This is a genomic window from Arthrobacter sp. JUb115, assembly GCF_004365035.1.
Taxonomy (GTDB): domain Bacteria; phylum Actinomycetota; class Actinomycetes; order Actinomycetales; family Micrococcaceae; genus Glutamicibacter.
Window position 1 is genome coordinate 56,795 of record NZ_SOBS01000011.1, and the last position, 55,241, is coordinate 112,035.

Annotated in this window: 57 protein-coding genes and 1 pseudogene (2 of these 58 running past the window's edge); 27 read left to right on the forward strand and 31 right to left on the reverse strand. The window is 62.1% G+C overall.

The features are described 5' to 3' along the window. From EDF61_RS16125 to EDF61_RS16145, 5 genes are all read left to right on the forward strand, one after another. Positions 1-314, forward strand: the final stretch of a protein-coding gene (locus EDF61_RS16125) for a 2-keto-4-pentenoate hydratase (RefSeq protein WP_133834780.1). Its footprint begins 493 nt before the window's first position; only the last 314 of its 807 coding nucleotides appear in the window; the start codon falls outside the window, past its left edge; it ends in the stop codon at positions 312-314. A gap of 31 nt (positions 315-345) precedes the next feature. Continuing rightward, positions 346-1,824, forward strand: coding sequence for an aldehyde dehydrogenase (NADP(+)) (locus EDF61_RS16130; protein WP_133834781.1), 1,479 nt, complete (start codon positions 346-348; stop codon positions 1,822-1,824). 36 nt (positions 1,825-1,860) lie between these two features. Next, complete coding sequence (locus tag EDF61_RS16135) at positions 1,861-2,250, forward strand: riboflavin kinase (RefSeq protein WP_133834782.1); 390 nt, start codon at positions 1,861-1,863, stop codon at positions 2,248-2,250. Beyond that, complete coding sequence (locus EDF61_RS16140) at positions 2,247-2,432, forward strand: hypothetical protein (protein ID WP_133834783.1); 186 nt, start codon at positions 2,247-2,249, stop codon at positions 2,430-2,432. The genes EDF61_RS16135 and EDF61_RS16140 overlap by 4 nt, the downstream gene beginning before the upstream one ends. Positions 2,433-2,961: 529 nt before the next feature. Further along, positions 2,962-4,473: an MFS transporter gene (locus EDF61_RS16145; RefSeq protein ID WP_286172302.1), complete on the forward strand. Its 1,512-nt coding sequence runs from the start codon at positions 2,962-2,964 to the stop codon at positions 4,471-4,473. Between the two features lie 107 nt (positions 4,474-4,580). On the opposite strand, the gene EDF61_RS16150 is transcribed toward EDF61_RS16145, so the two are convergent. Continuing rightward, positions 4,581-5,957: a PucR family transcriptional regulator gene (locus EDF61_RS16150; RefSeq protein WP_133834784.1), complete on the reverse strand. Its 1,377-nt coding sequence runs from the start codon at positions 5,955-5,957 to the stop codon at positions 4,581-4,583. 133 nt (positions 5,958-6,090) lie between these two features. On the opposite strand from EDF61_RS16150, the gene EDF61_RS16155 reads away from it, so the two are divergent. The 4 genes from EDF61_RS16155 (at position 6,091) to EDF61_RS16170 (ending at position 10,500) form a co-directional block, all read left to right on the forward strand. After that, entirely contained in the window at positions 6,091-7,392 is a 1,302-nt protein-coding gene (locus EDF61_RS16155; protein ID WP_133834785.1) for a flavin monoamine oxidase family protein, read from the forward strand. Positions 7,393-7,485: 93 nt separating this feature from the next. Beyond that, the gene (locus EDF61_RS16160; RefSeq protein WP_105659173.1) at positions 7,486-8,283 is read left to right on the forward strand and encodes an IclR family transcriptional regulator; all 798 of its coding nucleotides are present in this window, start codon (positions 7,486-7,488) and stop codon (positions 8,281-8,283) included. Positions 8,284-8,462: 179 nt separating this feature from the next. Further along, a complete protein-coding gene (locus EDF61_RS16165; protein WP_105659174.1) occupies positions 8,463-9,215 on the forward strand; it encodes an SDR family NAD(P)-dependent oxidoreductase in 753 nt (250 codons plus the stop codon). A gap of 211 nt (positions 9,216-9,426) precedes the next feature. Beyond that, entirely contained in the window at positions 9,427-10,500 is a 1,074-nt protein-coding gene (locus EDF61_RS16170; RefSeq protein WP_105659175.1) for an alkene reductase, read from the forward strand. An 83-nt stretch (positions 10,501-10,583) separates the two neighbouring features. Here EDF61_RS16170 and EDF61_RS16175 read toward each other — a convergent pair whose 3' ends face one another. From EDF61_RS16175 to EDF61_RS16200, 6 genes are all read right to left on the reverse strand, one after another. Then, complete coding sequence (locus tag EDF61_RS16175; protein ID WP_133834786.1) at positions 10,584-11,870, reverse strand: type II toxin-antitoxin system HipA family toxin; 1,287 nt, start codon at positions 11,868-11,870, stop codon at positions 10,584-10,586. Further along, complete coding sequence (locus tag EDF61_RS16180) at positions 11,867-12,520, reverse strand: helix-turn-helix domain-containing protein (RefSeq protein WP_105656052.1); 654 nt, start codon at positions 12,518-12,520, stop codon at positions 11,867-11,869. Before EDF61_RS16180 ends, EDF61_RS16175 begins: the two co-directional genes overlap by 4 nt. 673 nt (positions 12,521-13,193) lie before the next feature. Further along, on the reverse strand, positions 13,194-13,856 hold the full coding sequence (locus tag EDF61_RS16185; protein WP_105656053.1) for a GntR family transcriptional regulator: 663 nt from the start codon (positions 13,854-13,856) through the stop codon (positions 13,194-13,196). A 124-nt stretch (positions 13,857-13,980) separates the two neighbouring features. Next, positions 13,981-14,973: a transketolase family protein gene (locus EDF61_RS16190; RefSeq protein ID WP_105656054.1), complete on the reverse strand. Its 993-nt coding sequence runs from the start codon at positions 14,971-14,973 to the stop codon at positions 13,981-13,983. Then, entirely contained in the window at positions 14,974-15,858 is an 885-nt protein-coding gene (locus EDF61_RS16195; protein WP_133834787.1) for a transketolase, read from the reverse strand. It abuts the gene before it with no gap. 52 nt (positions 15,859-15,910) lie between these two features. After that, complete coding sequence (locus EDF61_RS16200; RefSeq protein WP_133834788.1) at positions 15,911-17,248, reverse strand: MFS transporter; 1,338 nt, start codon at positions 17,246-17,248, stop codon at positions 15,911-15,913. A 245-nt stretch (positions 17,249-17,493) separates the two neighbouring features. On the opposite strand from EDF61_RS16200, the gene EDF61_RS16205 reads away from it, so the two are divergent. Continuing rightward, positions 17,494-18,267 carry an SDR family NAD(P)-dependent oxidoreductase gene (locus tag EDF61_RS16205; RefSeq protein WP_133834789.1) on the forward strand — a complete coding sequence of 258 codons (774 nt, stop codon included), beginning with the start codon at positions 17,494-17,496 and terminating at the stop codon, positions 18,265-18,267. A 103-nt stretch (positions 18,268-18,370) separates the two neighbouring features. Here the strand turns inward: EDF61_RS16205 and EDF61_RS16210 are convergent, their stop codons facing one another. The 8 genes from EDF61_RS16210 to EDF61_RS16245 form a co-directional block, all read right to left on the reverse strand. After that, positions 18,371-19,210 carry a transporter substrate-binding domain-containing protein gene (locus tag EDF61_RS16210; protein WP_133834790.1) on the reverse strand — a complete coding sequence of 280 codons (840 nt, stop codon included), beginning with the start codon at positions 19,208-19,210 and terminating at the stop codon, positions 18,371-18,373. Between the two features lie 271 nt (positions 19,211-19,481). Further along, positions 19,482-20,003, reverse strand: coding sequence for a hypothetical protein (locus tag EDF61_RS16215; protein WP_133834791.1), 522 nt, complete (start codon positions 20,001-20,003; stop codon positions 19,482-19,484). 464 nt (positions 20,004-20,467) lie between these two features. Next, positions 20,468-22,024, reverse strand: a complete 1,557-nt coding sequence (locus tag EDF61_RS16220) for an ABC transporter ATP-binding protein (RefSeq protein WP_133834792.1) — start codon at positions 22,022-22,024, stop codon at positions 20,468-20,470. Beyond that, positions 22,017-22,868 carry an ABC transporter permease gene (locus EDF61_RS16225; protein WP_286172304.1) on the reverse strand — a complete coding sequence of 284 codons (852 nt, stop codon included), beginning with the start codon at positions 22,866-22,868 and terminating at the stop codon, positions 22,017-22,019. Before EDF61_RS16225 ends, EDF61_RS16220 begins: the two co-directional genes overlap by 8 nt. Continuing rightward, positions 22,861-23,814, reverse strand: coding sequence for an ABC transporter permease (locus EDF61_RS16230; protein ID WP_286172305.1), 954 nt, complete (start codon positions 23,812-23,814; stop codon positions 22,861-22,863). The genes EDF61_RS16225 and EDF61_RS16230 overlap by 8 nt, the downstream gene beginning before the upstream one ends. 1 nt (position 23,815) lies before the next feature. Then, on the reverse strand, positions 23,816-25,360 hold the full coding sequence (locus EDF61_RS16235; protein ID WP_133834794.1) for an ABC transporter substrate-binding protein: 1,545 nt from the start codon (positions 25,358-25,360) through the stop codon (positions 23,816-23,818). Positions 25,361-25,576: 216 nt separating this feature from the next. Then, the gene (locus EDF61_RS16240; protein ID WP_133834795.1) at positions 25,577-26,860 is read right to left on the reverse strand and encodes an MFS transporter; all 1,284 of its coding nucleotides are present in this window, start codon (positions 26,858-26,860) and stop codon (positions 25,577-25,579) included. Positions 26,861-26,914: 54 nt separating this feature from the next. Then, entirely contained in the window at positions 26,915-27,445 is a 531-nt protein-coding gene (locus EDF61_RS16245) for a very short patch repair endonuclease (RefSeq protein ID WP_208294293.1), read from the reverse strand. Positions 27,446-27,631: 186 nt separating this feature from the next. On the opposite strand from EDF61_RS16245, the gene EDF61_RS16250 reads away from it, so the two are divergent. Further along, complete coding sequence (locus EDF61_RS16250; protein WP_133834796.1) at positions 27,632-28,693, forward strand: 2,3-butanediol dehydrogenase; 1,062 nt, start codon at positions 27,632-27,634, stop codon at positions 28,691-28,693. Between the two features lie 52 nt (positions 28,694-28,745). Here the strand turns inward: EDF61_RS16250 and EDF61_RS16255 are convergent, their stop codons facing one another. From EDF61_RS16255 to EDF61_RS16280, 6 genes are all read right to left on the reverse strand, one after another. Next, positions 28,746-29,420, reverse strand: a complete 675-nt coding sequence (locus EDF61_RS16255) for a hypothetical protein (RefSeq protein WP_133834797.1) — start codon at positions 29,418-29,420, stop codon at positions 28,746-28,748. Next, the gene (locus EDF61_RS16260) at positions 29,417-29,827 is read right to left on the reverse strand and encodes a DUF4383 domain-containing protein (RefSeq protein ID WP_041650329.1); all 411 of its coding nucleotides are present in this window, start codon (positions 29,825-29,827) and stop codon (positions 29,417-29,419) included. The genes EDF61_RS16255 and EDF61_RS16260 overlap by 4 nt, the downstream gene beginning before the upstream one ends. A gap of 316 nt (positions 29,828-30,143) precedes the next feature. Beyond that, on the reverse strand, positions 30,144-31,526 hold the full coding sequence (locus EDF61_RS16265) for a cryptochrome/photolyase family protein (protein ID WP_208294294.1): 1,383 nt from the start codon (positions 31,524-31,526) through the stop codon (positions 30,144-30,146). Positions 31,527-31,681: 155 nt separating this feature from the next. Then, on the reverse strand, positions 31,682-32,260 hold the full coding sequence (locus EDF61_RS16270) for a DUF3618 domain-containing protein (RefSeq protein WP_133834798.1): 579 nt from the start codon (positions 32,258-32,260) through the stop codon (positions 31,682-31,684). Next, positions 32,257-32,676, reverse strand: a complete 420-nt coding sequence (locus EDF61_RS16275) for a phage holin family protein (RefSeq protein WP_133834799.1) — start codon at positions 32,674-32,676, stop codon at positions 32,257-32,259. The genes EDF61_RS16270 and EDF61_RS16275 overlap by 4 nt, the downstream gene beginning before the upstream one ends. Positions 32,677-32,685: 9 nt before the next feature. Beyond that, a complete protein-coding gene (locus EDF61_RS16280; RefSeq protein WP_133834800.1) occupies positions 32,686-33,558 on the reverse strand; it encodes a hypothetical protein in 873 nt (290 codons plus the stop codon). 430 nt (positions 33,559-33,988) lie between these two features. Between EDF61_RS16280 and EDF61_RS16285 the strand changes: the two genes are divergently transcribed. After that, entirely contained in the window at positions 33,989-35,365 is a 1,377-nt protein-coding gene (locus EDF61_RS16285; protein ID WP_133834801.1) for an NAD-dependent succinate-semialdehyde dehydrogenase, read from the forward strand. 143 nt (positions 35,366-35,508) lie between these two features. Here EDF61_RS16285 and EDF61_RS16290 read toward each other — a convergent pair whose 3' ends face one another. Continuing rightward, positions 35,509-35,937: a hypothetical protein gene (locus tag EDF61_RS16290; protein ID WP_133834802.1), complete on the reverse strand. Its 429-nt coding sequence runs from the start codon at positions 35,935-35,937 to the stop codon at positions 35,509-35,511. Positions 35,938-36,504: 567 nt separating this feature from the next. Here EDF61_RS16290 and EDF61_RS19235 point away from each other — a divergent pair. The 4 genes and pseudogenes from EDF61_RS19235 to EDF61_RS16310 all read left to right on the forward strand — a co-directional run bounded on the left by EDF61_RS19235 (position 36,505) and on the right by EDF61_RS16310 (position 40,154). Next, a complete protein-coding gene (locus EDF61_RS19235) occupies positions 36,505-36,558 on the forward strand; it encodes a chloramphenicol resistance leader peptide (RefSeq protein WP_124770126.1) in 54 nt (17 codons plus the stop codon). Between the two features lie 21 nt (positions 36,559-36,579). Beyond that, positions 36,580-37,758: a Cmx/CmrA family chloramphenicol efflux MFS transporter gene (locus EDF61_RS16300; protein ID WP_105656069.1), complete on the forward strand. Its 1,179-nt coding sequence runs from the start codon at positions 36,580-36,582 to the stop codon at positions 37,756-37,758. Further along, a pseudogene (locus tag EDF61_RS16305) lies at positions 37,755-38,746 on the forward strand (IS481 family transposase). Before EDF61_RS16300 ends, EDF61_RS16305 begins: the two are co-directional and overlap by 4 nt. Before the next feature lie 328 nt (positions 38,747-39,074). Continuing rightward, positions 39,075-40,154, forward strand: coding sequence for a carboxylate-amine ligase (locus EDF61_RS16310; protein ID WP_105656070.1), 1,080 nt, complete (start codon positions 39,075-39,077; stop codon positions 40,152-40,154). A 142-nt stretch (positions 40,155-40,296) separates the two neighbouring features. On the opposite strand, the gene bcp is transcribed toward EDF61_RS16310, so the two are convergent. The 3 genes from bcp to EDF61_RS16325 all read right to left on the reverse strand — a co-directional run bounded on the left by bcp (position 40,297) and on the right by EDF61_RS16325 (position 44,058). Then, entirely contained in the window at positions 40,297-40,773 is a 477-nt protein-coding gene (bcp, locus tag EDF61_RS16315; RefSeq protein WP_105656374.1) for a thioredoxin-dependent thiol peroxidase, read from the reverse strand. Positions 40,774-41,269: 496 nt separating this feature from the next. Further along, positions 41,270-41,527 carry a DUF4235 domain-containing protein gene (locus tag EDF61_RS16320; protein WP_105656071.1) on the reverse strand — a complete coding sequence of 86 codons (258 nt, stop codon included), beginning with the start codon at positions 41,525-41,527 and terminating at the stop codon, positions 41,270-41,272. A gap of 14 nt (positions 41,528-41,541) precedes the next feature. Then, on the reverse strand, positions 41,542-44,058 hold the full coding sequence (locus EDF61_RS16325) for an ATP-dependent DNA ligase (protein ID WP_133834804.1): 2,517 nt from the start codon (positions 44,056-44,058) through the stop codon (positions 41,542-41,544). A gap of 165 nt (positions 44,059-44,223) precedes the next feature. Between EDF61_RS16325 and ku the strand changes: the two genes are divergently transcribed. Continuing rightward, positions 44,224-45,204, forward strand: coding sequence for a non-homologous end joining protein Ku (ku, locus tag EDF61_RS16330; RefSeq protein WP_133834805.1), 981 nt, complete (start codon positions 44,224-44,226; stop codon positions 45,202-45,204). A gap of 3 nt (positions 45,205-45,207) precedes the next feature. Here ku and EDF61_RS16335 read toward each other — a convergent pair whose 3' ends face one another. Together EDF61_RS16335 and EDF61_RS18860 are read right to left on the reverse strand one after the other, a co-directional pair. After that, on the reverse strand, positions 45,208-46,380 hold the full coding sequence (locus tag EDF61_RS16335; RefSeq protein WP_133834806.1) for an alcohol dehydrogenase catalytic domain-containing protein: 1,173 nt from the start codon (positions 46,378-46,380) through the stop codon (positions 45,208-45,210). A gap of 47 nt (positions 46,381-46,427) precedes the next feature. Continuing rightward, entirely contained in the window at positions 46,428-46,598 is a 171-nt protein-coding gene (locus tag EDF61_RS18860; protein ID WP_166650856.1) for a hypothetical protein, read from the reverse strand. A gap of 245 nt (positions 46,599-46,843) precedes the next feature. Between EDF61_RS18860 and EDF61_RS16340 the strand changes: the two genes are divergently transcribed. Continuing rightward, positions 46,844-47,938, forward strand: coding sequence for a hypothetical protein (locus EDF61_RS16340; RefSeq protein ID WP_133834807.1), 1,095 nt, complete (start codon positions 46,844-46,846; stop codon positions 47,936-47,938). A gap of 37 nt (positions 47,939-47,975) precedes the next feature. Here the strand turns inward: EDF61_RS16340 and EDF61_RS16345 are convergent, their stop codons facing one another. After that, positions 47,976-48,896, reverse strand: coding sequence for an SDR family oxidoreductase (locus EDF61_RS16345; RefSeq protein WP_286172309.1), 921 nt, complete (start codon positions 48,894-48,896; stop codon positions 47,976-47,978). A 312-nt stretch (positions 48,897-49,208) separates the two neighbouring features. Between EDF61_RS16345 and EDF61_RS16350 the strand changes: the two genes are divergently transcribed. The 3 genes from EDF61_RS16350 to EDF61_RS16355 are packed head-to-tail and all read left to right on the forward strand — an operon-like array spanning position 49,209 to position 49,925. Further along, on the forward strand, positions 49,209-49,469 hold the full coding sequence (locus EDF61_RS16350) for a DUF7218 family protein (protein ID WP_105656077.1): 261 nt from the start codon (positions 49,209-49,211) through the stop codon (positions 49,467-49,469). A gap of 24 nt (positions 49,470-49,493) precedes the next feature. After that, positions 49,494-49,649, forward strand: coding sequence for a hypothetical protein (locus EDF61_RS18865; protein ID WP_166650857.1), 156 nt, complete (start codon positions 49,494-49,496; stop codon positions 49,647-49,649). Positions 49,650-49,676: 27 nt separating this feature from the next. Continuing rightward, a complete protein-coding gene (locus tag EDF61_RS16355; RefSeq protein WP_105656078.1) occupies positions 49,677-49,925 on the forward strand; it encodes a hypothetical protein in 249 nt (82 codons plus the stop codon). 105 nt (positions 49,926-50,030) lie between these two features. Here EDF61_RS16355 and EDF61_RS16360 read toward each other — a convergent pair whose 3' ends face one another. Further along, positions 50,031-50,447: a CBS domain-containing protein gene (locus EDF61_RS16360; protein ID WP_133834808.1), complete on the reverse strand. Its 417-nt coding sequence runs from the start codon at positions 50,445-50,447 to the stop codon at positions 50,031-50,033. 193 nt (positions 50,448-50,640) lie between these two features. Here EDF61_RS16360 and EDF61_RS16365 point away from each other — a divergent pair, with 193 nt between their 5' ends. Genes EDF61_RS16365 through EDF61_RS16380 form a run of 4 tightly spaced genes read left to right on the forward strand, consistent with a single transcriptional unit; the run spans position 50,641 to position 52,066 of the window. Next, positions 50,641-50,895 (forward strand): hypothetical protein, encoded by a 255-nt coding sequence (locus EDF61_RS16365; protein WP_133834809.1) that lies wholly within the window; start codon positions 50,641-50,643, stop codon positions 50,893-50,895. A gap of 36 nt (positions 50,896-50,931) precedes the next feature. Next, positions 50,932-51,144: a metallothionein gene (locus tag EDF61_RS19295; protein ID WP_133834810.1), complete on the forward strand. Its 213-nt coding sequence runs from the start codon at positions 50,932-50,934 to the stop codon at positions 51,142-51,144. Continuing rightward, entirely contained in the window at positions 51,141-51,737 is a 597-nt protein-coding gene (locus EDF61_RS16375; protein WP_133834811.1) for a cysteine hydrolase family protein, read from the forward strand. The genes EDF61_RS19295 and EDF61_RS16375 overlap by 4 nt, the downstream gene beginning before the upstream one ends. After that, a complete protein-coding gene (locus EDF61_RS16380; RefSeq protein WP_105656083.1) occupies positions 51,728-52,066 on the forward strand; it encodes a hypothetical protein in 339 nt (112 codons plus the stop codon). The genes EDF61_RS16375 and EDF61_RS16380 overlap by 10 nt, the downstream gene beginning before the upstream one ends. A 74-nt stretch (positions 52,067-52,140) precedes the next feature. Here the strand turns inward: EDF61_RS16380 and EDF61_RS16385 are convergent, their stop codons facing one another. Together EDF61_RS16385 and EDF61_RS16390 are read right to left on the reverse strand one after the other, a co-directional pair. After that, positions 52,141-52,596, reverse strand: a complete 456-nt coding sequence (locus EDF61_RS16385) for a DUF421 domain-containing protein (RefSeq protein ID WP_133834812.1) — start codon at positions 52,594-52,596, stop codon at positions 52,141-52,143. A 25-nt stretch (positions 52,597-52,621) separates the two neighbouring features. Further along, entirely contained in the window at positions 52,622-53,137 is a 516-nt protein-coding gene (locus EDF61_RS16390; RefSeq protein ID WP_133834813.1) for a hypothetical protein, read from the reverse strand. Between the two features lie 191 nt (positions 53,138-53,328). On the opposite strand from EDF61_RS16390, the gene EDF61_RS16395 reads away from it, so the two are divergent. Continuing rightward, complete coding sequence (locus EDF61_RS16395; protein ID WP_133834814.1) at positions 53,329-53,979, forward strand: 4a-hydroxytetrahydrobiopterin dehydratase; 651 nt, start codon at positions 53,329-53,331, stop codon at positions 53,977-53,979. Between the two features lie 142 nt (positions 53,980-54,121). Next, positions 54,122-55,241, forward strand: the 5' portion of a protein-coding gene (locus EDF61_RS16400) for a M20 family metallopeptidase (RefSeq protein WP_133834815.1). 131 nt of this gene lie beyond the right edge of the window; 1,120 of the gene's 1,251 nt are visible here — the first part of the coding sequence; its start codon is at positions 54,122-54,124; its stop codon lies beyond the right edge, outside the window.

Here is a 55,241-nt window from a genome sequence, read left to right on the forward strand (position 1 = left end):
TCGGCGGGCAGCCGCGCAAGCTCTCCGAGGTCAATCTCGCGAACCAGCCCGGTTGCATTGAATTCGACGGCCAAGAAGTGGCCCGCGGGAACACCAACGCCATCCACGGCAATCCGGTATCGGCCATCGCCTGGCTCTGCCGGCGCATCGCCGAATACGGCATCACCCTGAAGGCCGGACAATTCATCCTGCCCGGCAGCTGCCTGGCTGCCGAGAAGATGGTCCCCGGCACGGCGATTACCGGCCGCTTCGAGGGATGGGGAGAAATCTCCTTCGACTACACGCCCGCACCTAGTGCCGCCACGCATTCCTGAACCGATACACAGAGCAGAAAAGAGCTTGAAAATGGCCCTGAGCATTGCGCCAACCATCGAAAACACCACCAGCGGGCAGCTGGAAGCCTATTTGGCCGCCGCGCAAGACAGCTTCGGCGCCTGGGCCGCAACCAGCCCGGCCCAGCGAGCCGGCATCCTGGACGCCGTGGCCAGCGCGCTGGATGCCGCCGCGGACCAGCTGGTTCCGATAGCCATGGCCGAGACCAACCTGCCCGAGCTGCGCCTTCGCGGGGAACTGAAGCGCACCACCTTCCAGCTGCGCTTCTTCGGGGAACTGCTGCGCGATGGCGGATACCTCGACGCGCGCATCGACCATCCCGATGCGCAGTGGCCCATGGGAGCCGCCCGCCCGGATCTGCGGCGCACCCGCATTCCGCTCGGACCTGTCGTGGTCTTCGCGGCCAGCAACTTCCCCTTCGCCTTCTCGGTGGCCGGCGGCGACAGCGCCTCGGCGCTGGCAGCTGGCAACCCGGTCATCGTCAAGGCGCACCATGGGCATCTTCAACTCTCGCGGCTCACCGCCCAGGTGGTCAACGAGGCCTTGGCCGGGGCTGGCGCGCCGGACGGGCTATTCCAGGTCGTCTTCGGAACCGAAGCCGGGCGCGCCGTCCTGCTGGATCCGCGGATCAAGGCCGCAGGATTCACCGGTTCCATCCCCGGGGGCCGGGCCCTGATGGACCTGGCTGTTTCCCGCGATGAACCTATTCCCTTCTACGGGGAGCTGGGCAGCAACAACCCGGTGTTCGTCACCGAGCAGGCCGCCAAGGTGCGCGGCGAACAGGTCATCACCGAGTTCATCGGCTCCTTCACCACCAGCGCCGGCCAGCTGTGCACCAAGCCCGGAACACTGTTCATCCCGCGCGGCTCGGGCTTGCGCCCGCTGCTGTCCGAGGCCGCGCTCCCGGCCGGGACCGGTCTGCTGAACCAGCGCATCCGCGAAGGCTACGGGCAGGTGCTGGACCAGCTGTCCGCGCATCCCGCTGTCGAGGTGCTCGCGCAGGGCAGCGAACCGCTGGGCGAGCAGCCTTCGCCCACCTTGCTGGTCACCGGCATCGACGAGCTGCTGGCAGATCCGCAGGCCTTGCAGGCCGAGTGCTTCGGGCCCAGTGCACTGGTCGTGGAATACGACTCCGAGCAGCAGCTGGTGGCTGCGGCGCAGACCTTCGAGGGCCAGCTGACCGCAACCATCCACGGCGAAGAAGGCGACCGCGTCAAAGAGCTGGTCGCGGTGCTGGCGAACAAGGCCGGACGCGTGCTGTGGAACCAGTGGCCCACCGGGGTTTCGGTGACCTACGCCCAGCAGCATGGCGGCCCCTACCCGGCCACCACCGCGGTGGGGACCACCTCGGTCGGTGCCGCCGCCATCGAGCGGTTCGTGCGCCCGGTGGCCTACCAGAACTTCCCGCAGCATCTGCTCCCGGCACAGCTGCAGGATGCCAACCCGGACAGCGTTCCGCAGCTGGTCAACGGCCAGCCGCGCGGCCGCTGAGCGGAACCGCGAAGTACCACCAGGAGGGAATAGCCCATGCATGCCATTGAAGGAATCGTCGAGCACGGAGACGCCCGCGGGCGAGAACTCGGCTTCCGCACCGCGAATATCCCCATGCTGCAAGATGACCAGCTCGATGGCGTGTGGGGTGCCGAAGTGCTGCTGCCCGATGGGCGCCAGGTGCCTGCCTGCGTGTCCATCGGCCGGCGCGCCACCTTCTACCGCACCGGCGGGCAGGTGCTGCTCGAAGCGCATCTGCTCGACTTCTCCGGGGACCTCTACGGCCAGCACCTGGTGGTGCGCCTGCTGGAATTCCAGCGCCCGCAAATTGAATATGCGGATGCTGGAACCCTGGTGGAGCAGCTGCATCGGGATGTGGCCGAGACGCGACGCGCTGCGCAGCTGCGGGAAAGCGTCCTTGCATGAGCGGGATCGCAATGGAGCCCCCGGCTGCGCCGCCGTCCTGGGCGGTGCAGCGGGTGGCGACCGTCATTGAACGCCAGGGCATCCCGGTGCCGATCCGCGATGCCAAGCGCATCGCGCAAAAAGCCGGGGTGAGCAAGAGCCTGGCCCGCCGCTGCATCCACTACATGGACAGCGGAAAATAGCCTCCCGCAGGGACCAGGCCTGCTGGACAAGGCCCCTGGCTCCCGGGCGCTGGACGCCGCGGGCCTGAGGCGCCACCGGTAAAATTCCTGGTGCCTTCTCCACCCAAGCCGCGCGAATTCCCGCGGGATCATCCCGCTGCCTCGCGCGGCTTTCTGGCGCTGCCTTGGTGCCCTGTGCCGCTATGGGCCCGGTCATATGGGCAATGCTCCTGCGCCGTCGCGGGTTTAATCCGGGACATTTCTGCGCAACGCCCAGGGCGGCAAAAATCATCTCAGTCGCCATGTCAGCTCCGTTCGTGCAGCTGCAGTCCTTGAATTTCCGGGCCCCGGAGCTGGGTCCGACGATGAAATGTTTTGCTGAATGTGTTGTGCATCACCGGAGTGTCGTGTTCACTAGATAACTAGCATGATCATCTGGTGAACGTTATGAAGTTCTTGTTTCGCTATTGCAAGTGAAAATTCCACAGCAGTTCATGCGCAGCGAGAGCATCAGATCTCGAAACCAATTCCCGGCAGGAAAGAGAATACGATGAGCGAATCATCGAGAATGCAGCGTCCCGCGTTGCCCAAGGTATCGCGCAGGCTCCGCGCCGATGACTGCATTGTCGTCGACAAGAAGGAATTGCGCCGCGCACAGATCGGCGCGGGCATTGGCAATTTCATCGAATGGTATGACATCGGGGTCTACGGCTATCTGGCAGTGACCATGACCGCGGTCTTCACCGAAGGCATGGACCAGAGCATGGGCCTGCTGGTGACGCTGTTCGGTTTCGCCGTGTCCTTCATCGTCCGCCCGCTGGGCGGAATGATCCTGGGCCCGCTCGGGGACAAGATCGGCCGGCGCAAGGTCATGTTCTTCACCATCGCCCTGATGGCCGGAGCCACCACGCTGATTGGCTTGCTTCCCACCGCTGGGCAGGTCGGCCTGTGGGTGATCGTCCCGCTGTACCTGCTCAAGATGCTGCAGGGCTTCTCCACCGGCGGCGAATACTCCGGCGCCGCAACCTACGTGGCCGAGTTCTCCCCGGATGACCGCCGCGGATTCATGACCTCCCTGCTGAACTCGGGATCGATGCTCGGCTTCGCTGCCGGTGCGGCAGTTGTCGCTGCCACCTCCGTGATCACCACCTCGGCGTGGGGCGAGAATGCGATGCTCGCCGGCGGCTGGCGCATTCCGTTCCTGGTGGCACTGCCGCTGGGCATCGTGGCGATTTCGCTGCGCAGCAAGATCCCGGAATCCCCGACCTTCGAAGCGGCCCGCGAGGCTGCCGAGGTCGGCGAGGTCCATCCAATGTTCGTCCGCCACAATCTGCCGAACATCTTCCGCCACTACTGGCCGCAGATCCTCATCGGCTGCGCCTTGATCGCCGCGGACGGCACCTCCGGATATATGCTCACCAGCTACATGCCCACCTATCTCGAAGCGGAAATCGGCTCGCCAGCGGTGCATACCGCGGTGGCAGCTGTGGTGGTGCTGGTCCTCCAGGCAGTGCTGATCCCCGTGATAGCCAACTGGTCGGACAAGATCGGTCGGCGGCCGATCTACATGATCGCGACCATCGGCAACCTGGTCCTGCTGGTGCCGGCCTTCGCGCTGATGCATGTTGGCACGATGTGGTCGCTGTACCTCTCGCTGTTCATGGTGGCCCTGCCCAGCGCGTTCTTCCTGGCCATGACCGGAGCTGTCATGTCCGAGCTGTTCCCCACCGCTTCGCGCTACGGCGGAATGGGCGTCACCCACAACCTGTCGATTTCCATTTTCGGCGGAACCACGCCGCTGGTCAGCCAGATCCTGGTGAATACCACGGGCAACCACTTCGCGCCGGCCTACTACATCATGTTCTTCTCGGTTATTGCGCTCTGTGCCACCTTCAAGCTGCGCGAGACGGCATCTCGTCCGCTGCTAGGTTCGGTGCCCGTGGTGCGCACGCGCGAAGAAGCGCTGGCCCTGGCCAAGGGACAGGATGAAAATGAGCTGCTGGATACCTCCACCATGCTTCTCGCCCCAGTGCCAGCGCGTGCTCCGGAAACAAGTAGCTAGCTTCGATATGCCTCGCAGCAACCGCCCGGTGGGCGTTCCCGATGGAGGGAACGCGCACCGGGCGGTTTGCATTGCGGGAATTATCCGCTGGAGCCGGTGCGTACTGGCTAGGCCTGCACCACGGGCCAGGCCTTGCGCGCGAGGTAGAAGTCCGAGATATCCACTACTTTGCGTACGCTGCGCCCGGTCAGCAATTCGGCCTGCTTGATCCGGTAGGCCAAGGTCTGCCGGTGAATGCCCAAGAAATTTGCGGTGTGCTGCCATTGCAGGTCGCGGTCCAGCAAGGCGAAAAGGGAATCCCGGTACACGGCTACCTGGTTGCTGGAGCCTGCCAGCGGGCCGAGCACCATGCTGACGATTCGCTCGGCTTCCGAGGCGGATCGGGCCAGCAGTGACACCTGCAGTCCGGAGAATTCAACGAGTTCTCCGGGCCGGGGTTCAGAAGGAATCGCCCCCTGCGCTTCTTGCGCCGCGCCTTCGAGGTCTGCGAAGCGCTGCTGCGGTGAGCTTAGTCCGAAAGTGGCCTGCAATTCGCTGGCGATCGTCCGTAGCACCGGAAGATCCTTCTCGCGCACTACGGCGATGGAGTTGTTCTTCCACGACGTGGCTAGCGGCATCAACCCGTGCAAGGACAGGGACATCGCCACGGCATCGAGCAGCTTTCCCGGGGCGCAGGCGACCCGGAATCCGGGCTCCCCAGCGATCCATGCACCGCCATCGATATCCTGTTCGCCCAGCTTGCCGGCCAGGCCCAGCCGCAGGGAAGTTTCGGCCGCGGCGACGGCATTGCCGGCATCCTGGAGCAGCGAATTGGCATCGACCGCGAGGATCTGCTTGAGGTGCACCAGCAGCAGGGCATCCAGTTGCGCGTCGGCCGGGACGAGCAATTGGGTGGGGCGGATGGTGGACAGGGAGTGGCGGCGATGCGCATTCGTGGGCAGTGTGCCGATCACTGGGCATCCGGTCATCGTGTCCTGGACAGCAATGTCCACCGAGCACAGCTTTTCCACCCAGTCGCCGCTGCGCTTGCCCTTCCGGTTCTGCGATCCGGCTTCCTGGTACATCCGGGAAAGTAGCAGGACCGAGCGGTTCAGCTGGTTGGTGGTCACGGCGGCCACTGTCCGGGCGATCACCACGAAGGGGGTTTGCGGTCCGGTGGACAGCACCGGGAAGGTCAGTTCATCGGCCGCCTGCAGCATCTCGCGTGTGAGCTCGGGTGCGAGCCCATCCTGGCCAATGATCAGCCCTGCAATCCCCGCAGCATCCGCCTTGCGGACGAAATCGGCCTGCTCTTGGGCTTCCGCGGGGATATTCAGGCCCAGGGACATCAATAGTTCCTCGTTACCCAGCCAGCGCCACGGCTCAGCGGATTCGCTGGTCTGCGCCCAGCGCACGATGCGTCCAAGGCCTGACTGGCCGGCGATCACCTTGGTATCCAAGGCCGGATCAGAAATGAGTTTGGCGATCGTGAGCAGTTCCGCCATCTTTTCTCCAGGGTTTTGTGCGCAGTGATGAAAATAGTATGAATATCATACATCCGCATAAGTGATCTCCGGGATGCCGCACCATACAGTGGCTACCAGTACACGACTGGCACATGAAAAGGACCGGAAAACCATGGACAACACTTACGACTCAGATGTCATCATCATCGGCGCCGGCCTGGCCGGACTGACCGCCGCCCGCGAACTGGGCGCAGCCGACTACTCGGTCACCGTGCTCGAAGCGCGCGACCGCATGGGCGGCCGCCTCTACACCGAGGACCGCCTGGGCAAGCACCTGGAGCTGGGCGGAAACTGGCTGCACTGGACCCAGCCGCACGTGTGGGCCGAGGTCACCCGCTACGGACTGCGCGCGGGCCGCGGCCCGAAGTCCGAGGAGACCTTCTGGTATGCCGATGGCAAGGTGCAGCGCGGGGACCTGGCCGGCTTCATGGACCTGATCGACCACGGCATGCACGCCCTGGTAGGCGAAAGCGGAAAGCTCCTGCCGCGCCCCGACTTGGTCTCCAATGACGATCAGTTCGCGCAGGCCGATCAGCTGACCTTGCAGCAGGCCCTTGACCGCCTGGATCTGAGCGATGACGAGCGCCAGGCCAATGAAGCGGCCTGGGTGGGGCATTGCAATGGGCCGCTGGACCAGGTCGGCTTCAGCGCAGCGATCCGCTGGACCGCGGCCACCTCCGGAGCATGGCGCGTCATGCATGAGGCCAGCGCCGTTTACCGGCTGGAAGATGGCAATGACCAGCTGGTCAAGGCCATTGCATCCGACGTTCCCGGAGAGATCCGCCTGAATGCGCCAGTGGCCTCGATTGCCCACGATGAGCAGGGCGCCACCGTGGTACTGGCAAGCGGCGAGAGCTTGCGCGCTCGCCGGGTCATTGTCACCGTTCCGCTGAACATCCTGCACGAGCTGGATATCCAGCCTGCGCTGTCGCCGGTCAAGCGCGAGGTGAGCCAGGCAGGTACCGCATCACAGGGGCTCAAGCTCTGGATCCGGGTGAAGGGTCCGATCAAGCCATTCTTCGCGTACTCCACCCAGGAGCACCCGCTCTCGGTGGTACGCACGGAATTCGTGGGCGAAGAGGATGCAGTACTGGTCTCCTTCGGCGCCGACGCCTCACGCTTGGACATCACCAGTATCGAGGACGTGCAGGAAGCGCTGCGTGCCTGGCGCGATGACCTGGAAGTCCTGGAAATCGCGGCCCACGACTGGAACGCGGATCCCTACGCCAAGGAAACCTGGCTCATCCACCGGCCGCAGGCCTACACCACGGGCCAAGCCGAGCTGCAGCGTGCCGAAGGGGCAGTGCACCTGGCCGGCAGCGACCTGGCCAACCTTTGGGCCGGCTTCTTCGACGGTGCTATCGAGAGCGGGTTGCGGGTATCCCGTGAGGTGCGCGCCGCACTCGAAGGGTAATCGGGCCTTGGCTCGATTTATGGGCAGAGTGTTCACCCTGCGGTCAACCGGCTAGGCTGAATAGAAGACTATTCGAAAGGCTGGTTCCCCTCCATGGGAGAAACAAGTGGAAAATCCTCTGGCGGCATGGCGGCAAACCGGTCGGTTTCACGGGCAATCGCGGTGCTGCGCGCCCTTGCCGCCAGGGGGGAACCCTTGACGGTCACGGAGATCGCCAAGCAGATCGGCTTGGCCCGGGCCACGGTCTTCCGCCTCTTGCTGACCCTGGAAGAAGAAGGGTTCGTCGACCGCCAGGACACGCACTACACCCTCGGCTGGGATCTGGCCCGCATTGCCCAGGACGTTGATCCCACCCCGGGGTTGCTATCCAGGGTCAGCGACGTGGTAGTGGAGATCGCCGACATGCTCAACGAAACGGTGACGCTGAGCGTGCGCCACGGGAAGTACGACCTGGATCTCGTGCAGCAAGCGTCTCCGCGCGCCATTGGCATGTCGATGACCGAGCTGCAGGGCCAGCGCTGGCCATTGCATGCCTCGGCTACCGGAAAGCTGCTCCTTTCCGAACTGGATAAGGAATCGATCCGCATTGCTACCGGAAGCAAGCTGGAAAAGCTGACGAGCCAAACGATCACCACATGGAAAGCCTTGGACGCCGAGCTGGATCAGATCCGCGAACGCGGCTGGGCAAGCACCATTGACGAGCTGGAAGTGGGAATCATTTCCGTGGCGGTCCCGATCCGCGGCGCTGGCAACGATCTCATCGGAATGCTCGCCTACATGGCACCGCGCCACCGTGTGGACACTGAAAAGCTGGAAGTGCAGAAGATCGAGGGCCTGCTCGAAGGTGCCAAGATGGTACGCCGACGCATCGTTTCGATGACCGGGGAATAGGCCCGGGCAATGCTGGCGTGCAGCAACCTGCGTCGCCTGGTTGGCTCTGCGGAGCAGTGACTGAGCTCATAGACCTTTGATTGACACGTCATCGACTTTCGAGATGGATCGGAGTAGCGTCCAAGGTATGAGGCCAACGGAAATCCCGTGACCATCTTGAAACGGAAAGTGGGTCCATCATGGCTCAGTATGATGTAGCAGATCGTTCGGCAGTAGTCACCGGCGCCGGTTCGGGCATTGGGCAGGCTATCGCCATCCTCTTAGCCGCCAACGGAACCAAAGTGGTGGTCCAGGACCTCAATGCACAGGCCGCTGGCGCTACCGTGGAAACCATCAAGGCCGCAGGCGGAGAAGCCGTAGCTGTTGCAGGAGATGCCAGTTCTTCGGCTGTCATCGACGAAACCATCAAGGCGGCCAACGCCATGGCTCCATTGAAGATCGGCGTCAACAACGCAGGCATCGGCGGCCGCGCCGCCAAGGTGGGCGAGCTGACCGACGAGGACTGGGACAAGGTCATCTCCGTGAACCTCAACGCCGTCTTCCGCGGAACCCGCGCCCAGGCCAACGCCATGAGCGAGAACGGGGGAGGGTCCATCGTGAACATGGCCTCGATCCTCGGCTCGGTGGGCTTCGCCGGCAGCTCCGCCTACGTTTCCACGAAGCATGCCGTGGTGGGCCTGAGCAAGACGGCCGCCGTGGAGTATGCCACCTCAGGGGTACGCGTGAACAGCGTGGCCCCGGGCTTCATCGACACCCCGCTGCTGCAGCAGATGCCCAAGAAAGCCTATGACGCGCTGGTCGACAAGCACCCGATCGCCCGCTTGGGCAAGCCGGAAGAAGTGGCGGCGCTAGTGGCCTTCCTGGCCAGCGATGCCGCGTCCTTCGTGACCGGCAGCTACCACCTGGTCGACGGTGGCTACACCGCCGTATAGCCCGTCGGATCAAGCGGATGCGGTGCGGAGCTGTGCCGCATCCGCTGGTTTATTGCTCCTGGCGAGCCCGCGAATCCAAGCAATGAGCCTCAGGCGATTCCAATGCCTTGGAGCCGTTAGCCAGCTCATGTTTTTAGCCGAAACGGAATAAGTTGCTTGCGGAGGTAGTTACGCTGTGCAACTACAATTTCCAATTCAGGAGTCCCGCCCCATGGATCTGTTTTCCCCTCTCGCCCTCGGCGACCTCAAGCTGTCCAACCGCCTGGTCATGGCACCGCTCACCCGCTCTCGCTCTGGCAAGGACGGCGTGCCCAACGCAGATGTAGTCGAGTACTACCGCCAGCGCGCGTCCCTGGGCCTGATCGTCAGCGAGGGCACCTACCCGAGCTTTGCCGGCCAGGGCTTCGTCCGCCAGCCGGGCCTGGTCACAGAGGAGCAGATTGCCGGCTGGAAGGAGGTCACCGATGCGGTGCACGCCGAAGGCGGCCTCATCGTTGCCCAGATCATGCACGCCGGACGAGTCACCCACCCGGAAACCACCGGTGCAAACTACGTCGAGGCGCCAAGCGCCATAGCAGTTGAAGGCGAGTCACGCACCTACACCGGCAAGCACGCGTACCCGGTTCCGCATGCCCTGGCCACCGGAGAACTCCCAAGGATCATCGAAGAATTCGTCACCGCTTCGCGCAACGCCATCGCCGCCGGATTCGACGGCGTGGAGCTTCACGGGGCCAACGGCTACCTGCTGCACGAGTTCCTGGCGCCTTCGGCCAACACCCGCAACGACAACTACGGTGGTTCCCCGGAGAACCGGGCCAGCTTTGTCATCGAAGTCGTGACCGCAGTAGCCAACGCCATTGGCGCTGGCAAGACCGGCCTGCGCATTTCGCCGGAACACAATGTCCAGGGTGCCGTGGAAAACGATCGTGCGGATGTGCTGGCTACCTACACTGCGCTGGTCCAGGGCATCGCGCCACTGGGGCTGGCCAACCTGAGCATCCTGCACCATGACCCAGCCGGCGAGCTGGTCCAGTCGCTGCGCGAGGCATTTGGCGGACCGGTGCTGCTGAACACCGGCTTCGCGGAGATCACCACCTATGAGGAAGCCGCACGCGTGGCTTCCGAAGGCTGGGGCGAAGCGGTTGTCGTGGGACGCCCTGCGATTGCCAACCCGGATCTGGTGCGCCGCTGGAAGGAACAGCTGCCGCTGAATGAACCAGATTTTGCGACCTTCTACACTGAAGGTCCAAAGGGCTACATCGACTACCCATTCTGGGAGAACTAGCCTCTAAAACTTCTGACTTAGTTTAGATGAAGCCACCGCTTCCGTTCGTAAACGGAAGCGGTGGCTTCTCCAGATCCAGCGAGCTACACGTCATGCTCTAGAAGAGTTTGAGTTGTCGCACAGAGATGTTCGACCTTTGGATAAAGCTTGCTCGGTAGTTCGCTGTTGCCTATGGCCTCGGATTCGTTTTCGAAAACTTCTGCCATGGCGATAGGCAGAGCGTACGTCATCGCACTCACTGTCATCCGCAACCACTCTTCATCTATTTTTGCTTCACGAGCAAATCTTGACCAATGCTTTGATGAGACTCTCCCGAACTGTCGCTCGCCCCCGATGGACATGGCGGCCTTCCGCAATCCATCGTTTTTCTTCGGAAAACCGTCGTTACTAACGTGTTCGTAGGGCAAGCCAGATGCGATGTCATAAAATGGCGCAAGCTGCACACGGCCATCAGGGAGATGGAGTATCGAGTAGTTCTTGCCGTGTGCGTCGGGAGCTCCCAAAAGGTAATTTCCTATTAGGCCTTCAATGAATTTTTGAACTTCAGTTTCAGGAGCACGAGCTTCTCGAAGGGTCTTAATGATCTTGAGTGCGCTGGGTCCTCGGTTCGACTCGTACTTGTTTGTAGGTAAGGTCGAAGTGGCCTGGCAGAAGTCTTCTTGATGGACCCGATAGACGTTGTTTCCCTCAATAAGCCGATCGTACCGTTTCACCACGATTGTCGATTGCCCGTCAAACTGCGTGAAGTTGGTTTCGGCAACTTGTAATCCCATGCGTCCCAAAGTCTTCAGGCATAGGTGCTCATTGAGTGCTTGATCTCGAAAATCTTGGATGCCGGGCTTGAAAATGTGGGTTGTCGGTTCGCTGCCAGTGGCTTCATGCCATCCGTCCTGCCATCTCAAAGCGAATTTGCTTTGAGCTCCAGCTAGTGACCACCTTTCACGACCGACAGTCCACGATCCTTTCGGAGACGAAAATAAAACCCTGATGCGTTGACCGATTTCATTGTCGTTGCAAGCCACGAGTTCACCTGCGGAACGCGTTAACTCATCAATTTCATCCGGCCGTACGAACTGCACTGCTCCTGCACATTCAAACCCAATATGCTCAAGTAAGGCGAAGGGATTCTTTGCCGAAATGCCAAAGTCATCAGCGAACGACTGGCGGACAGCTTCGCCTTCCGGAATTAGCCCCTCGATGAACGGATCAGTAATAGAGCGCTGGTAAGGGGTCTCTCGATAGGGCATTGCCAGGGATAATCTGGCTTGTCTAGAATCTTGTGGGACGAATTGAAATTTTCTGTTACCGGAATGATCTTGTTGAAGGATTCCGACAGGCTGCCCGTATAAAAAGGTCACGAGTTCTTTCATCGCGGGCCCTGTTCGTTGTTCTCATCTTTATTGTCCGGTTCATTGCATTCGTCATTATCAAGAAGTGCTTGATCCTGCTCGCTTTCTACGTCGTTCGCGGTGCTTGAGTTGCGATCGAAAGTCGAAGCATCTGAACTAGGCAACCCTTTTCTAAGGGACTGTTGCAACGCCGATTGACCGAGATCGGAGGCGGCTAGGTTTCGGATGCCTGTTTGGTTGCGCAGTTCTTTGGCGAACTTTTGGAATGAGGATTCGCCGAGACCCGATGCGGCTAGTTTTCGGAAGGCCGATTGACCTATGTTCGAGGGTGCCAATCTTGGGAAAGAGGACTGATCCAAACTCGAGGCTTTTCTAATTGCTTCCGACGCGGCCGGAGAGATACGAGCTATCGAATGGTAGCGGTCTTCATCTGATGACTCGATTTCGGGTTCAGCATTGAAAGAAAGATTTATTGATATCCCGAGTGCTTCAAAGGTATCTAACACCTTGCCGAGTTCAGCTCTCGTGCGTACACCCTGCTCCAGGCCTATAAGCCATTTGCGCGAAACGCCTGCGCGGTCGGCTAGGGCTTCTTGAGTGAGGCCGAGTTTCATCCGGGCATCATGCACGAATGCTCCGAGTTCCTTTTGGGTCGAAACGTCGCGATTCATGAAACCTCCTGTTGTGCACGTATATACACATTATTATAAGTGAACGTACGTGCACAATCAAGAAGGTGAATATACGTACACTTTTACGAAAGTATACGTTTGTTCACATTGATTAATGTGAATGAACGTGCGCGTAGGCTTAGGTCACTGGGCAACAGGGAGGTTTCAATAGCGAAAGCTTTTGCGTCAAATCGCTCTTGATGAGCTTTTTCATTTGCGCAAAGTCCAGGTCATCTCGATCGCCGAACTTCAGCACCGGAAAAGAGTATGAGGATTTTCGGCAGTCAGAAGTGCTCTTGGTACCTCAAAATAGGGGAGCTGAACGCAGGCCAGGCGTAAAGGGAGCCGGCTATGGGTCCCTCCAAAGCGATGGTATGAATTCCCCTTACTATCACTTTCTTAGAAAATGATAGTAAGGATCCGTGTTGCTATCACTATCCGCTTGGTGGTTCGTGGTGGCGACGTAACCAGTCGAGGAGCAGCACGTGGAAAAAGGAGCGGATCAACGATCCCGTCCGGCACCATTGTCAGGGGCGACTGAACGCTTTGTTCGATGAACGTCCGGCTTTCCGGACCGTATTACCGTAACCGGTACAAGTCCGGTTGGGCCCCGCCGCATCGAGGCGTAGCACAAACACCTCGAGGAGCGAGATGGGCAGACCGCAGAAGATTCCTATGAGCCCATCAGGGTTTCGGCGGCAATGCGCATATGCTCGGAGATTTCCGCGCTGACCGCGGCCCTGTCGCCAGCTTCGATGGTGTCCACCAGCTTGAAATGCCGTGCGACATCCATATTGCGCACCCCGCGTTCGTAGCCGCCGAACATGATGGACATGCGGATGGAGCCCTCAAGCTGCTCCCAGGCATGCAGCAAGGTGTCATTCTCGGACAGCCGGCACAGAGTGCGGTGGAACTCGAGATCCGCTTCGATCCGCTCCTCGATTTCATGGCCCTCGAGTTGCTCCATGGTGCTGACCGCGGAGCGCAGTTGCGCGAGAGCGTCTGAAAGGTCTTCGCGCTGCAGCAACGTCGTTGCCGCCAGGGTTTCCAGCGAGGCACGCACCGCGAAGATGTCCTGGATTTCCTTGTTGTCCAGGTGGCGAACTGACAACCGGCCGCGTTCGCCTGCGGAGACCAGGCCCTCCTGCTCCAGCTGGCGCAAGGCTTCGCGCAAGGTGCCCCGGCTGATCTGCATGGAGGCAGACAGCTCTGTTTCCACTAGGTGGGTGCCTTGCTCCAGTTCACCGGTCGTGATGGCGCGGCGCAGGGCGATCAGAGCCTGCTCGCGCAGGCTCTTTTTCCGAAGCCCCACCAAGGAAGAATCGGCCATAGCCATAAAGCGCCCCTCAATCTTGGAGATCAACTGTTGATTGTTAACTGTTGATTTTAGCGCCTTTGGCGGGTGCGTCGAGAGCAACGCACCCGCCAAAGGCGATCGTTCTGGTGGATTACCCGGCGAGCTAGCCGAGTTCGGAGAGGACCTTGGACACAATTGCGCTGATCGACAACCCGTAGCGGTCATGGAGTGTCGGCAACGCGCCTGCGTCCAAGAATTCATCGGGCAGGCCGATGGGAACGACCTTAGAGGAAACCCCGCCGCGGATCATGGTGGAGGCCAGGGTCTCGAACAACCCGCCGATGACCGAGTGGTTTTCCAGCGTGACCACCAGGCGGTCCCCTCCAACCTCCTTCAGGACTGTTTCCGAGTCGAAGGGCTTGATGGTGGGGGAGTGCACCACCGAAACATCCACGTTGTGCTTGGCCAGTTCCTTCGCGGCATCCAGCGCGCGCATGGTCATCAGGCCGCTGGAGACGAAGACGACGTCACGTCCGCCGCGTAGTACTTTTGCCTTGCCCAATTCGAAGCTGTAGTCGTATTCATCCAGGACGGTAGGCACCTTGCCACGCAGCAGGCGCAGGTAGGTTGGCCCTTCGCAGGCCGCTAGCTGCGGCACCGATTGCTCGATGTCCACCGAGTCGCAGGGATCCACAATGGTCAGGTTCGGCATCCCGCGGAAAATGGCAATGTCCTCGGTGGCCTGGTGGCTCGGGCCATAGCCGGTGGTCAGCCCGGGCAGGCCGCCCACGATATTCACATTGAGGTTCGGCTCGGCGATATCCAGGCACAGGAAGTCATAGGCCCGTCGGGCCGCGAACACCGAATAGGTGGAAGCAAAGGGGATCATCCCGGTTTCGGCGAATCCCGCGGCGGCTCCGAACAGCAGCTGCTCGGCCATGCCCATCTGGAAGAAGCGTTCGGGATGCTGCTGGGCGAAGATGTGCATATCCGTGTACTTGCCCAGATCGGCGGTCAGGCCCACGATGCGCGGATCCTGGTCGGCCGCCTTGGCCAGGGCATGGCCGAAAGGCGCTGGCGCGGTCTTCTGGCCCGGCTCCGCGAAGGAAGCGATCATGGCCGAGGTTTTCAGTCGTGGTTTAGCGGTGGCAGACATTTAGGAGTTGCTCCCTTCGAAGCCTTCGGTGAGTTGGTCGCGGCAGATCTGCCATTCGTTGTCTTCAATGCGCATGAAGTGGGCTTTCTCGCGGTTTTCCAGCAGCGGAACGCCGCGGCCTACCTTGGTGTCGCACAGGATGACCGAGGGGCGCGAGGCGAGGGCCGCTTGGGCCGCGATGTTGTCGAAGGCCTGCAGCAGCGCTCGCGGGTCATTGCCATTGATCCGCTGGGCATACCAGCCGAAGGCTTCCCATTTCTCGGTGACCGGTTCGGTGCGCAGCACGCCGGCGGTCGCGCCATCGGCTTGCAGGGCATTGATATCCACCATGGCCGTCAGATGGCCCAGCTGGTGGTGTGCGGCACCCATGGCCGCTTCCCAAGTGGAGCCTTCATCGAGTTCGCCGTCGGAGAGGAAATTGATCACCCGCTGGGTCCTGTGCTGGTGGCGCAGGCCCAGGGCCATGCCCACCGCGATGGACAGGCCGTGGCCCAGCGAGCCGCCGGAGATTTCCATGCCCGGGGTGTAGGTGGACATCCCGGACATCGGAAGCCTCGAATCGTCCGACCCGTAGGTTTCCAGCTCTTCCACCGGGATGATGCCCGCTTCGGCCAATGCGGCATAGAAGCCGATGGCGTAGTGGCCGGTGGAAAGCAGGAAGCGGTCGCGGTCTTCCCAGTCCGGTTCTGCCGGACGGAAGTCCAGCTGGTCCGCGTAGACGGCCGCGAACATGTCCGCAGCGCCCAATGCTTGACCTACATATCCTTGGCCCTGCACCTCGCCCATATTCAGCGAGTGGTGGCGGATGCGGTAGGCGGCGTCGCGGACCCTTTCGGTGCGCTGGCCCAAATTCAGCGTCTGGTTGTCGGTGGCTGCAATTGCCATGGGAAGTCCTTTCAGGAATTCAACGGGTCGGGGTTCGGGTTGGCTCACCGGGTCAGACGCAACTTGCCTGCGGATTCTCGGCGATGGCTTGGTCAGCAAGGTGGCGTTCGCGAGGGCCCCAGGTTTCCTTGGTCACCAGCGCCGCCCACAAGCCGACTAGCGCGTAGCCGATGAAGAGCGCGGCCGGGCCCATCCAGCCGAACTGCATGAAAAGCAATGTGGTGATGAACGGGGTGAAACCGGAAACCATGGCCGAAATCTGGTAAGCCAGTGAGGCGCCGGAGGAGCGGGTCTTGGCCTGGAAGAGCTCCGGGAACCAAGCCCCCTGGGCACCTGCCATGGAGTTCTGGCAGATGGCATAGGAGATCACGATCGTGGCGATGATCATCAGGAACGAGCCGGTGTTGACCATGAGGAACATCGGAATGCCGAAGAGCGCGGCAAAGGCGCAAGCGAAGAGGTAGACGGTGCGACGTCCAACGCGGTCGGTGAGCCGGCCCCAGCGGTAGGTCGCGTAGATGCCGATGGCCGAGGCGATGCTCAAGGCGGTCAGCGTCTGCCAGTTCGCGGCCAAGCCAGTGGTGTGCAGGTAGGAGATCATGTAGGTGATGGAGACCGCGTAGCCCGCGGTCTCGGCAATGCGAAGCCCGATGCCGCGCAGGATATTGCGCCAGTCGGTGCGAATGACATCCTTGATCGGCGACTTGACGATCTGCCCTGATTTCTTCACGTCATCGAAGACCGGGGACTCCGGGACCTTCGAACGGATGACCAGTCCCACGATCACCAGCAGCAGGCTGGCCAGGAACGGAACACGCCATCCCCAGTCGCCAGGCAACTGCACGCTGACCAGGAACACCAGATTGGCCAGCAGCAGCCCTACCGGGAATCCGGACTGGACAATCCCGGTGAACCTGCCCTTTTGCTTCCATGGCGCGTGTTCGTAGGTCATCAGGATTGCCCCGCCCCATTCGGCGCCGAAGGCCAGGCCCTGGACAATGCGCACGAAGACCAGAAGCGCTGGAGCCAGCACGCCGACCTGCTCGTAGGTGGGCAGCACGCCGATGAAGAATGTGGCAAGACCCATGACGATCAGCGAAGTGACAAGCACCGGCTTGCGCCCGATCTTGTCACCGAGATGGCCGCCGATGATCCCGCCCAAGGGCCGGGCAGCGAAACCTACGCCCAAAGTGGCGAAGGATGCAAGCGTTCCCGTGAGCGGGTCAGCGCCGGGGAAGAATACGTGTCCGAAATACAGGGCGGCCGCGGTGCCGAAGCCGATGAAATCGTAGGTTTCAATGGTGGCTCCAACGCTGGAGCCTATCGCGACGCGCTTGGCGTCCTTGGTGCCGTGGATCGGGCCACGCATTTCTAGAGCTTCGCTGCTCATGAGTGGCTCCCTTCGTGAGTTGTGGGATGCGGGCAATTTTCATTGTTGACAGTCAACACTAATAGAAGTGTGAGCGACGGCACAAGTTCTGTCAAGAGAAAATTTAACAGTTGACTGTCAACAGTAAACAAAACTATCGTGGTGTGCACCACAAACTTCTGGTGCGTTTGTCCAGAGCAGAGCACCGCAACCACCAAGTTCGCCTCATCGTTGTTCGGGCGGGCCGTATTGAAAGCAGGAATCCGATGAATCAAACCCAGCGCACTGCAGTACTAACCGGTGCCACCTCGCCACAGGGGATCGGCATCGAAACCGCCCGGCACCTGGCCCGGGAAGGCTGGGGCATAGCGATTCTGGATCTGGACCACTCCGCATCCGAGCGCGTAGCCACGGAGATTGCAGAGGAATTTGGCGTGCCGGCATTCGGCCACCAGATCGACGTTGCCGACGAATCCTCGGTCGCCGCGGCCCAGGCGGCGGTGGCAGCCCGCGTCGCCGCGGGGGAACTGCCTCCTACCGGTGCCGTCGTGAACATCGCGGGGATTACCTCCCCGGTGGATTTCCTGGATACGACTTTGGAGATCTGGAACAAGCTCATGAACGTCAACGCCACGGGCACGTACCTGGTGACTAAGGCATTCCTGCCGGAAATGATCGAGAGCGGATGGGGACGTGTGATCAACATGTCCTCTGTCTCTGCCCAGCGGGGCGGCGGAGTCTTCGGCAAGGTCCCGTATTCCTCGGCGAAAGCGGCAATCCTCGGGTTCACCAAGGCGCTGGCCCGCGAAATCTCGGCCAGCGGCGTCACCGTCAATGCGATTGCGCCGGGCGCTGTGGATACCAACATCCGGGTGGGCAGCACCGACGAGCAGGAGGCGGCCATTGCCGCGGGCATCCCCATTGGGCGCACCGCAACCACCGGAGAAGTCGCATCGGTCATTGGTTTCCTGGCCTCCGAAGGCGCTTCCTACCTGACCGGCACCACCATTGACATCAATGGCGGCAGCCACATGCATTAGCAGTTCCAGGTTTGGGCCAGTCCAAGGACTAGAAGAAGCCAGCGGCCACACCCCGAATAGTTCGGGGTGTGGCCGCTGGCCTATTGTCATGTTCTGGCGGCGGCTATCCGAACCAGGGCTTCTCGGCAGCCGCGAGAGTCCCATCGTTCTTGGCCATGTTCAGCCACTGGTTCACGTATTCCTGGAACTCGTCATCGCCCAGCGGCAGCAGGTACGCCTTCTGGGAGAAATTGAATGGCTGATCCGGGTGCACCGCGCACAGCTCGGGGTGCTCGTTGGCCACCCAGCGGGTCTCCGAGGCGTCGGTGGTCATCACGTCGGCACGCCCGGCAATGATCTCATCGAAGATCTTGTTGTTGTCCTCGAAACGGATGATCTCGCCCTTCCGGTAGTTCGCATCAGCGAACTTCTCGTTGGTCCCGCCAATCGGGGTGATGGAACGGACCCCGGGCTGGTTGATTTCCTTGACCGTGTCGTACTTCTCCACGTTCTCGCACAAGGTGATGGGCGTCTTGCCCTCGTCCAGGGTGGCTTCGCTGTAGTAGGCCTGCTGGGCGCGTTCCATGGAGATGGATACCCCGCCCACGGCGATATCGCATTCGGAGAGGAAGTCCGGCATCAAGTCCTTCCAGGAGGTCTGGACGAACTCGGGTTCTGCGCCCATCGACTCGGCAAGATTCTTGGCCATCGTGATGTCGATTCCCGACCATTGCCCGGTGTCCGGGTCAAGATAGGTGAACGGCCGGTAGTCCCCGGTGGTGCAGACCTTCAGCGTTCCCGAGTCGCTGACCGCTGCCAGTCGGGTATCTGTTGCCTCTGGTTCCTGTCCAGCGCCGGGATCCGGTGCGGGAGCGGAGCATCCCGAGACGGATACAGCAACGCCCAAGGCGAGTAACGGCATACGGCGGATGAAGGACGGGATCTTCTTTGAACGGTCGGTCATAACTAAAACCTATAAGTTCCGTCCGTCGCCATACAAGGGCCGGTCGCTGATCTTACGTTCCGGAGCTGTTGCACGAACTGACGACGCGGTTATGTCCGACGATGCCGCGGCAAAGAACGATTTAGTACTTCAGAGACGTTGAACCGGGCACGGGGAGACTAGTCTCTAATCGGTCAGCTTGTCTCATTACGATTGCGGTGAATCACGGAAGAGGCCCTGGCTGTCAGTTGGGTGTTGCCAACGAACTTATGGAGTTCGATGAAGTACCGACTCACAGGGTAATCAATGAAGGTTTTTCTAGGACTTTAAAATTCTTTTTCGAGATCTTACGCGACCAGCCATCCAAGACATGTTCGGGAAGCTCACGGATTACCTTGTTCGTTTCCTGCAGTTCTCCGCCCCAGTTGACTTCGTGACCATGATTTTTGATGGCCTCCGAAAGTTCTGGGGTAATTACTGATAGGTGATGATAGAGTCGCTGAGCTTCGACAGGAGCGATTGCTGAATTCTTGATCGTATTGGTCGCAAATGCTGTGCGCTGTATGGCCCACATCAAACGGAAGGCCGCCTCAACAAATTCGTTGTGATCCTCGGAATTCAAAGTGGTTTGTGAGTCTGTCCGAGAGATTGCCCCGATGACCAATCGGCATCGAGCAATGGATTCTGTAGTGAGCGCGTCGACCGCCTCGTTCACTTTCGAACGCTCTCGCGCCCACTGATTCGTCATGTAAGTGCTAGCGGAAATGAATACTGAGACGCCTGAGAAGATAATGGCCATCATAGATAAGGTCAATTCAACTCCTTGATTGAGGGTTGTTCATTGTTTCATCGTGGTGTTTGCCTTGTCGAATAATCCGGTCCTGTGAAGGATGGATAGTTAATTCTTCAGGTTCCATTTTCTGCCCGGCAATTCATGAGCCCCACTGACATTCCGATATTCGTTCGGTTCTAGGCCAGATAATGCTGAGCGCGCGTCCACGTTTCGCTAGTGGTCTGGCCCTGTGGTCTTACATGTATCACTCCGAATTACGACCGGATGGCAAGTGAAGAAATTTGGCTTCGGTTGCTGAAACTGTGCAAGGCTGAGCCGTCGTTCGACGAATGGAACCCAATGAATGGAACGGATTTAGTCGACTCGCAGGAGCAGGATCGTGCAGCTAGACCGTTTTGTTGCGCAACGATCGTTGACATCCGCGACTCCCATTTTGCCTCCGCCAATGACCAGTCAGATAGATAATTAGTTGTTGAACTGCGCTTTTACGCCGACGTAAGAGGCCGGGGCATTCGATCATTTGTCGACGTCATGTCTAAGGCCGCGATGAGATCTCGACTGTGCTGATGTTTCGCATTGGTCAAGAATTCACTGAGGGAACGGTGCTCGACCAATTCGCCCTCATAGAACACGGCCACGTCGTCACTGACATAACGGATCACGTCCATGTCGTGGGAAATGACCACGAGGCTCAACCCCATGGAGTCGCGCAACTTAAGTAGCAGATCAAGGATGTGGCGCTGGGCTACCGAATCCAGTGCCGAAGTTGATTCATCGCAGATCAATACCTGGGGTTCGGTTAACAGCGCTCGTGCGATAGCCAGACGCTGGAGCTGGCCGCCGGAGCACTGGCCCGGCCTGCGATCCAGTAATTGCTCGGCCAATCCCACCTGGGCCATGGCTTGCGCCATGCGCTCGCCGGCCTGGATTGCCGGCAGCCGGTGCACCGCCGCGCTCATTGACGTGCGGATGGAAAGCCGGGGATCGAAGGACGAGTACGGTTCCTGGGCAATGACCTGCACCCGCGTTGCTTCGCCATTGCGGCGCGTATCGATGATCTGTCCGGTCGTTGGCTCTTCCAACCCGGCCAGCAGCCGGGCGAAGGTGCTCTTGCCCGAACCGGAGCGGCCCACCACTCCCAGGACCTGGCCGCCGTGCAGGCGCAAGCTTGTGGGCTTCAATGCTGCCGGGCCCTTTGCGCGGCGCGTGTAGTTCTTGCCCGCATCCACTGCTTCCAGCAAGCATGCGGAATCCTTAACGCGTGGCGTGCGCAGGGGAGGCAAGCTGGCTTCCACCAGCTCGCGTGTCTTGGAATGGCGGTCCTTGGAGAAGATGTGCGCGGTGGGGCACTGGTCCACAATTTGCCCGTCGCTGACTACTACGACGCGGTCTGCGATGTGCTGGATGCTGGCGATGTCGTGGGTGATGAACAGGACGCCCACGCCACGTTCCTGCTGCTTGCGGCGCAACAATTGCAGCACTTCGGCCTTGAGAATCGAGTCCAAGGATGACGTTGGTTCATCAGCCAAAATGAACTCCGGGTCAGCGGCCAAGGCGATGGCCAGCATGGCGCGTTGGGCCATCCCGCCGGAAAGCTGGTCCGGGCGCTGGCCGGCAATCTGCTGGGCAGGGGACAAGCCTACTTCTTCGAGCAAGGACAGCACCTGCTGCTCGTGCTGGCGGGCTTTGCCCCAGCCGTGGGCTCCCAGAGCTTCAAGCAGATGCGCGCGGATGGTCAGCCGCGGGTTCATCACGCGCTTGGGCTGCTGGAACAGCATGCTGATGCGCCGTCCGCGCACCGAGTCCATGGCCTTCTCGCCCAGCTGGTCAAGGCGCTGGCCGTCAAGCAGGATCTGGCCCTCGGCACGCAGCTGCTGGGGCAGCAGGCCGATGATCGCCTTGGTGAGCAGCGTCTTGCCGGAACCGGAACGTCCGACAACCGCCACCAATTCGCCGGCTCGCAGGGCGCCGCGTGCTTCGGAGAGCAATCGCTGATCGCCGGAGCTGACCGAAAGATCAATGAATTCAAGTTCTCTAGTCATGGGCTTCCGCCTTGGCCTCGGTGGCAAGCACGTCCTGCCCGCCCAGCACGTGGGTGATTCGATTGCCCAGCAAGGTGACGCAGAAGCTGACCAGGAAGATGGCTGCGCCCGGCGCAATCAGGCCCCAAGGGGAACGGATGGCATGGGGCTGGGCTTCGGCCAGCATTGAACCCCAGTCGGACTGCGGCGGCTGGACGCCGATGCCCAGATAGGACAAGGAGCCGAGCAATACCAGCAGCAGCCCGAAGCGCAATGCCGCCTGGGCCAGCACCGGTCCAGCCACGAAGGGCAGGACGTGGTGGCGCAGGATGAACCAGCGCGAAGCACCGACATGCCTGGAGGCTTCGACGTGGTGGGTGGATAAGGCCTGGGCCGCCATGGAACGCACCAACCGTGCGGTGGGGGTCCATGCCACGACGCCTACGGAAAGCACCATGGTGAAGAAACCGGGACCCATGACCGCGATGATCAGCAGCGCAATCACGATTTCGGGCAGTGCGAGCAGCAAGTCGTTCACGCGCAGGAAGAGCTCATCCAGCCACCCGCCGCGCACCGCGCTGAGCAGGCCCAGTGCGGTGCCAACCAGCAGCGCGAACAGCGTGGTGATCAGCGCTACCGATAGCGAGAACCGGCCACCGTGCAGCACGCGGCTCAAGGTGTCGCGGCCCAGGGCATCGGTGCCCAGTAGATGGGACAGGCTGGGTCCCTGCAACCGGTCCGCCAGGTTCTGGGCGTCGGGGTTGTAGGGGGAAATCCACGGAGCGGCGATGGTCAGGATGACCACCGCCAGCAAGATGAACGCGGGAGGGGAAAGCAGGATTTCCCTGGAATGATTCCTAGCCATGTCGTACACCAATCCTCACATTGGGATCGCTGATCCTGTGCACCAGGTCAACGATTCCGGTCACCAGTACGGCACAGGTGACGACCACCACCACGCCACCCTGGGCGACCGGGATATCGGCATCGACGATGGAGTCGAAGATCAGCCGGCCCATTCCGGGAATGGCGAAGATGACTTCCACGATGACCGACCCGCCCAGCAGTCCGGCAAACCAGACACCCACCATGGTCCACAGCGGCAGCAAACCGTGGGGAACCACATGGCGGACCAGCCCCTGGGTGCTGCTCAGCCCGCGGGCGCGGGCGGCCAGCACGTGCTCGGAGTCCAATGCCTGGCGCACCCCAGAGCGCACCGCGACGGTGAAGAAGCTGATGGGGCGCAAGGCCAGAATGAAGACCGGCAGCACCATCGAGGCCGGGGATTCGAAACCGGCCGAGGGAAGTAGCGAGAAGCGCACCGCGAAGAGCAGGACCAGCAGCGGAGCCAGCGCATATTCGGGGATGGCAATCAACGCATGGGTCGCCGAGGTGATCAGCCTATCGGGCCACCTCCCGGCACGGGTGGCCGACAGCACTCCCAAGACAATGGACACGGCGATGGCCACCACCAGCGCGCTGCCTGCCAAGGACAGGGTGACGCCAATGGCCGGCAGCACCTGGTCGGCTACCGGGGTGCCGCTGATATGCGAGATGCCCATGTCTCCAGTGGCGAACCGGCCCAGCCACCGTCCGAACTGCACCAGCATCGGGTCGTGCAGGCCGAATTGCTGTGCGTAGGCCTGCACCGTTGCCTCGTCGGCGGCCCCGATGTCCATGCGGGCGCGCAGCAAGGACCGCACGGGGTCCCCGGGGGAAACGAAGGGGACCAGGAATACCGCGAAGGATGAAAGCAGAACTGCTGCGCCGAGTCCAATGGCCCGGCGCAGCATGGTGGCTAGAGGAGACACGCTAGCTGGTCTTCGCCAGATCCTTGGTCAGCACGTAGCGAGTCAGCGGGTCCTGGACGTAGCCCTGGACCTTGGCTCCCACGCCGTCGATAGCCTGCTCGTTGACCAGCCAGACGTTCGCTGCATCGTCGGCGAGCAGATTGCCTGCCTGGCGGTACAGGTCGTGGCGCTGGGCCTCGTCCTTCTCTGCCAGTGCCTGGCCGATCAGCTGGTCGTAGTCCTTGTTGCAGTAGTGGCTCAGGTTGTAGCCGCCCTCGCAGGTGTAGTCGGACTGCAGGAAGCCGATCGGATCAGCGATGTCGATCATCCGGTTGCGCTGGCTGAGGATCATGTCGTAGTTGCCGGCCAGTACATCCGGCTCCGCGGCGCCATAGGATTTGGTCACCACGTTTGCCTGCAAGCCGATCTGCTTGAACTGCTCCTGGATGATGGCGCCTACCCCGGCGAACTCCGCGCGTTCGGTGATCGCAATGATTTCCAGCGGCTTGTCCTGCTTGTATCCGGAAGCTTCCACCAGCTTCTTGGCTTCTTCGATATTCACCTGCGGTACGGCCAGATCCGGGTTGGCCCACGGCTCGCTCGGGGCGAAGGGGCCGGTGGCAGGCTGCGCTGCGCCTTCGTAGATGCTGGCGGCCATGGCCGGCAGGTCCAAGGCCATGGTGGCGGCCTTGCGCAGCTCCCGGTTCTCGAATGGAGCGCGCGAGTTGTTCAGGTACAAGGTCGAGGTGCGAGGCGAGTCGGCCTTGAGCACGCTGATCTTGCTATCGGCTTCCAGAGCCGCCAGGCTGGTGGCCGGGATGGACATGGAAATGTCCGCTTCACCGGTCTGCACCTGGGTGGCGCGGGTGGCGCCTTCGGTGATGTAGCGGATTTCGCCGCCAGCCAGCTTCACCTCTCCGTCCCAGTAATTCTCATTGCGGTCCAAGGTCAGGGACTGCCCGGCTTTTTCGGAGACCGGGGCAAAGGGTCCGGTGCAGTGCTTCATCGGGTCGATGCCCTTGCCGGTGTACGCGGCAGGGGAAAGCACGCCGGCGTTCACGCTGGCCATGCGGTAGGGCAGCAACGGATCCGCGGCGGGGGTGGTGACGCGCACGGTATCAGCGTCGACGGCCTGGACCTTCTTGATGGTCTTGGGGTTCACCGCACGGGCTGGAGCGGTGGCCTTAAGGACGTGGTTCAGCGAGCCGGCAACGGCCTTGGCATCCATGGCGGTGCCATCCTGGAACAGCACGTTCTTGCGCAGCTCGAAATCCCATTCGGTATCCGAGGACTGCTTCCAGGAAGCAGCGAGCATCGGTTCAACGGTTTTGGTGCTCTGGTTGTATTTGGCCAGGGTTTCCAAGCAACCGGCGATGGAGAGCACATAGGCGTCGTCGCTTTCCAGCGCCCAATTGGATACCGGGGCGCGGAAATTGGCCACAATCACGCGGGCTTCCGAGTCCGCGGCTTGTTCCGGGGCGGAGCTCGCAGGGGTGGAGCTGCAGGCGGTCAGCGCCAGGGCAATGGCCGCAAAACCTGCGGCAACGCTCAATCGTCCAAGTTTCATGGAAATCCTTCGGCATTACGTGATGGATTGGCATCTAATGCAATAGAGCCTCGGTAAGCGTACCCTAATTAGTTGACTCGTTTTGCTGATTATGGCCCGGCAAGGAAAGCGGAGGAAAAGCCCCCGCAGGGAGCCTGGGAAGAGTGGAAGCTGAGTAGTGCAAAGTTGGGGTGCCCCGTGGAAATTCTGCGAGGGCAGCGCGTCATGTGTCGCAGTTCACGCACCCTGGGTCTGCAGGCCTGAACGCCTCACGAGCGATGCGCCAAGCCAGGAAGCAACGACCAGCGGAATGATGAGAACCAGCCACGGCAGGAATCCGGGGATGTGGCCCTGGCCGGCCTGGGACAAGAGCCAGCCCACCAGCAAATTCCCCAGTAGCACCGCCAGGCCGCCGCAACTGGACAGCAAGCCGAAGTAGGATCCGGTACCCCGGTGTCCGGCGAATCCGGGAACGAGCGAAAGAGCTGCAGGGTGCACGCTCATATGCCCCAAGGCCAGCAGGGTGACCGCGCACAAGATGCGTACCGCCGCGGTATTTTCGCCGAAAGCCGTGGCGGGGAGAAAGGCGAGTACGCCGAAACCCAGGGCGCTGGAGACATATCCGCAACGCAGGGTCGCTGCCGCGCCGATCCGTGCGGCGAGCCATGCGATGGGCAATTGCAAGCCCAGAGTCAGCACGGAGATCCACGCGAAAACCAGTCCCAGCCACTGGGTGGGCAGGCCCGTGCGTTCCAATTCCAGGGGAATGGCCAAATAGAGCTGGTTGTATGCCAGCAGGTCAGAGGCATGCAGGGCGCAGAAGGCCACGAATTTCCGGTCCGCCAGGCATCGGCGCAGGCTGCCAGGCTGGGCCTGCCGCTTGGCCCGTGTCCCGGCATAATCCGGTGAAGTGCCTTCCGGAGCGTAGCGGCGCAATGCCGCAGCCAGGAACAGTCCGATGGCGATGAAGAAGATTGCCCCGAAACCCGCAACGGCCGCGAACCCCCAGTCCCACAGTGCCGCTCCCACCAGCGGTCCGGCCACTGCGCCGATTTCTCCGGTGACGCTCAGCCAGGCAAAGAGCGTGGCCCGCTTGGCTCCCGTGGGTTGGCCCCTGTCGCGCGCGGTCTGGGCAGCCCCCACCAGAATGCTCAGGCCCGGAGAGAAGAGTGCCCCGCCGAATCCGGTGAGCAATGTGCCCAGGATGAACAACCAGAGCTTCGGGTCGCCCAAGGACAGGGAGGCGGCCAGCGTGAAGAACCCGGCGGCGCGCACTGCGCAGCCAATGAGGATCATGCGCCGGGCGCCGAAGCGATCGGCCAAGCTGCCTCCGGCCAGGAAAAGGCCCTGTTGGGCGAAGGTCCGGATACCCAGGATCAGGCCCACTCCAGCGCCTGCCAGCAGGAAGTCGTTGGCCAGCACTACGGCAAGAAAGGGAACCACGGCGTAGAAGCCGATATTGAACAGCGTCTGGGTTCCCAGCAGTACCGGGACTTCGAAGCGGGACGTGCTGGTTTTCATGGACCTCGGGAACGGGTAGGTGCTCTGCGGGCAGATCGGGCGGACTCTTTGATCTTAGCCAACACCGGTGCCCTGGGACGGGTCCTGCCCGCCGGGGCTGCCCGGCAGGATCCGTACCGGTCCGAGGAAACTTGCTGCCCTGTCCAAGACGCCATCCATCGCCTTCAGCTCGCATTCCCAGAGCGTCAGCGATTCCCAGCCAAGTGCCGCCAGGCTATCGCGATTGCGCTGGTCCCGGGCGATGTTGGCATCCAGCTTGGGGTTCCAGTACCCGGTATTGGATGCGGGGCGCCGCTGGCCCACCGGGCAGTCGTGGCCGTGCCAGAAGCAGCCGTTGACGAAGATGGCCTTGCGCCGGGCGCTGAAGACCAGATCCGGGGATCCGGGAAGCTTTCCGCCCCGCAGCGGGATGCCGGGATGCGCAGAACGCAGCTGGGCAACTTGCCGTGCAGGCAGGACGCCGTGCACGCCGTAGCGGTACCCCGCTGCATGCAGCAACCGGCGCAGGACCAGTTCCGGTCCGGTGTTCTTGCTGGAAATGCGCGACATGAGCGCCGAACGCTGCGCCGCCGACATGATGTCCATAGTCCATTGTGCGCCGCGAACAGGCCGCGCACTGCTGGCTGGGTTTTGGCTGGATGGCTTGCTGGAGCCATCGGATGAAACCTCTTGCAACGGTTCCCAAACCTTGGCTGCCGCAGTAGCTTGGAGCTGAAATGGCCGGCCGGGATCGGGCCGGTCACCGACAGGCAGAAGAATCGAGGGGGAGCCATGCGCGCAGCACGGTATTACGACCAGAAGGACATCCGGATCGAGGACATCGATGAGCCGCAGCTGAAACCGGGAACAGTGGCCATCGACGTGGCCTGGTGCGGCATTTGCGGCACCGATCTGCACGAATATCTGGAGGGCCCGATCTTCATCCCGCCGGCCGGGCATCCGCACCCGCTCTCCGGGGAGAGCGCTCCGGTGACCATGGGCCATGAATTCTCCGGAACCATTACCGCCCTGGGCGAAGGCATCACCGGCCTTGAAATCGGCGAGAACGTCGTGGTGGAACCGTACATCATCCATGAGGATGTGGACACCGGCGAAGGCCAGCAGTACCAGCTCTCCCAGGACATGAACTTCATCGGCCTGGGCGGCCGCGGCGGAGGGCTATCGGAGAAAATCGTCGTGGAACGCCGCTGGGTGCATCCCATCGGCAAGATCCCCCTGGATGAGGCCGCGCTGATCGAGCCGCTGTCGGTGGCCCACCACGCCTTCGTCCGCTCCGGGGCGAAGGCCGGGCAGGTGGCGATCGTGGGAGGTGCCGGCCCGATCGGCCTGCTGACCGCAGCGGTGCTCAAGGCCAAGGGGCTGACAGTCTACATCTCGGAACTCTCCGAGGCCCGCAAGGCCAAGGCGCGAGAAACCGGAATTGCCGACGGGATTTTCGATCCCAGGGAAGGGGACGTGGCCGAACGGGTGCGCGAAGCGACCGGCGGCCGGGGTGCGGATACCGGATTCGAGTGTTCCTCGGTCCCGGTGGTGCTGGATATGCTCCTGGACGCGGTGGCTCCCGGCGGGGTGATCGTCAACGTTTCGATTTGGGGGCATAAGCCGCAAGTGGACATGCCCAAGCTGGTCTTGAAGGAAATCGACCTGCGCGGCACCATCGGCTACGCCAATGACCATCCGGACACCATTGCCCTGGTGCAAAGCGGCAAACTGGACCTGGCCCCGTTCATCACCGGGCGCATCGGGCTCGACGAGCTGGTTTCCGAAGGGTTCGACCAGCTGATCAACAACAATGAGGAACACGTGAAGATCATTGTTGATCCGCGGGCCTAGCCTGCAGCTATCGGGGCCAGTTGGATCACTGGCACTGGCCCCCTGGCTGCGGCTAGTGGTGGTGTTCTGCCTGTTTCATCTTGCCAATGATTCCCGGGTCGATGTCTCCCGAACGATGAGCGCCGTGCTCGGAATGCGGTACCGCGAGTTCTCCAGCGGACGAAGCTGCCAACCCCAAACTGGCAACCGCCGCAACCGCAACCGAACCGGCAAACATGCTCCCGAGGACAACTAGGCTGCTGGAACGCACTGCCCGGTGCGGATAGTTCTTCCGCCGCTTGCGCTGCCACAGGAATACCGCCAGCACCGACAGCTCAAGCAGCAGCAAGGAAGCAATCGTGAGATCCAGATTCTTCGTTCCCTCCGGGAACCCCCAAAGGCCGGCAACAATGCTGGCTAAATGCACGGAGGAGACGAGCGCCAGGCAGGGGACCGCAAGCTTCACGGCAGGGGCCGCTGCCTTCAGCAGGCTGGCAACGGCGTACACCAGCGCCACCCCAGCCCAGGCTGCGGATGCTATCGCGCCGAGCCACGCCCACCACGGTGCCGGGGCGGACCCGACCCCGAATGCCGATGCCAAGCTGGCGGAGGAGGCCGCGGCCAGCGCCGCGACTCCCAGTCCGGCGATCCCGGCATAGAGGCCGCCGAAGGCAACGGAGCTCGCAACTGCATCTCGCCCTTGGAGGGCAGGTTCGGTGGCAGGCTCCGTGGCCTCATGGGAAATCATGACCGTGCAGTATGGGCTGCTGGCGTCCGGTCCTGGGACAGGCCTACCGACAGCAGGACAATCGCGCTGGCTAGATGCAGGACGTTATCCGCACCGTTCAGGGCAATGATGTTCAGTGCTGTAGAGGCCAAGAAGAGGCCGAGGATGCCAACGAGGAGGTAGACGGCGCCCACCGTGGTGTTGGCGAGCTTGGAAGCACGCACGGATCCGAGCCCAGCGATGAGCAGTGCTGCGCCGATGGCCAGGTGGATGACGTTGTGAAGTGGATTGACCTCGAAAATGATCAGCTTCCCGCCCTCTGTTGCGAAGAAATCCACGCCGGCAGTGACAAGGAACCCGAGCAGGCCGACAAGGAGGTACACGGCCCCGAAAATCGTTGCGAGCAAGCGGTTAGGCGATGTGCGCATGGCAATCAGTCCTTCCTGGGACACGGATTCTAGTCCGTGTCGAGTTCTGCGGGTTCCGGAAGGAACCCTGTAGAAGTTCTTCGGAGAAGGACGGAAGGCGGATTGGTCTTGATTGGACTTATTTGCCGGCACCGGAGGCACCCAAGGATGCGGTAGGCGTTTTCGCATTGGTGTTCGGTTGGGGACGCTCTGGATCCCTCGGCAAGGAAGCTGATGCGTTGAGAGAGCGAGCCGAAGATGCGTTGGGCCGAAACAGCGAATAGCAGGTCATCGTGGATCTGCGGGCTTCATCTTCTCGCTGCCAGACGCTTCGCGACTATGAGCTGAGTTTCATCTGCTCGTAAGCATCCAATGCAGCCTGCCGCGATTGCTTCAGGTCCACAATGGGCTCCGCGGCCAGCGGCGCGAATCGAGCCGTGTAGCTTCCCTGGGGATCGAATTTCTTGGCCTGCAGTTCCGGGTTGAACACCCTGAAGTACGGTGCCGCGTCGGCGCCGCTTCCAGCGACCCACTGCCAATTGGCAGTATTGCTGGCGAGATCCGCATCTACCAAGGTGTCCCAGAACCAGCGCTCGCCGACCTTCCAATGCACTTGCAGGTTCTTGACCAGCAGGCTGGCTGCCACCATCCGCACCCGGTTATGCATCCATCCGGTCTGCCAAAGCTGCTGCATGCCGGCGTCCACTAGACCGAAACCGGTGCGTCCTTGTTGCCAACAGCTCATATATTCCGCGGCCTGCGGGTCTGCCTCAGGCCAGGCCCAGTCGAAATGATCGAACTGCGCACGCAGATTCCGCTCCGGAAGCTGCGGGTGATGGTAGTACAGGTGCCAGCAGAAATCCCGCCAGGCGAGCTGGCGGCGCATCGCGGTGGCACCGTCGGAAGCCTCGGGATTTACGGCGGCCAGACGGCCCAGCGCCTCCCACATCTGGCTTGCGCTGACATGCCCCCAGCGCAAGGCGGGGGAGAGGGCAGACGTTCCGTCCAGATCGGGGCGGTCATGGTGCTCCGGGTAGTCTTCGGCGATCGATTCCAGCACCTGCTCCAGGCGCTGGCGCGCAGGCGCTTCTCCGGGTTCCCATTGCGCGGCGAGCCCGTCAATCCAGTCCAAAGCCGGCAATAATTCCAAGCTCTCCAACTCGTCGCTGGCGGGAAGATTAGTGTCCGGGAGGGGTTCTTGTGCCTGTGGCGCGGGCAACGGAGGCCGGATCTCGCTGTCGCGCAACGCGTTGTAGAAGGGCGTGAAGACCTTGTAGCCGGTGTTGTTCTTGGTCAGCAGCTCCCAGGGCTCATGCAGGAGCGTCCCGCTGTAGCTGTGGGCGTGGACGCCTCGCGCGTGAAGGTCCTGCTTGATCTGCATGTCGACGGCGCGTTCGGCGTGGCCGTAGCGGCGGTTCCAGTGCACGGTCTGCACGTTGCCATCGTGCACGAGTTCGCTGATGATCCCGGCGGATGGGCCTTGGCGCAGGATGAGCGGGATTCCCAGTTTTTCCAGCGATCTGCGAAGGTCCTCCAGCGCCTGATGCAGCCACCATTTGGCCGCGCCGCCCAGCGGGCGGATGCCGGCAGATGCCTGGTCCAGGACATATACCGCGATCACCGGACCGGAAGAAAGCGCGGCATCCAACGCTGGGTGATCGCTGGTGCGCAGATCATCGCGGAACCATACCAGCTGGGCAGGCAAAGCAGGCTGAGTCATTTGGAGTTCTCCATGGACTCATCCTAGTGGTTATTTAGCTTAGCTAGCTAAATTCTGGTGGATGCCCCGCCTAGCTCGGCGGCTACCGGGCAGAGCAAGAGGCTGGTGGTTCCAATCAGTGATTGCACGCACCAGCCTCTTGCCGCGCCTAGGGATCAGGAGCCGTTATCCATCTGCTTGGCCGTGTCCTTCGCTTCGCCGTGCAGATGCTCGGCTTCGGAGTTGGCTTCGGATTTCACGGTCTGCACGGATTCCTGCGCGGAATCCCGCAGGTCCTCGGCGGCCTGCCGCGCAGGCTCCCGCAGGTCTTCGGCAATCCGCTTCGCCGCATCCTTGGCCTCTTCGGCCAGCGGTTCTGCCTTGTCCTTGACCCGCTGGACCAGCTCGGCTTCTTTCTGGGTCCCCGGAAGCAGCGACGAGGCCAGCAGTCCTGCCCCGAAGGCGATGATTCCGGCGGCCAGCGGATTGCCCTTGGTCTGCTCCACCACCCTGTGCGGTGCGTCCCTGACGGCTTCCGCGGCGTCTTCACTGTAGTGGTGCAGCTGGTCACTTGTTGATTCACCGGTTCCCATGACGGAGTCCTTCACCTTCCTGAATGAGTCCTTGACCTTTTCGGATTGTCGGTGGGCAATGTGGCTGGGACTGACCCTGTCGGCAATCGCATCCACATCCTGTTGCATGTCGCCTCGTGTCTGGGCGATTTCCGCGCGGAGTTCTTCTGAATTCTTGCTCATGGTGCATCATCCTTCGGAGTAAAAGCTGATGGAATCCTCTTGACTGTCTCGGCCGTATTAGGCAGTCCCTTGATCTCTTGCATCTTCTTCTTGGCTGCGCTTGCCAAGACCAGACCGATCACCGCCCAGAGGGCGGCGACCGCCAAGGCCGAGAAGCCGTAGCCAATCCAGAGCGACAATCCGAAGAAAGCCGCAACGGAAAGAAATAGCAAGACGAAATGGCCGGCTACACCGGCACCGGCATACATGCCTGCACCCTTGCCGGCGGAGCTGGCCGACTCCTTCAACTCCGTCTTTGCCAGCTCGATCTCTTGGCGAACCAGCAGCGATACGTTCTGGGTCAGGTCATTGAACAGGGCGCCGAGTGAACTGCGTTCATGTTCTGCGGAATCGGGATCTGGCGTCGTGTGAGTCATCGAATGCTCCTAGCGGTAGTCGGTGCTGCGCGGATCCCCAGGAGGGTAGGAGCGCAGCGGGTCAACGTCCACCGAATCGGCATGGACCGGGTTGCCTGCCGAATCCACGCGGGTGGTTCCCTGGAAGGACGGGTCAACCCGCACCGGACCTGGCCCGTCAACGCCCGAGGCGTTCGGTGCGCTGGTGGTGCCGGGGCGTGGCTCCTGGTCGCGGCGCCCTGTGCCTTCCTTCGGCTCGCTGGCATTCCGGGTCATGCGTCCTGCCAGCAGCCCAGCGCCCAGCGCCAGTCCCAAGAAGGCCGCAGGACGCTTGCGTGCAAAGCCCTTGACCTCGTCCAGCAAGTCGTGCGGCTCGCGCTGTTCGAGCCAATCGGCGGCCTGTCCGCTGTGATGCGAAGCCTGGTCCACCAGCATGGAGGCGGTTCCGCTCGCGCTGGACTGGTCCAGCATGGCGCGGAACTCATCGCTGATGTCGCGCAGGTTGGCCGCGACCTTCCGCTGCTGCGCGGAGGTCTGCTCCTTCAGGTCGGAGCCGAGTTCATCCCACAGATGGGTGGCCTGGTCCTTGGCCTGCTCAGCGAGCATCGAGGTTTCCTGCTTGGCGCTGTCAAGCACGTGGGTGGCGGATTCATGGCCCTCGCGCGCCAGATCCTGGGCTGCCTGCGCTTTGCCCGACGTACTGCCGCTTCCTGCGGACTGCCGGTCATCGGAATCATGCGCGTCGGCCGGTACCGGTTCGACAGTGCCCGACGGGAACAGGTCGGTTTGCGGCTCGGTCAACGGATCCGGATCGTTCAAGCCGTGGCGGACGGTTCCGGGTTGCGGGGTGCTGCGCGGGTCATCGGGGAATGGATTCGAACTGGTGTCATCGTTGGTGCTCATGTCTTCCCTTCCTCTGCTGCTGTCGTCAGCTGCGGGTGGCGCGGCAGGTGGCCGCGCATCCGGCTCCGCAGTCCGTGCGGAGCGCTGCTGGTTGCCTACGACGCTAGGCAAGAGCGCGCCGCAGGTCACGGATCGCGGCCAATCCGCAGGAAGCATTCAGGTTCGATGGCGACAGCTCGGAGGCTCCAGGAAAGCAGGAGGCAAGCGAGTAGGATCGAGCCGGATCCCGAGCGTCCAGCGCACCACCCGGCGCAGCTGCGAGGAGTCCAGCAGTACTGCAATCCCTGCTGCGGCCCAGTTCGCGGCTTTGGAGGAACAGCGGCACTTTCCGTGGCGAACACGCCAATACCCGACGAGTCCGGGGCATTGGCGCCGGGAGCTGGAAGACTGGGCGCTAAGTGTCCAACAAGCGAATCTTCGAAGGAGCACCATGTCCACTTATGCCGTTACCAATCCCGCCACCGGCGTAGTCGAAGCAACCTACCCGACTGCCACCGATGCGCAGATCCAGGATGCCATCGCCGAGGCGCACAGCGCCTACACCCAGTGGTCGGTCTCCGCGCTTCAGGAGCGCGTCGCCCTGCTGGAGCGCGTGGCAGACATCTACGAGGCACGCGCCGATCAGCTGGCCGCGATCATCACCCGCGAGATGGGCAAGCCCATCAAGCAGTCGCTGGGGGAAATCGGCATCGTGGCGGCGATCTACCGCTACTACGCCAAGAACGGTCCGGGGTACCTGGAAGACGAAGAGCTGGAAATCGCTTCGGGCGGCAAGGCGCTGGTGCGCAAGGAAGCGGTCGGCGCGCTGCTGGGCATCATGCCGTGGAATTTCCCGTATTACCAGGTGGCACGCTTCGCCGGGCCGAACCTGATGAACGGCAACACCATCCTGCTCAAGCACGCGCCGCAGTGCCCGGAGTCGGCGCTGGCCATGGAGGAGATCTTCAAGGAAGCAGGCGCCCCGCAGGGCGCGTATGTGAACATTTTCGCCACCAACGACCAGGTCGCGGACATCATCGCCGACCGCCGGGTGCAGGGAGTATCCCTGACCGGTTCCGAGCGCGCCGGATCCGCCGTGGCAGAGATTGCCGGGCGCAATCTGAAGAAGGTGGTGCTGGAACTGGGCGGCTCGGATCCATTCGTGGTCTTCGACGACGCGGACGTGGCGCGCACCGCCAAGCTGGGCATGCGCGCCCGCTTCGGGAACACCGGCCAGGCCTGCAACGCGGCCAAGCGCTTCATCATCGATTCCTCGGTCTACGAGGACTTCTCCCAAGCGCTGGTGGAGCAGGTGGCCGGAATCAAGGTGGGCGACCCGGCCCAGCCGGAGAACTTCCTTGGCCCGCTGTCTTCGGCCGCTGCCCGCGACGGCTTGGCCGCACAGGTGCAGGATGCCATCGACAAGGGTGCCCAGGTCCTGGCCGGAGGCAAGCCGATCCAGGGCGCGGGCGCATTCTACGAGCCGACCATCCTTGCCGGGGTGACTCCCGAGATGCGTGCCTTCTCCGAGGAGCTCTTCGGCCCGGTCGCCGTGCTCTACAAGGTGGATGGCGAAGAGGAAGCCGTGGCCCTGGCCAACAACACCGACTACGGGCTGGGAGCTTCCATCCACACCCGGGACATGGAACGCGCAGAGCGCGTTTCCGTGCAGCTGCAAAGCGGCATGGTGGCCGTCAACGAGCCTTCGGCTTCCTACCCTGAGCTGCCTTTTGGCGGCGTGAAGCGCTCGGGCATCGGCCGCGAGCTGGGCAAGTACGGCATGGACGAATTCATCAACCACAAGCTGGTGAAGATCGCCGGGCGCTAAGACAGGGGATTGCGGCAGCGGTCCTGGCTTCCCCGGAGAATTCCGGGGTTAGCCAGGACCGTCAGTCGAAAATGGACTATATGCGGTTAGCAGCGAGCCGTTGAATCAGCGGCACCTGGGCGGGGCCTCCAGTGCCCCTGCACCTAGCTGCGCGTCATCGCCAGCGGCCACTGTTCTTCCGGGGTGAAGACTGGCAGGGCGTTGGCAATTGCCGTGTGGGTCCAATACCGAACTCGGAAGGCAAGCATGCCGCTTTCCTCCGCTTGCTCGAAGAGCGTGCAGATCCGGGTATTCGCAGGAGTCTCATCGACGATCCGGAGAGCACCGTTGGGAGGCGAGACATGGATGAAACGAAGCTGCTCGCCCTGGGCGTCCAGTATCGCCACGAGAACAGCGCAATTGTGAACGGAAGCGAGGCCCATGACATCGTCTACCGGCTCGTTGAGTTGTGCAATGATCACGGGCATTCCGGGGATCCACCCGTACTCGCTCAAATGGGAGCGTCCTTCGCGCGATCCCAGGAGTTCCGTGACACGTTCAGCAGTCTTGGACCTGACTATACGTCCTGGCATTAGTACTACCTCCACTTTGTTCGTAACTTTCGAGTAAGCCCCCATAAGTCACGCCACTTCGCAGATTGCGGATTAGCCTGCCGGCAGGCAAGGTTCGCCGTCATTGAGAAGCGGAGTGTGTTTTAAACCTAGGCCACTTGGTCTACGACCGGGAGGGGTGTCCCTGGGTTTCCAGCTAATTTTCAGGCTCAGAGGAGAGCTTTTTGAACTTAGTTTCCGGCCTAGTCAGTAGTTTGTTTGGTCCGCCGCGGACTGCCCGTCGCTAGGCTTCGTATGTACGCCGGAACGGACCGCATTTCCAAGGTCCACAGCCATGCTTGCTGTTCGCCGCAGCTGCGGGCAGATCGTTGCCGCTTCCAGAGCCAGTTGTGATGTCCAGGGACAGTGTTCTGCCCCCGCGCGCAACGACGTCGTGCCGATTAGGGACGTGTCTATCCACACCACGCGCAGTCGAGCGCTGTAGAGTTCGGGATATGTCGAGTCCCGAGTCAGACATGTCCGGGGTTGTCGGTCACACCGCCAGCCCCTTCAACCAGTAGTTACGACGCCCACGATCTGTGTGGGCGTATGTCTGGCGTACCCGGGGTGCTGGCCGTGGTGACAAGAAGAACCATTTCTTGATTTCTCACCTCGGAGTACTCGATGCCTTTTGCTCTCTACATGCTTGCCTTGGCGGTTTTCGTCATGGGCACTTCAGAATTCATGCTCGCGGGATTGCTCCCCGCGATCGCGACCGAGCTTGACGTCTCGGTCGGCACGGCGGGCCTGCTGACTTCGGCCTTCGCGATCGGTATGGTCATCGGCGCGCCAGTGATGGCGGCATTCGCTCGCCGTTGGCCACCGCGGCTCACGTTGATCGTCTGCCTTCTCGTGTTCGCGGGAAGCCACGTCATCGGAGCGATGACACCCGTGTTCGCTCTCCTCCTCATAACCCGGGTGCTCAGCGCTCTTGCAAACGCAGGATTCCTCGCGGTAGCACTGAGCACGGCCACTACTCTCGTGCCAGCGAACCAGAAGGGGCGTGCACTGTCGATCCTGCTCTCCGGCACGACGATCGCAACCGTCGCGGGTGTCCCCGCTGGGTCTCTGCTCGGCACAGCGTTGGGCTGGCGAACGACGTTCTGGGCAGTCGCCATCCTCTGTATTCCGGCGGTCTTCGGAGTCGTTCGAGGGATCACGAACAATGCCGGTCAGACCGCAACTGCCGGGTCCTCGCCAAGGCTTCGTGCCGAGCTCAGCCAGTTGGCGACGCCGCGGCTCATCCTGGCCATGGCACTTGGAGCGCTGATCAACGGAGGGACCTTTGCGGCGTTCACCTTCCTCGCCCCCGTAGTGACCGAGACTGCGGGGATGGCTGATGGGTGGGTGTCCTTCGCACTGGTGATGTTCGGCGTCGGATCATTCCTTGGCGTCACGATCGCTGGGCGACTGTCAGATCAACGCCCCGGCGTCGTGCTTGCAGTCGGCGGCCCGCTGCTGCTGACAGGATGGATCGGATTGGCATTGGTCGCGTCGCATCCCGTTGCGCTTATCGTCCTCGTCTTCGTTCAGGGCTTCCTGTCGTTCGGCATTGGCAGCACCTTGATCACGCGTGTGCTGTATGCAGCGTCGGCTGCTCCAACGATGGGCGGTTCGTACGCAACCGCGGCATTGAACCTCGGTGCCGCGGCGGGTCCTGTGCTTGGCGCGTTCGGGCTCGCGGCAGGGTTGGGGGTGCTCGCGCCGGTCTGGGTGGCCGCGGCATTGGCGGCGGCCGCGCTCTTGACCATGGTGCTGAGCCGGCACACGCTTTTGGAAACCACTGCGGAGGCCAATCGATGACTGATCCAAATGCGCTGCTCACGCCTCGTACCCGTCTCCGGATAGCCCGTCTGATTGTTGAAGACGGCTATCCGGCCACGATGGCAGCGAAGATGTATAGGCTCTCTCCGATCACTGCCCGGAAGGGGGCCGGTCGTTGACGGGAAGAGGGTGGGCATGGGATGCAGGATCGCTCCAGCAGGCCGCATTGCAGTCCAGGCAGGACGCCCGAGCATGCCAAGAAGAAGCGGATCATCAATCTGCGCTTGCGACTTCGGCTGGTCCAGCCCAGATCGCTGCGTGACTTGGCCTCCCGGCGTCCAGGGTTCACGCGGTCCTCGCCCGTTGCCGCGTGAACCGCCTCTCCCATATCGATCGTGTCACTGGTGAGCCCTTGCGGCGACATGGGCACCCTTATCCGGGATCGTTGATCCATGTCGATGTCACGAAGTTCGGGAATATCCCCGACGGTGGTGGACATCGTTACGTTGGTCGGCAGCAAGGCGCACGGAACAGAACCGCCACTCCGGGACTGCCCAGAGGCAAAGACCACAAGCCGCGGACCGGAACGGCGTTCGTTCACACAGTGATCGACGACCACCCCCGAGCCGCTTATGCAGAGATCTGCATGGACGAGCGGGCAAGCACAGCGGTGGGAGTTCTCGAACGCGCTGTGGCCTGGTTCGCTGAACGGGGCGTGACCGTCGAGCGAGTCCTATCCGACAACGGGTCGGCCTACAGATCCCACCTTTGGAGGGACTTCTGCGCTCGGCTTGGCATCAGACACAAGCGAGCACCTCCCTATCAGCCGCAGACGAACGGGACGATCGAGCGGTCCCACCGCACACTCGGGGGCGGGTGGGCTTATGCCAAGTTTTACGGTTCAAACGCCGAGCGACGCCTGGCTCTGCCCGGCTGGCTCCACTTCTACAACCACCACCGACACCACTCAGCGATTGGCTGCGCACCCTTCGCCCGACTAAACAATGTCCCTGAACCTCACAGCTAGTTCAGATTTCATGTCCGATTCATTCTGGGTTGATGGGAAAACCATGAGAATCCATCGGGCAAGCAGATGCAGCCAGGCTACGGGATCTACTGTTTCAGAATCCGCTTACGCAGAACGCAAGCCGCCGAGGCGGATGAAGCTGCGGCCATCCGGATATTCGCAGCCTAGCTGAAAGGGGATTGATCATGCGGCAATCCGTTCCGCGCAAGAAGAATGATGAGCAGTTCCCCGCTAGTTCGCATCAGGCAGGCCAGGTTAGCCAGCAGTAAGTCAACACAGGCCGGTTGCTGGTCCGACGCCCTAGCAGCCATGTTCCGGGAGGCACGAAATGAGCACCTTTGGCATTGAAGAAGAATTCTTCATGTTCGACGCAGAAACAGGGTTGCCGGCCAGCACGGATAAAGAAGCGTTACGGCAAGCGCTGGATTCGCAACGCAATGGCGAAGTGCAGAACGAACTGCTTGCTTGCCAAATAGAACATGCCAGCGCCATCTGCGAAGACCGGGATCAGGCCCTGCATGAGCTGGGAAGTTTCCGCAGTGCTCTGGCAAGCGAAGCGGCCTCCCGCGGCCTGCTGGTCGCGGGTTTGGGCGCGGCGCCGATGATTGCCCAGCAGGCTCCGGAGCTGACCGATAATGCAAGGTATCGGGAAATCGGCAACTTCGTTTCCGGAATAGCGTCAGAGCATTACATGTGCGGTTTGCACGTCCATGTGTCCATCCCTGATTCCGAAGCGGGAATTCGTGCGCTGAACTTCTTGCGCGGATGGCTGCCATTTCTTTGCGCCCTGGGCGCCAATTCTCCGTATTGGAAAGGGGGCGACAGCAACTTTTCATCGTGGAGAACCATTCACTATCGAAAGTGGTCCGTCCAGGGAATTCCGCCGTACTTCAAGGATTCGAAAGACTATGGGACTCGGCTTGCGCGAATCAATGGAACCGATGCAGTTCCCGACCCAGGCCACATCGGATGGTCCGCCCGGTTGTCGGAAAAGTACCCGACACTCGAAATTCGGGTCGCGGACTCGCAGTTGAGAGCGCAGGATTCGGTATTGCTGGCCGTGCTCATGCGAGGGCTGGTCGAGACTGCGGTGGCCGGCGAATTCGATGCGATCGAGTATCTGCCCGAAGTCCTGGACCTCTCATTGTGGCAAGCGGCCAAGAACGGAATCACCGGAGTGCACGTGGACACGCGAACCGGAGAGCAGGTCGCTGTGGAGGAACTGGCCCGCAGAATGCTCCGACTCATTGAGGACGCATTGAGGGCTCATGGAGATTACGACTATGCCGTGATTTCACTCAGGAACATGCTGGAGACAGGCAATGGAGCGGTCCGCCAGCGGGCTGCATTCGAGCGTGGTGCTTTCACGCATCTGTTGGCCAATGCCCATTCCGAGATGCAGATGTAGCTTGCCGTCCAGGGATCCTCAACGCAGACTGCAGACTGCAGACTGCAGACTGCAGACTGCAGGGTGTGGCCGGGGCCGGTGAAAGCTGGCCCCGGCTCGAAGCATCCGGGCTGGCACCGGAAAGATCCGGGTGCGGAATCCTCTAGATTCCGAGGGAATCGCGAAGTCGCGCCACATGCCCCTGGGCATCCACGGCATATTCAATTTGGCGGATGCTGCCGTCTTCATCGATGACAGCGGTGGAGCGCAGGGTGCCCACGACGGTCTTTTCCCCGATGTTCTTTTCACCGTAGGAGCCGTAGGCTTTGGCAACTTCGTTGCCCGGGTCGGAAAGCAGCGGGAAGTTCAGCGATTCATCGCTAGCGAAGGCTGCCAGCTCTTCTGGCGCGTCCGGGGAGATGCCCAGAACGGAGAATCCTGCGGCCTGCAGCGAATTGAGGTTGTCGCGGAAATCGCAGGCCTCGGTGGTGCAGCCGGGAGTCGCGGCCTTGGGGTAGAAATACACGATGACTTTCTGCCCTGAATAATCCGAAAGCGAGATGGTCTCTCCCTTGGCATCTTGCAGGGAGAAGGCTGGCGCTGGCTGGCCGGCGGTGAGCGGAGAAGAATGGGCAGTCATCGATTCAACTTTCATATAGTGATATTTTGTTTTCATTCTAATTCAGTGGATGCACTCAATGCCAGAGACTTCTGGGATATATTTCCAACGGACTGGACCACTGAGCATTCGCGCCCTGATGCTCTGGTGTCCTCGCGGTTACCGAACTTTCCGGGGTGTTCCTGCCTGCCAGAGCAGAACGCCAGCCGGGAGCGATCCAACGACTTCTGGAAGGCAATAACCTCGCCATTGACCGTGATGCACGCTTACAAGGCATCAAGGAAGGCTTGGCTGGTGCAAAAGATTGCTTTCCCGTTGGCAGTTCTGCGTGCTGGCGAAACTGTCGCCCGGCCAATTGATCACCATGCGAGTCCCGCAGGCCTTCAGCCATCCGCGATGCACTAGGGCAGTGGACACCGCGCAGAAAGCTGCCCTGCACCAACGAAAACACCGAGGCGGGCAACTGGCAACAGCTGCGCGACCCGGTGCATCCGGTTACCGGCCAGAATGCGGCCTGCTAGCGGTTGGCGGCCTTGGCTTCGAGGGAACGCGTCCACCGTTTGGCCATGGCCTGGATGGCAGAAGCGCTTGCCCCCGAGATCACGGCGAACGCCAGCACCTTGCCTACGGCGGCCTGCTGCTGCTTTTCGGGGTTGGCCAGCGATGGCGGTTCTTCACCCATGGCTTTATGCCAGACCCCGGAGACGAGCTTGGCTCCGAGCCAGCCTGCACCGAGCGAAATCAGGGTTCCGAAGATCTTTACCAGCAATTTCATGTTCTGCTCCTCTGTTAGCGGTTAGTTGGAGTTTGGTTCCCGGTCGGCTCCGCCGGTTCCCAGCGGACCTCATCCGGTTGCTTCTCATCGCGCCAGCCACGCCACACCGGATGGCGCAGAAGGCGGTCCGAGGTCAGTTCGCTGTATCGGACTTCTGCCACGTATTTCGGGCTCACCCAGTGCGCATCGCTTTGATGCGCTGCCGGGATGTTCTTGGCCGGGGGAGTCTTGCGTTCGATCTTTTCAAGCCGCTCGCGGATTTCGGCCAGTTGCGCGTCGCTGAATCCGGTGCCCACCCGGCCGGCGTATTCCAAGCCGCCATTTCCCGGAATGGCCAGCAGCAGCGAGGCCAGGCTGCGGCTGCGCGACCCCTGCCCAGACCGCCAGCCAATCACCACAGCTTCCTGGTGCCGCTGGTGCTTGAGCTTCACCCAGCTGGTGCTGCGCCGGCCCAGCTCGTAGACCGAGTCGCGTTCCTTGGCTACCACGCCTTCCAGGCCCAGCGCACGGCTGGTCTCGATGGCCTGCTCCAAGGTCCCGGTGTGGGCTGGTGGCACCTGCACATACTGTTGGTCGATATCCAGGCCCGCAAGCCGTTGGCGGCGTTGCTCGTAGGGCAGGGCAGTCAGATCCACCAGTCCTGCATCCTTGTCATATGGCAATTGCAGCACGTCGAAGACCAGGTACTGGATCCTGATGGCCGAGGCCTGCTTCGTGCGTTTCTTCCGCTGATGGGCCACCCGTTGCTGGAGCAGTGAGAAGTCAGGGCGGCCCGAAGAATCCAGGGCGACGATTTCCCCGTCCACCACGGCGCGCTCCGGCAGCAGCGAACCGAGGATTTCGAGTTCCGGGAAGTCTCCGGACAGGTCATGGCCGTTGCGGCTGATCAGCTTGGTTTTGATGCCATCGGCTACTGCCAACGCGCGGTAGCCGTCCCATTTCATTTCAAAGCTCCAACCCCGCTCGCCGGAGATCTCCCGAGCAGTGCCGGCAGTGGCCAGCATGGGGCGCAAAGCTTGGCCCGACAGGTCAGCCACGGCCTGCTTGGCGCTAGGCTCGCGAGCAGCCTCCGGTTCTCCGTCACCGGAATCAGCGGACGTTCCCGCATCGGCTCCTACCGGCTGTTCCTTGGCCAGCTGCAGCAGCCAATTGTCCTTGCCGCCCATCCCTGCGGCCTGGATCAGCACGAACCGCCGGTCCACTCCACCCAGCCCGCCCTCGCGGGAGCCGGTGAGCACTGCGATGACTTCCTTGCCTTCGCGCCACTTCTCGATGGTGCAACTGCCCGAATCCCAAATTGATACTTCCCCAGCACCGTATTGGCCCTTGGGGATGCTGCCTTCGAAGCTTGCGTAGGAGAGCGGATGGTCTTCGGTCATGACCGCCAAGCGCTGGATTCCTGGTTCCAGGGGTGGGCCTTTGGGCACCGCCCAGGAGACCAGCACTCCGTCGTGCTCCAGGCGGAAATCCCAATGCAGCGCGCGGGCATGGTGTTCCTGGATGACAAAGGACAGCCCGGTGCCGTCCTTTCCGCGCGGCTGCGCGGACTGGGAATTCCCGGATTGCTCCGGCACCGGTTCAGGTGTCAGCGCCGCATCGCGCTTGGAGCGGTAGACCGCCAGGCGATCGGGATTCTGTTGTTGTACCGAGGCCAGCTGCGCCAGCGGATCGATTCCATCAGCAATGCGGTCCAGCGCCTCGTGGAAGTCCAGCTGCTCCAACCCCGGCGCTTCGATTTCCTCCCAGGTGCGCGGGGCGGCGACGGTGGGCCGTGCGCGGCCGCGCAGCGAATACGGACAGACGGTAGTCTTCGAGGCGTTGTTCTGGCTCCAGTCCACGAACACCTTGTTTTCGCGCAGCGAGCGCTTCATGCTGGCGAGGACCAGTTGCGGGTGCTCCTTCTGCAAGGTGGAGGCCAATTCCTTGGCCACCTCGTTGACTTGCTCCGAGGTGTATTTGCCATCCAGTCCGGCATAGAGGTGGATGCCCTTGGAACCGGAGGTCACCGGAAAGCTGGGCAGGTCCATGCCGTCGAGGATCTCCCGGCAGATCAAGGCGACTTCAGCGCACTGCTCCAAACCGGCGCCCGGACCGGGATCCAGGTCCAGCACCAGCCGATCCGGGTTGGCAGGTTCCAGCGAGGAATCGAAGCGCCACTGGGGAACATGGATTTCCAGCGCGGCCACCTGGGCCATCCAGGCCAGCACCGCCTCGTTGTTGACCAGCGGATAGGTATTGGAATGGGTCTTGTGCTGCAGCTTGGCCGAGGGAATCCAGCCGGGGGCGGAGTCCTCGAGATCCTTGCGGAAAAACACCTTGCCCGGTTCTTCAGGGGTCCCCACGCCGTCCACCCAGCGCTTGCGGGTGGCCGGGCGCCACGCGGCATGCGGAATCAGCACCGGGGCCACCTGCTGGAAGTAGTCCATGACTTCGCCCTTGGTGGTTCCGGTCTGCGGGTACAGGACCTTATCCAAATTGCTGACCTTCAGCGTGTGCCCCGCGACGGTGACGGTTTGCTCCCTGCGTGCCATGCGCTGTCCTTTGCTTTGCCTTATGAGGGCCAATCTTCCCGAGCGGCGCCGGGGAATCCAGCGTTCCAAGCAAGCTTTGCGTTTCGCGCTGCCGAACCTCAGCGCTGCCTGCCAGTATCGCCGGGGGCAGTGACGCGCTGGCCGGAAAGATGCTTCACTATGCCCATGCGAGCTATCTGGACTGGATCAATTGCCTTCGGCCTGGTGAACGTGCCGGTCAAGGCGTACGGCGCCACCGAGGACCACGACATCGACCTGCACCAGGTCCATGACAAGGACGGCGGACGGATCCGCTACGAGCGCCGATGCGAAGTGTGCGGGAAGAAAATCGCCTACAAGGATCTGGACAAGGCCTATGAGGACGGGGAACGGACCATTGTGCTCACCGATGAGGACATGGACGCGTTGCCTGCGGAGAAGAGCCGCGAAATCGAGGTGGTCCAGTTCGTCCCGGCCGGCCAAGTAGACCCGCTGATGCTGGAGAAGAGCTACTACCTCCAAGCGGACTCCAAGTCGCCCAAGGCCTACGAGCTGTTGCGCCGAACGCTTCAGGACACCGAGAAGCTGGCAGTGGTGCGCTTCGCCCTGCGACAGAAGACCCGGCTGGGCATCTTGCGTGTCCGATCCAAGGTGATGGTGCTGCAAGCGGTCATGTGGGCGGACGAGCTGCGCGATGCCGAGGCAGTGGCACCGGAGAAATCACCGCGGATCAGCGAGCAGGAACTGAAGATGTCTGCCTCCCTGGTGGACCAGTACAGCAGTGATTTCACGCCGGACGAGTTCCAGGATGACTACCAGGTCCAGCTGCAGGCGCTGATCGAAGCGAAAATCGAGCAGGGCGAGGACCTGGATACCGAGGCGACCTTCGGATCCCCGGACCAGGACAGCGAGTCCGGCGAGGTCATCGATCTGATGGAGGCGCTCAAGCGCAGCATTGATGGGCGCAATGCCAAGGCCCCGGCCAAGGCAGCCAAGGATGGGAAGACCGCGGCGGCGGAGAAACCAGCGGCGAAGAAACCTGCGAAGAAACCTGCGAAGAAAGCGGCGGCAGCCAAGAAACCAGCCACGAAGAAGGCAACGGCAAAGGAGGCCTCCTCCTCGCCACACAAGAAGAAGGCCTCCGGTTCCGGGAAGAAAAGCGCCTAGCCGCTAGGGCTTGAGCACTACCTTGATGCACGCATCCTGCTTCTTCTGGAAGGTCTCGTACATCTGCGGACCGTTCGAGAGCGGCTGCTCGTGGGTGACCAAGTCGTCCAGGCCCAGCGGATCGGCTGCATCCTCGGCCAGCGGCAGCAGCCTCTGGGTCCATGAGCGCACATTGCATTGGCCCTGGCGGATCTGGATCTGCTTGTCGAACAGCTTCACCATCGGCATCGGGGTGGCGGCCCCGGCATAGACGCCGCTGATCGACAGGGTGCCGCCGCGGCGCACGGCATCGATGGCCGAATCCAGCACGCTGGTGCGGTCCGCGGAGACGTTCTCCATGGCCAGCTGCGCGGCCTTGTCCGGCAGCAACCCGGTGGCCTGCTGGAACATCGAGGAAACCGGGGAACCATGGGCTTCCATGCCCACCGCATCGAGCACGGCATCGGGGCCGCGACCGGTGCGCCCGCGCAATTCGCCCACGGTGTCCTTGGTGAAGTCCAGGGTCTGGATGCCGTGGCGCTCGGCCATGGCGCGGCGTTCTGCCACCGGGTCGATGCCCAGCACCTCATAGCCCAGATGCCGGCCGATGCGCGCGGCGAGCTGCCCCACCGGCCCGAGCCCGTAGACCGCGAGGGTTCCGCCGTCGGGGACATTGGCGTAGTGCACGCCCTGCCACGCGGTGGGCAGGATATCGGAGAGGAAAAGGTAGCGGTGGTCGGGCAGCTGGTCGCCAACTTTCACCGCACCGTAATCGGCATGGGGCACGCGCAGGTATTCGGCTTGGCCGCCGGGCACCTGTCCGTAGAGTTCGGAGTACCCGAAGAATTGGGCGCCCTTGCCGTGCTTGCGCACCTGGGTGGTCTCGCACTGCGACTGCAGGTCGTGCTGGCACATCCAGCAGTGGCCGCAGGAGATGTTGAACGGGATGACTACCCGGTCGCCTACCGACAGCTTGGTTATGCCGCTGCCAACTTCCTGGACGATGCCCATGGTTTCGTGGCCCAGCACGTCGCCGGCATGCATGTAGGGGCCCAGCAGCTCATAGAGATGCAGGTCCGATCCGCAAATCGCGGTGGAAGTGACCTTGATGATGATGTCCCCGGGATCCTGGATCACCGGATCCGGGACATCGCTGAAACCGATCTTTCGCTTGCCTTGCCATGTCAATGCTTTCAAGAGGTTATCTCCTAGTCGTATCGTTGCCGGCGGAACACAAACGCGGATCAGTCGGTATTGAACTGGTCGGTGTCCACCTGGTCCGGGTCCTGCTCCTCGGCTGGCTGCTCGAACGCGTCTTCGTGGTCCCCGACAGAATTCTCCTTTTCCTCCGCGGGCTCATTGGGCGTTGGAGTGATCCCCGCGTGCCGCTCTTCTTCTGGCTGGTTGGATTCCATGGATGGTCCTTTCTTCATCAGATGGGCGATGGCACCGACCATTCCACACCGGGCAGCAGGCAACAAGGCAAGTTTGATGGGCATTGCCTGTGAGTCGGGGATCCCCGGAATTCCAGGGATCAAGCGTGCACTGCCGGTGCTGATTCCTGCAAGGTTGCTGAACGGCACTGCAGGCCCGGGCGCGACTTCCTAGTGTGTGCTGTGGGAGCGGGCCAAACTGCTGCCCTGAGAGCTGCGAGGTGCTGATGAGCGTGCAAGAGCCCGAGAAGCGCACGGTGGGATTAATTGCCGACCCTGGCATAGCCGACGCGATGGCCAATCGGATCGCTGCCCGGCTGGAAGGGGTCATGGAGAAGCTGCAGGAGCACGAGCAGCAATGGGACGTGCAGGTAGCTCCCTTTTCCCTGCCCTTGGGGGAGAGCGGACGGGTCGCGCTGAACGACAAGGTGCCCAGGCTGCGGGAAAAGCATGGCTGGGACTTCATCATCTACCTCACGGATGCACCGCACTATGTGCAGAACCGGCCGGTGCGTTCGGTGATTTCCGTCGAGGATGCCTCGGCCGTGCTTTCCATGCCGAGCCTCGGGTTGGCACGACCACGCACCGTGGCACGGGAACTGGCCGAACTGGTCAGGGAATTGGCTACCGGCAAGCAGCCGGCTCCGCCTCCGACCCCGCTGGGACGGGTGATGAGCGTGCACGCCAGCCGGCAGGACGGGCAAAACGAGCAGAACCGCATCTCGAGCATCGAGGGTTTGCGCGGGCGGCTGCTGCTGATCGCCGGGATGGTGCGCAGCAACCAGCCGTGGAAACTGGTGCCGCGGCTTTCCTCCGCGATGGCAGGTGCGGTGGCCACTGGTGCTTTCGGCGTGTTCTACACGAGCATCTGGTCCATGGCCGACTACCTGCCTGCCGGGCGGCTTTCGCTGATCACGGTCTCAAGCATCCTGATCCTCACGCTCTGGCTGCTGCTGCACAACCGGTTGTGGGAGAGGCCCAAGGGCAACCGCCGCCGCGAGCGGATGGTCGTTTACAACGCGGCCACCGTGCTGACGGTCGGGTTTGCCGCGACAGTCATGTACCTGCTCCTGTTCCTCGCCCTGCTGGCAGGCTCGCTGATTGTCATTGACCAGGAATACCTCGCCTACCAGCTGCGCCACGATGTCACGATGGCCGAATACATCAACCTTGCCTGGCTGGCATCCTCGCTGGGAACCATGGGCGGAGCCATCGGCTCCAGCTTTGACGAGGTCAAGGAAGTCCAGCGCGCCACCTTCAGCCAGCGCGAATACGAGCGGAGGAATATGGAATTCACCATCAGCAAGGATGACGTGGAATGATCCCCGGGCCCTTTCGCCCGGGGACCAGTTCACCGTCCTACGGCTGGTTCTTGCCGCCGTTCACGTGCACCGTGGAACCGACCACGTAGGAAGCCTCATCGCTGGCCAGGAACACATAGGCCGGGGCCACTTCCACCGGCTGGCCGGCCCGGCCAAGCCAGGTATCGTGGCCGAACTCAGGCAGCGCCTCGATCGGCTGGCCATCCGAAGGCTGCAATGGAGTCCAGATGGGGCCCGGAGCCACTGCATTGACCCTGATGCCCTTCTTCGCTGCCTGGGACGCCAGCGACTTGGTGAAGTTGCTGATCGCGCCCTTGGTGGCGGCATAGTCCATCAGGTGATCCGAGGGATCGAAGGCCTGGATGGAGGTGGTGTTGATGATGGATCCGCCTTCGGGAAGCACCTGCAGGGCTGCGCGGCTCAAGGCGAACATCGCGAAAATGTTCACATCGAAGGTGGCTTCGACCTGCTCGTCGCTCAGCTCTTCCAGGGACTCGACGCTGATCTGCTTGCCGGCGTTGTTCACCAGGATATCCAAGCCATCCAAGGCGGTCACCGCCTCGTCGATCAATGAATCGCGGTAATTGCGGTCCCGCAGGTCCCCGGGCAGCAAGTGGACTTCGACTCCCGCATCTTCCAGGACCCCGGCGATGGCGTCGGCATCAGGCTGTTCGGCGGGCAGATAGGCCAAGGCGACCTTGGCCCCTTCGCGGGCAAAGGCGATGGCCACTGCCGCGCCAATGCCGGAGTCGCCGCCGGTGACCAGGGCGCGTTTTCCGGCCAGCCGGTCCCGGCCCTTGTAGCTGCGCTCGCCATGATCCGCCTTGGGCTTCAGGTCCCGGTCCAGGCCGGGTTCCTCCTGGCGCTGTTCGGGCGGGATGATCTTTTCCTTGCCGGCGCGGTCTTCGCTTTCGGTACCGAGCGGCTCAGTGCGATTCTGGGGACTCTTCTCGGGCATGGGATTTCCTCCTGCTGTTGCGGCAGGACGCCGGTGCGGTGCGCTCAGCGGCGTCCGGGTTCAGTTCCAGTGTGCTCCGGACCCTCCGCTGCGCGCGGATCACCTCCACCTTTGGCGGCAACAGCCAGACTTTTTTCTGCGAAGATCCAGTTTCGCACCCCGCTGAATGAATTGTGCTACCGCTGAAGTCTGGGATTCAGCGCAAAGTCCGGCAGGGGCGCTGTCCCCTGATCAGCGAAGTGGCTAGCGTGGAACGCACAGTGCTGGCACTGCGAAGGGGCCGGCTGGCGAAGCGTGAGAGGGAGGAAACCCATGGCAGGCAAGAGCCGGATCAAGGATGAAGAACTCTACGAGGAGCTGCGCGAGGAGGGGAACTCCAAGCAGAAGTCGGCGCGCATCGCCAACGCCGCCGCCCGCGATGGCCGGTCAGCAGTGGGCAAGCGCGGAGGCAAGGCCGGGGACTACGAGGACTGGACGGTCCGGGAGCTGCAGGACCGGGCCAAGGAAATCGGCATTGATGGCCGTTCTAAAATGCGCAAGGCCGAACTCATCGAAGCCCTGCGCAATTCATAGCAGACCGCCACGGAAGGAGACGCAATGAGTGAACGCGAGAAGCCCGAGAATCCGGCTCGCACCACGCAACCGGATGACGATGCCCAGCCAGGGGACGAGCGCGTGGTTCGCCGGGGCAGCATCAACGAGAACACCGAAGATGAATCCGAGGAAAGGGAAGAACGCTATGACGCGGGCTGAACTTTCCCTCCAGCGAAGGGAAAAGCCATGACTGGCAAAGCAGCGGACAGCCCCCGCAAACATCGCGCTGGCCTGTGGCTGGCGATTGTCGGCGGGCTCGTGGCCGTAGGATTCGCCATCTATGCGCTGCTCGCAGCGCCTGACAGCACCTCAGGGCCGCTATGGATCGTGGCCGGCTGGGGCGCATTGGTCTTCATCTACGGCCTGTACCGCGTGATCCGGGGACCGAGCTCCTTGGACGATCCGCGGGGAGGCACAGACGCCAACGGACGGTGACGGCGTTCCCGCCAGGAGAATCGCATGAGAACAAGGGCAGAGCGTCCGGGAAAACCATGGTTTTCCCGGACGCTCTGCGTTGCGGTCCGGCTGGGCTGGGAGATCCTAGTCCTGGGAAATCCCTTCGACCAGGTTGCCGGTGCTCTGCTCGTCGTAGTAGCGGGCGACGTCTGCTTGGGCGAGCATGCCGACTAGCGAATGCCCGTCGATGACCGGAAGCCTGCGCACCTGGTGTTCCTGCATGGTGCGGATGGCTTCTTCGACCGAGTCGTCTGCTCCGATGGTGACCGGCTTGCCCTGGGCGTAATCGGCCACCTTGGTGCTGGAAGTCACGACGCCGTCAGCAACGCAGTTGATGACAATGTCGCGGTCGGTGATCGTGCCGGCCAGGCGGTTGTCTTTGCCGCAGATCGGCAGCATGCCGACCCCGAGGTCCTTCATCATCTGGGCGGCGACTTGAATCGAGTCCTGCTCCTTGACGCATTTGGCAGGCGAGGTCATTAGTTCCTTGACTGCAACCATGATCGTGCTCCTTTCGCGTATTCCTGTGGGACACCCTCCACGCTCCAGCACAACAAGCAGGTCTTCAACCATTGCCAGCGAGCTTGCAGATGTGCCCCCTCGACTCTGGCAACAGCCGATTAATCATGTACTTGTGCCGCCAATAGCTGGTAGTTGGTAGAGAACCGGGAAACGCAACGTGAGGAGAATGACCATGGGATTCATCGACAAAGCCAAAGATGCCATTTCGCATGCTGCCGACAGATTCAAGGATCCCGACAAGGACCTGGTTGAGAATCTCTGGCCGCTGGGGCAACCCGACGACGAACACCTGCCAGCCGACTCCGGGCAACCATCAGAAGAGGACCTGGAGCAGCCCGGGAATCACCTGCCTCCTGTCCAAGGAGCCGACCCCGACCTCGACGATTCCCCGGAAGACCAGTATTCCGAAGGCGAAGGGGACCGCTAGCTGTTCCATGGCCAATCCGAGTTCAGGAGGCAATCCATGCAGACCTGCGATATCTGCGGCAATGCAAGCGAAATGGTGTTCACGCTCAGCCGGAACGGGCGCTCTGGCCGCTTCGACAGTTTCGAATGCGCCATCCACGCCATGGCCGAAAGGTGTGCGCACTGCGGTTGCGCCATTCTGGGCCACGCCGTCCACCACGGCCCGAAGGCGTACTGCTGCCAGCACTGCGCCGAACATGCTGAGCCATGAGCGCGACAAGCGACTTCAGCCACCCCGCGCTGCTGCTCATTGACCTGCAAGAAGGATTCTTCGAGGATCCGGCTCTGGCACTGGCCCGCCAGGATCTGGCAGCCCGCTGCAACCAGTTGGCCGTAGCGGCGAGGGCCTGCGGATACCCGGTGATCAGCGTGCGCACCGTGCACAAGGAAGACAAATCCACCTGGACTCTGAAGATGCTCGAAGACGACCAGGGCTACCTGTTCGAAGGAACGGGGCAGGCCGCGTACCTGGCGGAGTTGGAACTGGACGGGGCCATCGAGGTGGTCAAGCGCAGGGACAGCGCTTTCTGGAATACGGCGCTCAAGGACCTGCTGCTGCAGCGCCGCGCCAGTTCGCTGGTGCTCGCCGGGGTCTCCTCCGAGACGTGCATCTCCGCCACCGCGGCCGATGCCTTCGCTGCGAACTTGCCGGTGGCGGTGGCCACCGATGCCACCGCATCGGCCGACCCGGATTTCGAAGGGACTACCTTGGAATTCATGCGCAAGCAGCATCGGCAGAAGCTGAAGACCACCTTGGAAATCATTACCGATTGGAAACACGACAAGGAGCTGGAATGTCACTGAATAATTCTGAATTCGACGACGTGCGCAAGGACTCGGACACGGACGAGCCGTTGGATGGGCGCGATAGCCAGCCGGCGGCTGGGTCATCGGATGCACCCCAGGCCCAGGACGCCGAGGATCCATTGCGCGGAGCAGACCGGGTGCTGGAGGAAAACGACGGCGATCCCTTGGCGCTCAATCCCGAAACGCTGCTTCCCGAACCGATTGACGGGCAGCGTCCGGTCGACGATACGCTGCTGGACTACCCCGACCAGGATGACGAGCAAGGCCTGGACGCCGAGCGGACCGCCAACCTGCCGGACCAGCGCGAAACACCCGATCAGCAGTAGCGCACCGGTGGGCTGAGAACCGCAGAAGGGGCATCCCGTGCAGGGATGCCCCTTCTGCCATTGCCATCGCGTGGTCACGGACGGGATTCGGCTTCCTGGGTGAAGAAGGAAATCTTGCCGCTGGCTTCCAGTATCGCCAGCCGGATGCTGCTGTAGTTCTCGATGCCAGCCTGGCGGGCGAGCATGCTCAATTCGTCCAGCCCAATGCGCTCGTTGTGCAGGGCCTTGCGGTCCAGGACCCCGTCGCGGATCAGCACAATCGGGCGGCCCTGCATCAGCTTGCCCAGCTTGGGCCAGCGCATATTGGCGAAGTTCAGCGCAGCGGCCAGGACCACCATGGTGAATACCGCCAGCAGGCTGCCGGTGAGCGAACGGTCCTCCATGGTGATGCCCTGCTGCACCAGATCGCCCAGGACGACGAACAGCACCAGCTCGAAGGAACTGAGCTCGCCCAGGGTCGATCTGCCGGCGGCGCGCGTGACCAGCCACAGGATGATGAAGGCGGTGGCTGCGCGGATGACGATTTCCATCAGGGGATCCTCCAAGTTCTGATCTTCAGGTCGGTGCTTTCGCCGTTGGCAGTAATTCCGAGCACGCCTTTGGCGCTCGGCGACCATTCGTCCGAAGCCCGGCCCGTGAGGGTGGCAACCATGTGCCGCGACCCCGGTGCCGGGGCCACCTCGAATTCAATGGTTCCATCAGCTCGGCTCGGCTCGACTCGGACTCGGGTTCGGGAAAGGCCGAGAAGTCCTCGAAGAGCATGAGATAGTCCTCGCTCAGGTCCAGCGTGATGGTCTCGGGCAAGGAGTTGGCAGAGCTGATCTCAACCCTCAGCTGGATTTCATTGCCGGCACGGACCACCGCGGGATACTGCAGCTGGACCGCGAAGCCGTCGGCCTGTTGTTCCATGCTCTTCTTCTGGTCGAATGCGCCGAGCAGAGCCGCCAGCACGAAGGCTGCAATCACGAGCAGGGCGGCGAGGCTCAGCAGCCGGCGCCTGCGGTTGCTGTCCTCCGAGGTGATGTCATCCAGCGTCGAGTCGCTGATCTTGGCCTGGAAGATATTCAGCATGGGATTGGGGCCCTCCTTGCGCTCTTGCTATCGAGGCTAAGCCGATTCGCCTGCGCCAGGACCAGCCGGGTTCCGGTTCACAGGCGGCATCCAGTTCGCAGCGGCTGGCGCTGTTGCCAACCTGTGCATTGCGGCCGACCGCTTGAGCCGGCCCGGAAGTGGTGCCACAGTTGCACCAGGAGGAGGAGATCATGACCGTAAACGACCGCATTGAAAGCACCGAGTTGGTCTCTCGGCTGGAGGCTCTGCCGCAGTGGCGCAAGCTGGCCGGGAAGCTCTGCACCGTGTACGAGACCAAGAGTTCGGCAGAAGCCATTGAATTGTTCAGCGACATCGCTGGCGCGGCGCAGATGGCCAACCACCATCCTGATGTGGACTGGCGCTACAACCTCTTGTTCGTTTCGACCGTGTCCCACGACGCCGGTGGCGACATCACCGAAAGGGACCTCGCGCTGGCCTCGGAAATCTCGCAGCGGGCCGCCGCCTTGCATGCCAAAGCGCGACTGGATTTGATCAAGGTGGTGGAAATCGGCATCGACACCGACGACGCCCAAGCCATATCCGGGCAGTGGGCCGCTGGACTGGGCTACCGCGAGCAGCCCGACGGCAGCCTTGCCGATCCAGCGGGCAGGTTGCCGGCCATCTGGTTCCAGGAAACACCGGACCCGAACCCAAACCGCCTGCATCTGGATGTGTGGGTCCCGTTCTCCGAAAGCGAGCCGGTCCTCGAGGCGCTGGGCAGCGAAAGCGCCGGCCTCGATGCCCAGTATGCGCCGAGCTTCACCGTGGCCACGGACCGGCAAGGCAACAGGTTCTGCATCTGCACCGAACAGGACCGCTAGCGGTCTTGGCGCTACCAAGCCATTGTTCCCGTTGCAATCGGCCGGATTCTGGACTGTCCTGCCGGCCAGGGGATAGATTGAAAACGAATTAGCCAGCGGGGCCCTGGGGCTCAGCGCAGCTGGGCGCGATGGAAGGAACCCAATGGGCACTGCACAGGAAATCACCGCCTCGATCTTGGAGCAGCTGCCCTGGCAGGAGGAGCTCTACAAGCATTTCCACCGGCATCCGGAGCTGGGCCTGGCCGAGCACGAGACCTCGGCGCGAATCTGCGAGGAACTCGAGGATCTGGGCTATGAAACCTGCCTGATCGGAGGCACCGGAATCGTCGGGGTCCTGCGCAATGGCGACGGGCCGGCGGTACTGGCCCGGGCCGACATGGATGCGCTGCCGGTCGCCGAGGACACCGGGCTGGAATATTCCTCCACGGTCCCGGGTGCCATGCACGCCTGCGGCCATGACATGCATATGGCCGCCCTGCTCGGCGCCGCCAAGTTCTTGGCCGGGAACCAGAAGAGCTGGTCCGGCACCTATCTGGCGTTGTTCCAGCCGGCCGAGGAAACCGCCGCAGGGGCCAAGGCCATGGTGGCCGACGGGCTGGTGGAGAGGATCCCGAAGCCCGATGTGGCGCTGGCCCAGCACGTGATGCCGGCTGAAGCCGGAATGATCGGGACTACCGCCGGGCCGGTCCTTTCCGCCGGCGACAGCCTGCGCATCACCGTCTACGGGCGCGGGGCCCACGGCTCGATGCCGCATAATTCGGTGGACCCGGTGGTTATGGCTTCGTCCATCGTGCTCAAGCTGCAGACCATTGTTTCGCGTGAAACCCGGCCCGGGCAGTTCGCCGTATTGACCGTCGGCGCGTTGAACGCCGGCAGCGCCGCGAACATCATCCCGGACCGGGCCCAGCTGCTGCTGAACATTCGCACCTATGATCTCCAGCTGCGCCAGCACGTCATCGACTCCATCGAACGCATCGTGCGCGGCGAATGCGCCGCGGCCGGCTCGCCCAAGGAACCGGACTTCGAGTTCTACGACCAGTTCCCGCTGACCAGCAATGACGCGGCGGCCAACGAGAAGGTCACCAAGGCCTTTGAAGAGCATTTCGCCGACGGGCAGGTCTATCAGGCTGACCCGGCCACCGCCTCGGAAGACTTCAGCACCATTCCCGATGCCTTCGGGATCCCGTACGTCTACTGGACCGTGGGCTGCGCCGATCCAAAGACCTACCAGGCAGCGCTCGCCGAAGGGACTGTCGCCTCGA

Bases quoted from the DNA above. Each gene is read 5' to 3' on its own strand.
- EDF61_RS16130 (WP_133834781.1), top strand. From the start codon at position 346: ATGGCCCTGAGCATTGCGCCAACCATCGAAAACACCACCAGCGGGCAG.
- EDF61_RS16135 (WP_133834782.1), top strand. From the start codon at position 1,861: ATGCATGCCATTGAAGGAATCGTCGAGCACGGAGACGCCCGCGGGCGA.
- EDF61_RS16140 (WP_133834783.1), top strand. From the start codon at position 2,247: ATGAGCGGGATCGCAATGGAGCCCCCGGCTGCGCCGCCGTCCTGGGCG.
- EDF61_RS16145 (WP_286172302.1), top strand. From the start codon at position 2,962: ATGAGCGAATCATCGAGAATGCAGCGTCCCGCGTTGCCCAAGGTATCG.
- EDF61_RS16150 (WP_133834784.1), bottom strand. From the start codon at position 5,957: ATGGCGGAACTGCTCACGATCGCCAAACTCATTTCTGATCCGGCCTTG.
- EDF61_RS16155 (WP_133834785.1), top strand. From the start codon at position 6,091: ATGGACAACACTTACGACTCAGATGTCATCATCATCGGCGCCGGCCTG.
- EDF61_RS16160 (WP_105659173.1), top strand. From the start codon at position 7,486: ATGGGAGAAACAAGTGGAAAATCCTCTGGCGGCATGGCGGCAAACCGG.
- EDF61_RS16165 (WP_105659174.1), top strand. From the start codon at position 8,463: ATGGCTCAGTATGATGTAGCAGATCGTTCGGCAGTAGTCACCGGCGCC.
- EDF61_RS16170 (WP_105659175.1), top strand. From the start codon at position 9,427: ATGGATCTGTTTTCCCCTCTCGCCCTCGGCGACCTCAAGCTGTCCAAC.
- EDF61_RS16175 (WP_133834786.1), bottom strand. From the start codon at position 11,870: ATGAAAGAACTCGTGACCTTTTTATACGGGCAGCCTGTCGGAATCCTT.
- EDF61_RS16180 (WP_105656052.1), bottom strand. From the start codon at position 12,520: ATGAATCGCGACGTTTCGACCCAAAAGGAACTCGGAGCATTCGTGCAT.
- EDF61_RS16185 (WP_105656053.1), bottom strand. From the start codon at position 13,856: ATGGCTATGGCCGATTCTTCCTTGGTGGGGCTTCGGAAAAAGAGCCTG.
- EDF61_RS16190 (WP_105656054.1), bottom strand. From the start codon at position 14,973: ATGTCTGCCACCGCTAAACCACGACTGAAAACCTCGGCCATGATCGCT.
- EDF61_RS16195 (WP_133834787.1), bottom strand. From the start codon at position 15,858: ATGGCAATTGCAGCCACCGACAACCAGACGCTGAATTTGGGCCAGCGC.
- EDF61_RS16200 (WP_133834788.1), bottom strand. From the start codon at position 17,248: ATGAGCAGCGAAGCTCTAGAAATGCGTGGCCCGATCCACGGCACCAAG.
- EDF61_RS16205 (WP_133834789.1), top strand. From the start codon at position 17,494: ATGAATCAAACCCAGCGCACTGCAGTACTAACCGGTGCCACCTCGCCA.
- EDF61_RS16210 (WP_133834790.1), bottom strand. From the start codon at position 19,210: ATGACCGACCGTTCAAAGAAGATCCCGTCCTTCATCCGCCGTATGCCG.
- EDF61_RS16220 (WP_133834792.1), bottom strand. From the start codon at position 22,024: ATGACTAGAGAACTTGAATTCATTGATCTTTCGGTCAGCTCCGGCGAT.
- EDF61_RS16225 (WP_286172304.1), bottom strand. From the start codon at position 22,868: ATGGCTAGGAATCATTCCAGGGAAATCCTGCTTTCCCCTCCCGCGTTC.
- EDF61_RS16235 (WP_133834794.1), bottom strand. From the start codon at position 25,360: ATGAAACTTGGACGATTGAGCGTTGCCGCAGGTTTTGCGGCCATTGCC.
- EDF61_RS16240 (WP_133834795.1), bottom strand. From the start codon at position 26,860: ATGAAAACCAGCACGTCCCGCTTCGAAGTCCCGGTACTGCTGGGAACC.
- EDF61_RS16245 (WP_208294293.1), bottom strand. From the start codon at position 27,445: ATGGACATCATGTCGGCGGCGCAGCGTTCGGCGCTCATGTCGCGCATT.
- EDF61_RS16250 (WP_133834796.1), top strand. From the start codon at position 27,632: ATGCGCGCAGCACGGTATTACGACCAGAAGGACATCCGGATCGAGGAC.
- EDF61_RS16255 (WP_133834797.1), bottom strand. From the start codon at position 29,420: ATGATTTCCCATGAGGCCACGGAGCCTGCCACCGAACCTGCCCTCCAA.
- EDF61_RS16260 (WP_041650329.1), bottom strand. From the start codon at position 29,827: ATGCGCACATCGCCTAACCGCTTGCTCGCAACGATTTTCGGGGCCGTG.
- EDF61_RS16265 (WP_208294294.1), bottom strand. From the start codon at position 31,526: ATGACTCAGCCTGCTTTGCCTGCCCAGCTGGTATGGTTCCGCGATGAT.
- EDF61_RS16270 (WP_133834798.1), bottom strand. From the start codon at position 32,260: ATGAGCAAGAATTCAGAAGAACTCCGCGCGGAAATCGCCCAGACACGA.
- EDF61_RS16275 (WP_133834799.1), bottom strand. From the start codon at position 32,676: ATGACTCACACGACGCCAGATCCCGATTCCGCAGAACATGAACGCAGT.
- EDF61_RS16280 (WP_133834800.1), bottom strand. From the start codon at position 33,558: ATGAGCACCAACGATGACACCAGTTCGAATCCATTCCCCGATGACCCG.
- EDF61_RS16285 (WP_133834801.1), top strand. From the start codon at position 33,989: ATGTCCACTTATGCCGTTACCAATCCCGCCACCGGCGTAGTCGAAGCA.
- EDF61_RS16290 (WP_133834802.1), bottom strand. From the start codon at position 35,937: ATGCCAGGACGTATAGTCAGGTCCAAGACTGCTGAACGTGTCACGGAA.
- EDF61_RS16300 (WP_105656069.1), top strand. From the start codon at position 36,580: ATGCCTTTTGCTCTCTACATGCTTGCCTTGGCGGTTTTCGTCATGGGC.
- EDF61_RS16310 (WP_105656070.1), top strand. From the start codon at position 39,075: ATGAGCACCTTTGGCATTGAAGAAGAATTCTTCATGTTCGACGCAGAA.
- bcp (WP_105656374.1), bottom strand. From the start codon at position 40,773: ATGACTGCCCATTCTTCTCCGCTCACCGCCGGCCAGCCAGCGCCAGCC.
- EDF61_RS16320 (WP_105656071.1), bottom strand. From the start codon at position 41,527: ATGAAATTGCTGGTAAAGATCTTCGGAACCCTGATTTCGCTCGGTGCA.
- EDF61_RS16325 (WP_133834804.1), bottom strand. From the start codon at position 44,058: ATGGCACGCAGGGAGCAAACCGTCACCGTCGCGGGGCACACGCTGAAG.
- ku (WP_133834805.1), top strand. From the start codon at position 44,224: ATGCGAGCTATCTGGACTGGATCAATTGCCTTCGGCCTGGTGAACGTG.
- EDF61_RS18860 (WP_166650856.1), bottom strand. From the start codon at position 46,598: ATGGAATCCAACCAGCCAGAAGAAGAGCGGCACGCGGGGATCACTCCA.
- EDF61_RS16340 (WP_133834807.1), top strand. From the start codon at position 46,844: ATGAGCGTGCAAGAGCCCGAGAAGCGCACGGTGGGATTAATTGCCGAC.
- EDF61_RS16345 (WP_286172309.1), bottom strand. From the start codon at position 48,896: ATGCCCGAGAAGAGTCCCCAGAATCGCACTGAGCCGCTCGGTACCGAA.
- EDF61_RS16350 (WP_105656077.1), top strand. From the start codon at position 49,209: ATGGCAGGCAAGAGCCGGATCAAGGATGAAGAACTCTACGAGGAGCTG.
- EDF61_RS18865 (WP_166650857.1), top strand. From the start codon at position 49,494: ATGAGTGAACGCGAGAAGCCCGAGAATCCGGCTCGCACCACGCAACCG.
- EDF61_RS16355 (WP_105656078.1), top strand. From the start codon at position 49,677: ATGACTGGCAAAGCAGCGGACAGCCCCCGCAAACATCGCGCTGGCCTG.
- EDF61_RS16360 (WP_133834808.1), bottom strand. From the start codon at position 50,447: ATGGTTGCAGTCAAGGAACTAATGACCTCGCCTGCCAAATGCGTCAAG.
- EDF61_RS16365 (WP_133834809.1), top strand. From the start codon at position 50,641: ATGGGATTCATCGACAAAGCCAAAGATGCCATTTCGCATGCTGCCGAC.
- EDF61_RS19295 (WP_133834810.1), top strand. From the start codon at position 50,932: ATGCAGACCTGCGATATCTGCGGCAATGCAAGCGAAATGGTGTTCACG.
- EDF61_RS16375 (WP_133834811.1), top strand. From the start codon at position 51,141: ATGAGCGCGACAAGCGACTTCAGCCACCCCGCGCTGCTGCTCATTGAC.
- EDF61_RS16380 (WP_105656083.1), top strand. From the start codon at position 51,728: ATGTCACTGAATAATTCTGAATTCGACGACGTGCGCAAGGACTCGGAC.
- EDF61_RS16385 (WP_133834812.1), bottom strand. From the start codon at position 52,596: ATGGAAATCGTCATCCGCGCAGCCACCGCCTTCATCATCCTGTGGCTG.
- EDF61_RS16390 (WP_133834813.1), bottom strand. From the start codon at position 53,137: ATGCTGAATATCTTCCAGGCCAAGATCAGCGACTCGACGCTGGATGAC.
- EDF61_RS16395 (WP_133834814.1), top strand. From the start codon at position 53,329: ATGACCGTAAACGACCGCATTGAAAGCACCGAGTTGGTCTCTCGGCTG.